Source organism: Cupriavidus sp. 01L415 (assembly GCF_056400065.1).
In genome coordinates this window covers 57672-113232 of the sequence record NZ_JBFTSP010000012.1, presented here as the reverse complement: position 1 = coordinate 113232, position 55561 = coordinate 57672, and the positions used below count along the sequence as shown (strand labels likewise).

The 55561-nt window shown below is 66.9% G+C and carries 53 protein-coding genes (2 of these 53 only partly in view); 18 read left to right on the top strand and 35 right to left on the bottom strand.

The genetic code is table 11. The features are described from left to right. The 6 genes from AC1DOX_RS18430 to AC1DOX_RS18405 all read right to left on the bottom strand — a co-directional run. Positions 1-453, bottom strand: the 5' portion of a protein-coding gene (locus AC1DOX_RS18430) for an IclR family transcriptional regulator (RefSeq protein ID WP_441619379.1). The gene continues 378 nt to the left of window position 1, outside the view; 453 of the gene's 831 nt are visible here — the first part of the coding sequence; the start codon lies at positions 451-453; the stop codon falls past the left edge of the window. Positions 454-480: 27 nt separating this feature from the next. Then, positions 481-1017, bottom strand: coding sequence for a cupin domain-containing protein (locus tag AC1DOX_RS18425; protein WP_441619377.1), 537 nt, complete (start codon positions 1015-1017; stop codon positions 481-483). A gap of 18 nt (positions 1018-1035) precedes the next feature. Continuing rightward, entirely contained in the window at positions 1036-1809 is a 774-nt protein-coding gene (locus AC1DOX_RS18420; RefSeq protein ID WP_441619375.1) for an SDR family oxidoreductase, read from the bottom strand. Beyond that, positions 1802-2854 carry an aromatic ring-hydroxylating dioxygenase subunit alpha gene (locus AC1DOX_RS18415; protein ID WP_092142831.1) on the bottom strand — a complete coding sequence of 351 codons (1053 nt, stop codon included), beginning with the start codon at positions 2852-2854 and terminating at the stop codon, positions 1802-1804. The genes AC1DOX_RS18420 and AC1DOX_RS18415 overlap by 8 nt, the downstream gene beginning before the upstream one ends. A gap of 33 nt (positions 2855-2887) precedes the next feature. Continuing rightward, entirely contained in the window at positions 2888-3193 is a 306-nt protein-coding gene (locus AC1DOX_RS18410) for a recombinase-like helix-turn-helix domain-containing protein (RefSeq protein WP_441619373.1), read from the bottom strand. A 244-nt stretch (positions 3194-3437) separates the two neighbouring features. Then, positions 3438-4316, bottom strand: coding sequence for an alpha/beta fold hydrolase (locus tag AC1DOX_RS18405; protein ID WP_441619371.1), 879 nt, complete (start codon positions 4314-4316; stop codon positions 3438-3440). A gap of 496 nt (positions 4317-4812) precedes the next feature. On the opposite strand from AC1DOX_RS18405, the gene AC1DOX_RS18400 reads away from it, so the two are divergent. Together AC1DOX_RS18400 and AC1DOX_RS18395 are read left to right on the top strand one after the other, a co-directional pair. Continuing rightward, a complete protein-coding gene (locus AC1DOX_RS18400; RefSeq protein WP_092142822.1) occupies positions 4813-5907 on the top strand; it encodes a porin in 1095 nt (364 codons plus the stop codon). 178 nt (positions 5908-6085) lie between these two features. Next, complete coding sequence (locus AC1DOX_RS18395) at positions 6086-7096, top strand: Bug family tripartite tricarboxylate transporter substrate binding protein (protein WP_441619369.1); 1011 nt, start codon at positions 6086-6088, stop codon at positions 7094-7096. An 89-nt stretch (positions 7097-7185) separates the two neighbouring features. Here AC1DOX_RS18395 and AC1DOX_RS18390 read toward each other — a convergent pair whose 3' ends face one another. Then, a complete protein-coding gene (locus tag AC1DOX_RS18390; protein WP_441619367.1) occupies positions 7186-7575 on the bottom strand; it encodes a hypothetical protein in 390 nt (129 codons plus the stop codon). Between the two features lie 216 nt (positions 7576-7791). Here AC1DOX_RS18390 and AC1DOX_RS18385 point away from each other — a divergent pair, with 216 nt between their 5' ends. Then, positions 7792-8016, top strand: coding sequence for a hypothetical protein (locus AC1DOX_RS18385; protein WP_092142816.1), 225 nt, complete (start codon positions 7792-7794; stop codon positions 8014-8016). 170 nt (positions 8017-8186) lie between these two features. On the opposite strand, the gene AC1DOX_RS18380 is transcribed toward AC1DOX_RS18385, so the two are convergent. Continuing rightward, on the bottom strand, positions 8187-8687 hold the full coding sequence (locus AC1DOX_RS18380) for a hypothetical protein (protein ID WP_441619365.1): 501 nt from the start codon (positions 8685-8687) through the stop codon (positions 8187-8189). Between the two features lie 295 nt (positions 8688-8982). Between AC1DOX_RS18380 and AC1DOX_RS18375 the strand changes: the two genes are divergently transcribed. After that, positions 8983-9348 carry a glycine zipper domain-containing protein gene (locus AC1DOX_RS18375; protein ID WP_441619363.1) on the top strand — a complete coding sequence of 122 codons (366 nt, stop codon included), beginning with the start codon at positions 8983-8985 and terminating at the stop codon, positions 9346-9348. Positions 9349-9375: 27 nt separating this feature from the next. On the opposite strand, the gene AC1DOX_RS18370 is transcribed toward AC1DOX_RS18375, so the two are convergent. Then, on the bottom strand, positions 9376-10416 hold the full coding sequence (locus AC1DOX_RS18370) for a LysR substrate-binding domain-containing protein (RefSeq protein ID WP_441619361.1): 1041 nt from the start codon (positions 10414-10416) through the stop codon (positions 9376-9378). Positions 10417-10527: 111 nt separating this feature from the next. Between AC1DOX_RS18370 and AC1DOX_RS18365 the strand changes: the two genes are divergently transcribed. Together AC1DOX_RS18365 and AC1DOX_RS18360 are read left to right on the top strand one after the other, a co-directional pair. Beyond that, complete coding sequence (locus tag AC1DOX_RS18365; protein ID WP_441619359.1) at positions 10528-11856, top strand: MFS transporter; 1329 nt, start codon at positions 10528-10530, stop codon at positions 11854-11856. 91 nt (positions 11857-11947) lie between these two features. Beyond that, a complete protein-coding gene (locus AC1DOX_RS18360; RefSeq protein WP_441619357.1) occupies positions 11948-12697 on the top strand; it encodes a hypothetical protein in 750 nt (249 codons plus the stop codon). 420 nt (positions 12698-13117) lie between these two features. Here AC1DOX_RS18360 and AC1DOX_RS18355 read toward each other — a convergent pair whose 3' ends face one another. From AC1DOX_RS18355 to AC1DOX_RS18335, 5 genes are all read right to left on the bottom strand, one after another. Continuing rightward, complete coding sequence (locus AC1DOX_RS18355) at positions 13118-16237, bottom strand: efflux RND transporter permease subunit (protein WP_477101478.1); 3120 nt, start codon at positions 16235-16237, stop codon at positions 13118-13120. A gap of 13 nt (positions 16238-16250) precedes the next feature. Continuing rightward, a complete protein-coding gene (locus AC1DOX_RS18350; protein WP_477114048.1) occupies positions 16251-17474 on the bottom strand; it encodes an efflux RND transporter periplasmic adaptor subunit in 1224 nt (407 codons plus the stop codon). Beyond that, the gene (locus AC1DOX_RS18345) at positions 17458-18741 is read right to left on the bottom strand and encodes a TolC family protein (protein ID WP_441619438.1); all 1284 of its coding nucleotides are present in this window, start codon (positions 18739-18741) and stop codon (positions 17458-17460) included. Before AC1DOX_RS18345 ends, AC1DOX_RS18350 begins: the two co-directional genes overlap by 17 nt. A gap of 417 nt (positions 18742-19158) precedes the next feature. Beyond that, a complete protein-coding gene (locus tag AC1DOX_RS18340; protein ID WP_441619436.1) occupies positions 19159-20007 on the bottom strand; it encodes an HpcH/HpaI aldolase/citrate lyase family protein in 849 nt (282 codons plus the stop codon). A 48-nt stretch (positions 20008-20055) separates the two neighbouring features. Then, positions 20056-21228: a CaiB/BaiF CoA transferase family protein gene (locus AC1DOX_RS18335; protein ID WP_441619351.1), complete on the bottom strand. Its 1173-nt coding sequence runs from the start codon at positions 21226-21228 to the stop codon at positions 20056-20058. 118 nt (positions 21229-21346) lie between these two features. Between AC1DOX_RS18335 and AC1DOX_RS18330 the strand changes: the two genes are divergently transcribed. From AC1DOX_RS18330 to AC1DOX_RS18305, 6 genes are all read left to right on the top strand, one after another. Then, positions 21347-22321 (top strand): LysR substrate-binding domain-containing protein, encoded by a 975-nt coding sequence (locus tag AC1DOX_RS18330; RefSeq protein ID WP_441619349.1) that lies wholly within the window; start codon positions 21347-21349, stop codon positions 22319-22321. 257 nt (positions 22322-22578) lie between these two features. Next, entirely contained in the window at positions 22579-24255 is a 1677-nt protein-coding gene (locus tag AC1DOX_RS18325) for an MFS transporter (RefSeq protein WP_441619347.1), read from the top strand. After that, positions 24252-25400 carry an HlyD family secretion protein gene (locus AC1DOX_RS18320; RefSeq protein ID WP_441619346.1) on the top strand — a complete coding sequence of 383 codons (1149 nt, stop codon included), beginning with the start codon at positions 24252-24254 and terminating at the stop codon, positions 25398-25400. The genes AC1DOX_RS18325 and AC1DOX_RS18320 overlap by 4 nt, the downstream gene beginning before the upstream one ends. Positions 25401-25567: 167 nt before the next feature. Beyond that, positions 25568-26923 carry an efflux transporter outer membrane subunit gene (locus AC1DOX_RS18315; protein WP_441619344.1) on the top strand — a complete coding sequence of 452 codons (1356 nt, stop codon included), beginning with the start codon at positions 25568-25570 and terminating at the stop codon, positions 26921-26923. Positions 26924-27046: 123 nt separating this feature from the next. Then, on the top strand, positions 27047-28021 hold the full coding sequence (locus AC1DOX_RS18310; protein ID WP_441619342.1) for a tripartite tricarboxylate transporter substrate binding protein: 975 nt from the start codon (positions 27047-27049) through the stop codon (positions 28019-28021). Positions 28022-28119: 98 nt separating this feature from the next. Further along, positions 28120-28884, top strand: coding sequence for a sulfite exporter TauE/SafE family protein (locus AC1DOX_RS18305; RefSeq protein WP_441619340.1), 765 nt, complete (start codon positions 28120-28122; stop codon positions 28882-28884). Positions 28885-28978: 94 nt separating this feature from the next. Here AC1DOX_RS18305 and AC1DOX_RS18300 read toward each other — a convergent pair whose 3' ends face one another. From AC1DOX_RS18300 to gtdA, 5 genes are all read right to left on the bottom strand, one after another. After that, positions 28979-30319, bottom strand: coding sequence for an MFS transporter (locus tag AC1DOX_RS18300; protein ID WP_441619338.1), 1341 nt, complete (start codon positions 30317-30319; stop codon positions 28979-28981). 167 nt (positions 30320-30486) lie between these two features. Further along, the gene (locus AC1DOX_RS18295; RefSeq protein WP_441619336.1) at positions 30487-31701 is read right to left on the bottom strand and encodes a 3-hydroxybenzoate 6-monooxygenase; all 1215 of its coding nucleotides are present in this window, start codon (positions 31699-31701) and stop codon (positions 30487-30489) included. Between the two features lie 42 nt (positions 31702-31743). Next, the gene (gene maiA, locus AC1DOX_RS18290; protein ID WP_092141667.1) at positions 31744-32385 is read right to left on the bottom strand and encodes a maleylacetoacetate isomerase; all 642 of its coding nucleotides are present in this window, start codon (positions 32383-32385) and stop codon (positions 31744-31746) included. Between the two features lie 27 nt (positions 32386-32412). Continuing rightward, positions 32413-33111 (bottom strand): fumarylacetoacetate hydrolase family protein, encoded by a 699-nt coding sequence (locus AC1DOX_RS18285; RefSeq protein ID WP_441619333.1) that lies wholly within the window; start codon positions 33109-33111, stop codon positions 32413-32415. 104 nt (positions 33112-33215) lie between these two features. Then, complete coding sequence (gtdA, locus tag AC1DOX_RS18280) at positions 33216-34289, bottom strand: gentisate 1,2-dioxygenase (RefSeq protein WP_441619331.1); 1074 nt, start codon at positions 34287-34289, stop codon at positions 33216-33218. 133 nt (positions 34290-34422) lie between these two features. Between gtdA and AC1DOX_RS18275 the strand changes: the two genes are divergently transcribed. Continuing rightward, complete coding sequence (locus AC1DOX_RS18275) at positions 34423-35370, top strand: LysR family transcriptional regulator (RefSeq protein ID WP_092141676.1); 948 nt, start codon at positions 34423-34425, stop codon at positions 35368-35370. A gap of 48 nt (positions 35371-35418) precedes the next feature. Here AC1DOX_RS18275 and AC1DOX_RS18270 read toward each other — a convergent pair whose 3' ends face one another. Together AC1DOX_RS18270 and AC1DOX_RS18265 are read right to left on the bottom strand one after the other, a co-directional pair. Next, the gene (locus AC1DOX_RS18270) at positions 35419-36036 is read right to left on the bottom strand and encodes a DUF938 domain-containing protein (RefSeq protein WP_441619329.1); all 618 of its coding nucleotides are present in this window, start codon (positions 36034-36036) and stop codon (positions 35419-35421) included. A 146-nt stretch (positions 36037-36182) separates the two neighbouring features. After that, entirely contained in the window at positions 36183-38168 is a 1986-nt protein-coding gene (locus AC1DOX_RS18265) for a PhoX family protein (protein WP_477114047.1), read from the bottom strand. Positions 38169-38416: 248 nt separating this feature from the next. On the opposite strand from AC1DOX_RS18265, the gene AC1DOX_RS18260 reads away from it, so the two are divergent. Together AC1DOX_RS18260 and AC1DOX_RS18255 are read left to right on the top strand one after the other, a co-directional pair. Further along, the gene (locus AC1DOX_RS18260) at positions 38417-39031 is read left to right on the top strand and encodes an IMPACT family protein (RefSeq protein ID WP_441619325.1); all 615 of its coding nucleotides are present in this window, start codon (positions 38417-38419) and stop codon (positions 39029-39031) included. A 1-nt stretch (position 39032) separates the two neighbouring features. Beyond that, positions 39033-39335, top strand: coding sequence for a 2Fe-2S iron-sulfur cluster-binding protein (locus AC1DOX_RS18255; protein WP_441619323.1), 303 nt, complete (start codon positions 39033-39035; stop codon positions 39333-39335). Positions 39336-39380: 45 nt separating this feature from the next. On the opposite strand, the gene AC1DOX_RS18250 is transcribed toward AC1DOX_RS18255, so the two are convergent. The 9 genes from AC1DOX_RS18250 to paaA form a co-directional block, all read right to left on the bottom strand. Continuing rightward, complete coding sequence (locus AC1DOX_RS18250; protein WP_441619321.1) at positions 39381-41045, bottom strand: cation acetate symporter; 1665 nt, start codon at positions 41043-41045, stop codon at positions 39381-39383. Beyond that, positions 41042-41350 carry a DUF485 domain-containing protein gene (locus AC1DOX_RS18245; protein WP_441619319.1) on the bottom strand — a complete coding sequence of 103 codons (309 nt, stop codon included), beginning with the start codon at positions 41348-41350 and terminating at the stop codon, positions 41042-41044. Before AC1DOX_RS18245 ends, AC1DOX_RS18250 begins: the two co-directional genes overlap by 4 nt. Positions 41351-41473: 123 nt before the next feature. Continuing rightward, positions 41474-42823 (bottom strand): phenylacetate--CoA ligase PaaK, encoded by a 1350-nt coding sequence (gene paaK, locus AC1DOX_RS18240; RefSeq protein ID WP_441619317.1) that lies wholly within the window; start codon positions 42821-42823, stop codon positions 41474-41476. A 77-nt stretch (positions 42824-42900) separates the two neighbouring features. Continuing rightward, positions 42901-44565 carry a phenylacetic acid degradation protein PaaN gene (gene paaN / locus AC1DOX_RS18235; protein WP_441619315.1) on the bottom strand — a complete coding sequence of 555 codons (1665 nt, stop codon included), beginning with the start codon at positions 44563-44565 and terminating at the stop codon, positions 42901-42903. A 67-nt stretch (positions 44566-44632) separates the two neighbouring features. Further along, the gene (gene paaE / locus AC1DOX_RS18230; protein ID WP_441619313.1) at positions 44633-45709 is read right to left on the bottom strand and encodes a 1,2-phenylacetyl-CoA epoxidase subunit PaaE; all 1077 of its coding nucleotides are present in this window, start codon (positions 45707-45709) and stop codon (positions 44633-44635) included. 30 nt (positions 45710-45739) lie between these two features. After that, positions 45740-46255, bottom strand: a complete 516-nt coding sequence (gene paaD / locus AC1DOX_RS18225) for a 1,2-phenylacetyl-CoA epoxidase subunit PaaD (protein ID WP_441619311.1) — start codon at positions 46253-46255, stop codon at positions 45740-45742. A gap of 5 nt (positions 46256-46260) precedes the next feature. After that, on the bottom strand, positions 46261-47013 hold the full coding sequence (paaC, locus tag AC1DOX_RS18220) for a 1,2-phenylacetyl-CoA epoxidase subunit PaaC (RefSeq protein WP_441619309.1): 753 nt from the start codon (positions 47011-47013) through the stop codon (positions 46261-46263). 20 nt (positions 47014-47033) lie between these two features. Next, a complete protein-coding gene (gene paaB / locus AC1DOX_RS18215) occupies positions 47034-47315 on the bottom strand; it encodes a 1,2-phenylacetyl-CoA epoxidase subunit PaaB (RefSeq protein ID WP_092141702.1) in 282 nt (93 codons plus the stop codon). A 57-nt stretch (positions 47316-47372) separates the two neighbouring features. Then, positions 47373-48368: a 1,2-phenylacetyl-CoA epoxidase subunit PaaA gene (gene paaA / locus AC1DOX_RS18210; RefSeq protein ID WP_441619306.1), complete on the bottom strand. Its 996-nt coding sequence runs from the start codon at positions 48366-48368 to the stop codon at positions 47373-47375. Positions 48369-48497: 129 nt separating this feature from the next. Between paaA and paaX the strand changes: the two genes are divergently transcribed. Continuing rightward, the gene (gene paaX / locus AC1DOX_RS18205; protein WP_441619304.1) at positions 48498-49436 is read left to right on the top strand and encodes a phenylacetic acid degradation operon negative regulatory protein PaaX; all 939 of its coding nucleotides are present in this window, start codon (positions 48498-48500) and stop codon (positions 49434-49436) included. Positions 49437-49550: 114 nt separating this feature from the next. Here paaX and AC1DOX_RS18200 read toward each other — a convergent pair whose 3' ends face one another. The 4 genes from AC1DOX_RS18200 to AC1DOX_RS18185 all read right to left on the bottom strand — a co-directional run bounded on the left by AC1DOX_RS18200 (position 49551) and on the right by AC1DOX_RS18185 (position 53137). Continuing rightward, positions 49551-50666 (bottom strand): extracellular catalytic domain type 1 short-chain-length polyhydroxyalkanoate depolymerase, encoded by a 1116-nt coding sequence (locus AC1DOX_RS18200; protein WP_477101476.1) that lies wholly within the window; start codon positions 50664-50666, stop codon positions 49551-49553. A 104-nt stretch (positions 50667-50770) separates the two neighbouring features. Next, entirely contained in the window at positions 50771-51526 is a 756-nt protein-coding gene (locus AC1DOX_RS18195) for a sulfite exporter TauE/SafE family protein (RefSeq protein WP_441619300.1), read from the bottom strand. Between the two features lie 41 nt (positions 51527-51567). Continuing rightward, positions 51568-51924 (bottom strand): antibiotic biosynthesis monooxygenase family protein, encoded by a 357-nt coding sequence (locus tag AC1DOX_RS18190; protein ID WP_441619298.1) that lies wholly within the window; start codon positions 51922-51924, stop codon positions 51568-51570. 22 nt (positions 51925-51946) lie between these two features. Continuing rightward, entirely contained in the window at positions 51947-53137 is a 1191-nt protein-coding gene (locus tag AC1DOX_RS18185) for a cytochrome P450 family protein (protein ID WP_441619296.1), read from the bottom strand. A gap of 331 nt (positions 53138-53468) precedes the next feature. Here AC1DOX_RS18185 and AC1DOX_RS18180 point away from each other — a divergent pair, with 331 nt between their 5' ends. Both AC1DOX_RS18180 and AC1DOX_RS18175 read left to right on the top strand, forming a co-directional pair. Continuing rightward, the gene (locus AC1DOX_RS18180) at positions 53469-54278 is read left to right on the top strand and encodes a DUF2092 domain-containing protein (RefSeq protein ID WP_441619294.1); all 810 of its coding nucleotides are present in this window, start codon (positions 53469-53471) and stop codon (positions 54276-54278) included. Between the two features lie 11 nt (positions 54279-54289). Then, a complete protein-coding gene (locus AC1DOX_RS18175; protein ID WP_441619292.1) occupies positions 54290-54859 on the top strand; it encodes a hypothetical protein in 570 nt (189 codons plus the stop codon). Positions 54860-54920: 61 nt separating this feature from the next. Here the strand turns inward: AC1DOX_RS18175 and AC1DOX_RS18170 are convergent, their stop codons facing one another. Beyond that, positions 54921-55561, bottom strand: partial view of a hypothetical protein gene (locus tag AC1DOX_RS18170; RefSeq protein WP_441619290.1) — the 3' portion only. The gene runs 379 nt beyond the window's last position; the window shows 641 of its 1020 coding nt (coding positions 380-1020); its start codon lies off the right edge, out of view; its stop codon occupies positions 54921-54923.

Below are 55561 nucleotides of genomic sequence, written 5' to 3'. Positions count from 1 at the left end.
CAGCACGGTGGCGTGCGCCGGCAGGCGGGTGCCGACATTGACGTTGCTGGCGAACGGGCGTGACGCCGCCGACTTGGCCACGTACACCACCGACCGGCCATCGCGCACCACGAGGTTGCACGGGTACTCGATGTCGTCGCGCAGCTTGTTCAGCAGCGGCCCGCCCAGCTCCGTCAGCTCCAGCGACGCCAGGTAGTCAAACCCGAGCCGCAGCACCGCCAGGCCCAGCCGGTATTCGCGGCCGCCATCGGCGCGCTCCACGTAGCCGGTGGCTTCCAGCGTGGCCAGCAGGCGGAACACCGTGGAACGGGGCACGCTCAGCCGGCGCGCCAGGTCCGCCGCGGACAGCACGCGGTCACGCGCGCTGAACTCGCCCAGCAGGCGCAGACCACGTTCCAGCCCCGGGACGATGTACTTGTCCTGGATTCCGGCGGAGATGGGTTGGGTGCTCATGGCTCGATGCTCGACTGACGGCGCGGATCAGCGCTTGACCTGGGTGAGCGGGTGCTCGGGCGGGTACGTCGGCGTTATGGGCTTCTTGGCGCCCAGCATCACGCACATCAGCGCGTCTTCCTCGCCGATGTTGATTTCCTCGCGATACACGCCCGGGGGCACGGACACCAGGTCGCGGTCCGTCAGGATGGTCTCGAAGCGCTCGCCGTCCTTTTCCAGGATCAGCTTGATCTTGCCGCGCAGGATGAAGAAGACTTCTTCCACATCGGTGTGCAGGTGCGACGGGCCTTCGTGCCCTGCCGGGATGATCATCGTCGAGAACGTGAAGTTTTCCGACGGCACCGTGTTGGTGTCGGCGGCCACGCCCGTGCCGCCCGTGCCCAGGTAACGCATCTGCGCGCGGCGGTACTTGGGGTCGTAGTCGGCCTGGAACTTCAGGGCGTCCCAGTCATAGCGGCGTGTGCTGAACCGCGCGACGCGGGATTCCATCCATTGATCGAACGAAGCGCCATCCGGTTGTTCCCAGCTGCGCTTGATGTTTTGCTGTTGCGACATATCGCTCATTTGGTGATTTCCTTCGTTTCAGTGCATGACAAAGCCGCCGTTGACCGCCAGCGTCTGGCCGGTCACGAATCGGGAAAGGTCGGACAGCGCGAACAGCACGGCGCCGCAGACGTCGTCGGGGACTTGCTCGCGCGCGATGGCGCGCTGGTTGCGATACAGGTCGTGCCGGTGTTGCGGCACGTATTCAGTGGCTTCCACCAGCGTCAGGCCCGGCGCCACCGCATTGACCGTGACTTGCGCATCGCCAAGCTCGCGGGCCAGCGATCGTGTCATGCCGATGATGGCGCTCTTGCTGGCCACGTAGGCCAGCAGGTTCGGCGCGCCCCACAGCGGCGTGTCCGAGGCCAGGTTGATGACGGCGCCACGGCCGCTGGCGCGCAGGGCCGGCGTGCAGGCGGCGGTCATCAGCCAGGTGCCGCGCACGTTGACGTTCATCACGCGGTCCCACGTGGCGATGTCGAGCGCGGTGGCATCGCGGCCGCCGGAATCGGTCACGGCGCCGTTGTTGACCAGGCCGTCGAGACCACCGAGCGCTTCCACGGCCGCCGCGGCGCAAGCCTGGACGGAAGCCGGATCGATCAGGTCCAGTGTGAGCGGCACGGCCGTGAAACCACGAGCCTGCAATGCGGCGGCGGATTCGCGCACGCGGTCGTCGAGGATGTCGGCCATCGCCACGGCGCCGCCGGCTTCGGCAATCGCGGTGGCAAAGGCCAGGCCCAGTCCGCGCGCGGCGCCGGTCACCAGCACCTTGCGGCCGGCCAGCAGGTTGTTGGCGGGGACGTGATCAAGCATGGCTTGCCACTCCAGCCGGTTGCAGCATCGCCACCGGTTCGTCAGCCACTTCGGCGTCGGCGCGGCGCTTCAGCAGACGGCGCACACGCGTGATGCCGGCATCGTGCGCGTAGAGCATCTCGTGATCGCGCGCGTTCGGCGCCATCGATTCCAGCACCACGCGGTCTTGCTCCAGCACGTCCCAGTGCAGGCCTTCCAGGCGGTTGCGATAAAGGAAGCGCCACACGTCGCGCTCCCAGCCCTGGACGTGGCGGGTACGCCAGAAGAACACCAGGCAGTGCTCCTCATCGACTGGCGTGGCCATGCCGACGATGCCGAACGGACCGCCGGGGCCAACCTTGTCGCGATAGGGGATCGACAGGCGCAGCCACAGCGTGCCGGTTTCGCCGAATTCCACCCAGTCGAAATTCACGCCGCGCTGGCCGGTCTTTTCGAAGACCAGGCCGTGATCGGTTTCCACGACCTGCATCACGGCGGACTTTTCGCCGCTGGCCATCGAGTGCGACACCGCATGCAGGTAGGCGCCGTGCATCGGGTCCATGACGTTGTCGATCGCGTAGCGGTAGTTGCAGTCCCAGTGCGCCACGCACAGGAAGTGGCTGTGCTCGTCGGATGCCAGTTCTTCGGGCAGGCGCAGCGCGTCGGCTTCGGTCGGCGCACGGTCGCCGAACCACAGGAAGATGGCGCCGGCCTTTTCTTCCACCGGATAGCTGCGCACGCAGGTGCGCCCTTCCAGCGGGCAGTTATCGACGGCCGGCACGCTCTTGACCTGGCCGTCGCCGCCCACTTCCACGCCGTGATACCAGCAGGCGACGCGGTCGCCGAGGTTCCAGCCCATCGACAGACGGGCACCACGGTGCGGGCAGCGGTCTTCCAGCGCGTGCAGCGCGCCGGCGTTGTCACGCCACACCACGATGTTCTGGGAGAGGCGCGTGATGCCGATGGGCGCGTGGGTGACCTGCCACGAGGCGGCCACCGGGTACCAGTAGTTGCGCAGGCCGGTGTTCAGGCGCGCTTCGGCGCGTGCTTGCTTGTTCGATTCCATTTGCTTGTCTCGCTGCGGCTCTGGGATGCGGGCTCAGGCGCCCAGTCGATGGATTTCGGCGAGGAAGCGTTCCTCGGTCCAGCCCTGGCCGTCGGCGGCCAGGAAGCCAGCGTGGTTGAAGGCGCGGACGATGTCCTCGGGGGTCTTGGCGCCGCCTTCGAAGGCGGACTCCAACGCGTCGCCCAGGGCGTCCTCGTAAGCGGTGGGCGCGGCGGCGCGCGTTTGCCAGACGATGTTGACGACCTTGCCCGGCTGCTCGATCTGGCCCTTGCCCGCTACGTTGTTCGGCGCGGGGCGCTCCCACGGCACCAGGTTCGGGTTGTACGAGAGGCTTTCCATTGCGCTTTGCTCCATGGCTTTGCTTGTTGGGGACGGCTGGCTCAATCCGTTCGCGTTCACTGGTGGTGTTTTACCTGTGAAACATGAGTTTAAATATTGAACACAGGTACGACTATAGACAACGACGCTTCAAAAATTGACTGGGGTTAACCCGCCGTTCTGGCGAAGAATGGCCGCTTGTTCGGCCAGTGCCAGCGACGCGGCACCCGGCCGCAATAGGCCGGCGTGCCGAATGAGAAGAGAACTAGGCTTGCAGCGTCGCGCGGATTAGCCGGGCCACGGACTGCGCCTGCTCGATGTAGCAGGCATGCCCGGCATCGGGGATCAGGTGGAATGGCAGGCCGAAGCGCTCCGCCAGCGCGGCGGAGGCGGCGGGCGTGGTCACGACGTCCTGCGCGCCGCAGCCCACCTCGACCGGCCGTGCGGCGCTGGCGAGGTATTGCCCGATATCGTCGCCACAAAGCAGCGCCACGGCCTGGCGATAGCCATCGGGATTGAGGCGCTGCATATTCCAGCGCACCCACGCCTGGGCATCGGACGTGGCCGCGGCACTCAGCAGCCGCGTGGGACCGCGCTGGGCCAGGCCATCGACGCCGAGGGTTTCCAGTGTGTGCAGGCGCTGCCCGGCCACCTCGCGCGATTTCTCCTCCTTGCCCGGGGCGCCGTAGCCGAGCGCCGGGCTCAATAGCAGGAAGCGATCCGGCAGCGTCGCCGGCGCCGCTTGTGTCGCATAGGCGGCCGCCATCAGCGCACCCAGTGAATGGCCGACGATCAGGTCCGGCTTCACCTGCAGCGCGGCGAGCAACTGCCCGAGCCTCGCCGCGTAGTCGCGCGCGGTCGGCGCGGGCATCGGCAATGGCGTCGACTGCCCATAGCCGGGGGCGTCCCAGGCAATGACGCGCGCGTGTGCCGCCAGCAAGCTTGCGCAGGGCAGCCACGATGCCGCGCCGGAACTGATGCCATGAAGTAGGACGATGACCGGCCCCCGGGTCCCGCCAACGCGGCAGGTCAGAAGGGCGCCGTCATGGCCGACCATCACAGCGCGTTCGGCGAAATGGCTGTCGAGGGCGGCCAGCAGGTCTGCTCCTGGCGCAAGTGCTCGATGGGGCGCGTTATGTTCCATATATGAAACCTATGTTTGCAAATAAAACCCTTCGACTATAGGCCGTGATGAATCCGCTGTGGGATCAGGGTAAACATGGACGACGAATGCGCCGGATCGCAGCGCCGCGCCGGGCGGATTCGACGCCCCATCACGAGGCACAACCCAGGCGCAACCGGCCCGCACCCCGAAAGCCGCGTCGCGCATCGCCCTCACGACAATCACCGCTTGCCGCCGCCACACGCCGTGCGCCGACCCGGTGCGCGCCGCTCCGCTTTCTTGTGCAGCCATTCCCCTCTCGCGAGTGGCACCCATGCCGCACCGCGTCGTCGTGGCAAGACCTCACTAGGGATCACCCTTATCTACGCCGCCCGATCTCGTGACTATATTTCGCTGAACGTTTCTTATGTAGTTCATTGTTTTACTAATGAAACACAACGTCGGCAGCCCCCCATACCGCGGCCGGCAGCGGAAACGCGAAAAGAGCCCACGAAAAAACGAGAGAAGGAAACGGTAGATGAACATCGGAAAGTATGCGGCTGGCCTGCTGGCCGCCGCGCCCCTGCTGGCCTCAGCCCAGTCGTCCGTCACCCTGTATGGCGTGGTGGATACGGGTGTGGAATATGTGAGCAACGTTGGCGCGGGCGGACATGGCGTCGTCCGCATGAACACCCTGACCGGCACCGTGCCTTCGCGTTGGGGCCTGCGTGGCACCGAGGACCTCGGCGGCGGGCTCAAGAGCATCTTCGTGCTGGAGTCGGGCTTTGCGCCGGATTCCGGCACCCCCAACCAGGGCGGTCGCCTGTTCGGCCGCCAGGCGCTGGTCGGCTTGTCCAACCAGTGGGGGCAGATCTCCTTCGGTCGCCAGTACACCATGCTGTTCTGGGCCACGCTCGATCCGGACATCCTGGGCCCGAACGCCTTCGGCTCGGGATCGCTGGACAGCTACCTGCCCAACACGCGCGCCGACAATTCCATCGCCTACAAGGGCACGTTCGGCGGCCTGACGCTGGGCGCCACGTACAGCTTCGGCCGGGACAACGCCAACGGCGGCCCGAGCCCCTCGGGCACCAACTGCGGCGGCGAGAATCCCGCCGACAAAAGCCAGTGCCGCGAATGGTCGGCCATGATCGGCTGGGACCAGAAATGGTGGGGCGTCACGGCGGCGTATGACTCGCAGCGCGGCGGCCCGGGCGCGTTCGGCGGCTTGACCAGCAGCAGCCTGCGCGATGACCGCGCGTCGCTTTCCGGCTACGTCCTGCTGAACAAGACCAAGCTCGGCGCCGGCGTGATCCGTCGCGAGAACCAGGGCAGCGTGACGCCCTTGTCCGAGCTGTACTACATCGGCGCCGCGTACGACATCACGCCCGCCTTCACGCTGGCCGGGCAGGTCTACTACCTGAACTACCAGAACAGCGACAACAAGGCGATGCTCTACGCCGTGCGCGGCATGTACAACTTCAGCAAGCGCACGGCCGTCTATGCCACGGCCGGCTACATCAACAACGACGGAACGCTGGCGATGTCGGTCAGCGGCGCGCAGGCCGGTGCCAACCCGAAACCGGGTGGCCAGCAGTTTGGCGCCATGATGGGCATCAAGCACATCTTCTAAGCCCGGCGGATGCGCGCGGCGCCGGGTAGCTTTCCGCTGCCCGGCGACCGTGCACCGAATCCCCCCACGGGAACGCCGGCACAGCACCGCTTCCCCATACCGCTTCCCCGTACCCTTCTTGCGCGGCGGACGACCTGTCCCCTGACTGGCGCGAGACCTGACCAGAGGTGTTTCGATCATGATGACTGTCCGCCGCAACCGACCCGGCTGCAACCTGCTCGCCGCCATCGGCGCGACCCTCGGCGCCACCGCGCTGTTTGCCGCCCTGCCGGGGATGGCCCAAGGTAGCTACCCCAACAAGCCGATCACCATCGTCGTGGCCTACCCGGCCGGCGGCGACACCGACGTGCTGGCCCGCCTGATGGCCGAGAAGCTCAGCGCGCGGCTCAAGCAATCCGTCGTCGTGGAAAACCGTACGGGCGCCGCCGGCACCATCGGCAGCGCCTACGTGGCCCGCGCCGCGGCCGACGGCTACACGCTGCTGGTGGCGCCCAACACCGTGTCCATCGCGCCGCTGGTGCTGAAGGCCGGCACCGGCGCCAACTACGACGTGCAGAACGATTTCACGCCGATCGCGCAGCTCGGCACGCAATCGCTGTTCGTGGTGGTGAACAAGAACAGCGGCATCGCGAAGATGAGCGACCTGGTGGCGCGCGCCAAGGCTGGCAAGCTGGAGACGTATGCCACGCCGGGCAATGGATCGCCGATGCACATCATGGGCGAGATGTTCAACAAGTCCGCCAGCGTGAAGCTCTCGCAGGTGCCGTACCGCGGCACGGCGCCGGCCATCGTCGACGTGCTGGGCGGCCAGGTCCCGATGACCTACGTGACCTATGGCGCCGTGGCGCAATACGTCGGCAATGGCAGCCTGGTACCGCTGGCCGTGGCGGACCAGAAGCGCTCTCCATTCGCACCGAACGTGCCGACGCTGGGCGAGCTGGGCTACAAGGATGTGGAGATCGGCGCGTGGCAGGCGCTGATGGGCCCGAAGAACCTGCCGGCCGACATCGTCCGCACGCTCAACGGCCATATCAACGACATCCTGAAGCAGCCCGACGTCGTCGCGAAGATGGCCACCATCGCGGTGACCCCGGTCGGCGGCGAACCCGCGGTGCTCCAGAAGCTGATTGCCGCGGACACCGCGCGCTATACGAAGCTTGTGAAAGAGTTCGGCATCCAGGCGGACTGAGCGCTTGTTTCATCTTCCGGCGCCGACAACAACGGTAGTCCTGGCAGCCCCGGCAACGTCGTCGCCGGGGCCTTTTTATGGCTGCGGCCTCATGACTCCCCGAATGCCGCGTCCACCATCGCGCCGGCCAGTCCGATCAGCAAGGCAACTGCCGAGGCGATAAAGCAGCGGACGGTCCTGCGGTATTCGCCCACTTCGTCATCCTCGATTCGCAGCGCCCGGAACAGGGCCACGATCTGCAGGACGACCGCGACCAGCAGCGAGACCGCGGCGAAGACAGCACGGACACCCCAGTGCCCCGGCGTCTCCAGCCCCCAGAAGCGCCAGAACGCCAGCGAGAACCCGAGCAGTACGGTGATGGCCGTGATGATGCCCTGCCGGTAGCCGGAGGGAACAAGCTGCGGCGCGGGCGGCTTTGCTGGCGTTGGAGGCGGCGGTGGCGTCGGTGGCGGGTCCTGCGGGACGGGCGGCGAGGTCATGGCAATGCCTTTCTGCTCGGGAGCGGCGAGTGGAGTATAGGTGCCGGGAAGAGTGAAGGGAGGTGGAGGGAGGCGACGGGAAGCAACGGGACACAACAACGCATGACGTGCGCGCGCAAAATGCGAATCGTCTTGTCGACGGGATACGGGTCACGGGCAACACTTGGCGCACTCGCCGGCGACCGGCGACGCCAACCCCGACCCGAAAGGAAGACCATGCCCGTATTGACCCAAACCCGCGACCCGGCCCATCCACACCATGACACGTGCTTGGTCACCGCCGAGGACGCCCATACCGTGCTCGCCGGCATCGACGGTGTGCTGGAGTTACTGGAGCGACAAAGCGAGACGTCCGAAACCTCGTTCAACGCGTTCTGCCTGCTGTGCCTTGTCAGGGGCCAGATCGAGGACATCCTCAGCGACACGTCCGCGCATCGCTAGAGCGCGCCTGCGCGTGGGTGAGTGGGTGGGCGCGGGTGATGGCGCCCTGCAGTGCCTCGCCATGCCCCGCCGTATCCCGATGGTCGCGGGCACCGGGGCAGGCTGACGACTACATCAATGACGTTGATGTCAGTGGCGAAGGCGGTTGGCGAAAACAGCTGACGACGGTATCAGAACCTGATGCACGCAAAGCTCTTCTGCTTGGGCCGCGTACGCTCGACTTCGACGGGCGCGCCGCTGTCGGTTTCGTCCTGGACGGCGATGCCGCAGGTCGGTCGGCCGACCAGGCTCCTCAGCTGACCCATTATCGAGCGCTCCGCATCGTCGTCGTCGCCGGTGCCCACCAGTCCGTGCGCCACATATTTGTGACCATCCTTGGGCGTGAACTTGACCATCGACCGGCAAGCGTACGGCCCGATGCTGCCGTCGATCGCCACGACCAGCGGGCGGCCCGCGCGGACCTTGAGGCTTTGCGCGGCGCCCTGGGTCTCGATGCGAAGATTCCCCTGGTAGCAGCCCTTCTCGTTGACGATCGGGGTGGTCATGGAGAAATTCCCCGTGCCGTGGATTTCCGCGGCCGGCTCGTCCGGCTGGATGGGAGGCATCACGTAGGTGGAGCAGGCAGTCAGCGCGACCGCGCATGCCAGGACGGAAATGCGAAGCGGATTCATCGGCACGACATTTTCTTGCTGGGATGTCAGGTAAACGGCACTTCAGCACGTTTCCTGATGGCCACCCGACGCCGTCCGCCGATCTGCGTCGGCCGATTCGCCCGCCAAACTAATCAAACTAATTACAAGCACCGGTAAGTTGCGGGCGCGTTTCTATCATGGAGGACGCGCATGCCCGCCCCCATCGCCGCGACAAATATGGCAACCCGTCGGCGGCGGCACGCTGGTACGGAAGATGCGCAGGGGTGAGACGCCTTGCCCTTGATGACTTCACGCCACCCTCACCGGAGACGCCATGGACCCGAACGACCCCAACCCGGAAGACAAGGATGCCGCCGCCGCGGCAGCCAGGTCGAACCTGCGTGCCGACGCCGATCAGTTGGCGAAGGATCTCGACGATCTGCTCGCCCAACTGCCCAGCCTGACCGGGGAGGCCGTTAGCACGGCCAAGAAGACCTTCCTCGCCAAGGCCGAACGCGGCGCCGACACGCTGGCGTCGATCAAGTCGTCGGTGTGTCACAGCATGGAGCAGTGCCAGGAGTGCGTGACCGAGTACGTGCACAAGGAGCCCATGCGCGCGCTCGGCATGGCATTGGGCCTGGGCGTGCTGCTTGGCGCGCTGCTGTGCCGTCCGGGGCGACGGAGCTACAACGGCGATTAGCGGTTGCTTCAGAATGAAGCACACCTCTCAGGCCGCTAGCGCCGCGTCCTGCCTGGCATCGCGGATTGCCGACAGCAGGATCGCCGCCAGACGCTCGACTTCCGGCGGCATCTTGGCCGCGGCGCGCACCATCACCAACGAGAGCGACGGCAACGTCGGCAAGCCAGTCTCGGCGGTCGGCAGCTCGCGCACATTCGCCGGCAGCCCGTAGCGCGAACGCACCGTGAGCCCCAGCCCGGCTGCGGCAGCGGCCCACAGGCCGCCCAGATTCGGGCTGGAAAACGTGACACGCCACGGAATACCGGCGCGGTCGAGCGCGGCGGTGGCAGCGGCGTGGAACTGGCACGGACGGTCGAAGGCGACCAGCGGCAACGGCTCGCCAGGCGTGTACTGCCACGGCACGCTTGCGGAACCCACCCAGCACATCGGCGGCTCGTCGATGGGCTCGGCCATGCGGTGGCCCATCGCGTAGCCAGCCTCGGCGGTGTGGCCAGGTTCCGCCCGGTGATCCGCCCGATAGTCCGACTCATCATCAGCCCCATCGTCCGCCCCGTAGCGTGCTTCCGCCCTGCCCCCTCGCCCCGTCTCCCGCAAGTCTGGCGGCTGGTGGACGTTGGCCCAGACCAGCGCGAGGTCGCAGTGGCCGGCGTCGATACGCGCCAACAGGTCGGCATTGCGCGACACCACCGCTTCGATGCGGATTTTCGGATGCGCGCGCGCAAAGCGGCCCAGCACCTCAGGTAGCAGCCCCTCGCCGAACTCCTCCTGCAAACCCAGCCGGATGCCGCCGGCCAGATCCACACCGCGTATCGCCACGGCGGCCTCGTCGTTCAGGTCCACCAGACGGCGCGCGTAGCCAAGCATCGCCTCGCCCGCTGCCGTCAGCGCCAGGCCTCGCCCCGACTTGCGGAACAGCGGGGTGCCGGCCTGCTCTTCCAGCTTGCGGATCTGGGCGCTGATGGCCGATGTGGATCGGCCGACGCGATCGGCAGCGCGGGCAAAGCTGCCCAGTTCCATGCCGGCCAGCAGGCTGCGCAGCGCCGCCATGTCGAAATTGGTCCGCGACATCGCATCATCCTGTTTTATCGAACGGTTAGCGAAATATTTTCTGATATTCAGGACGAATTCTCGGTGACAGACTGGGTCCGGTCAATCGGCTTTCCGGAGCACCTGTCAATCATGGCCTCGCAAATCCTTGTTTCCTCCCCCGCGTCGATCACACGGCACTTCGGCCCCACGCATCGCTGGAAAGTGCTGGGGGTCGGCGTGGCCGCCAACGCCAGCGTCATGGCGGCGGCCAGCGGCATTCCCACCACGGCGGTCTGGCTGCGTGGCGACTACCAGCTCGACAACGCCGGCTTGGGGCTGGCGCTTGGCGCGCTCGGCTTTGGTATCGCGCTGTCCGAGTTGCCCTGGGGCGTGGCGGCTGACCGCTGGGGTGACCGCCCTGTCCTGTTGGGCGGACTGACGGCGACCGGTGCCGCGCTGCTGGCGATGGCGCTATGGCTGGCGCCGGAGGCTGGCCATCTTCCGCTGCTGGCATGGCTGATGGTGGCGATGGCTGCCGTCGGCCTGTTCGGCGGCAGCGTCAACGGGGCCAGCGGCCGGGCGGTGATGCGCTGGTTTCACGAAGGTGAGCGCGGCCTGGCGATGAGCATCCGGCAAACCGCCGTGCCGCTGGGCGGCGGCATCGGCGCGCTCACGCTGCCGTGGCTCGCATCGACGGTCGGCTTTGCGTGGGTCTATGGCTGGGTGGCGTTGCTGTGCGGCGCGTCGGCGCTGCTGACATGGCGATGGCTGCACGAGCCGCCGCCAGAGGGGGCGACTCATGATGCGAATCTCGGTGCGAACGTCGGCAACAGTGCTGGGTCGGGTGCTACCGTTCACGCCACCCCGACCGCAGCCACCCCCAATCCGCTGCGGCGCCTGCGGATCTGGCGCATCGTGGCGGCCATCGGCATCCTCTGCGTGCCGCAGTTCGCGGTGCTGACATTTGCGTCGGTGTTCCTGCACGACTTTGCCCACGCCGGACTTGGCGCTATCACGGCGACGATGGCCACCGTACAGGGCGGCGCGATGGCGATGCGGGTCTGGAGCGGACGCTGGACCGACCGTCACGGCAATCGCCGGCAATACCTGCGCGCCTGCACGGTCGTGACGGTCGCCGCTTTCCTGGTGCTGGCCGCTTGCGTGCACGGCAGCGGCGCGATTGCCGGCGGCAGTGCGTGGAGTCTGGCCCTGCCCGTCATCCTTGCCGTGGCCGGCGTCTGTGTCTCCGCGTGGCACGGCGTGGCGTACGCCGAGTTGGCCGCGATGGCGGGCGCCGACCGCGCCGGCACCGCGCTGGGCATGGCCAACACGGCGGTCTTCTTCGGCTACTTCCTCACGCCGCTGTGCCTGCCGCACTGGCTGGCGCTGACGTCGTGGCCGGTGGTGTGGGCGACGACGGCTGTGGTGGCGATGCTGGCGTGGCCGCTGTTTCCGTCACCACGGCGCGCCGTGGCTTGATAGCCCCCTCCGAAGTGGGCTCAAATGTGTCGACTTCCCGACGTTATACGTCCCGAGATTATTCAACCCCAACTCAGAAAAGGGAGAAGTCATGGGTCGTATCCGTCTGGCCGGCTTGTTGCTGGCATTGAGCACGCTCGCGGGCTGCGCGGTGGTACAGAAGCCGATTCCGGCTTCCAGCGCGCTGTTCGAAAACAAGACCACCACTATTGCCGTCGCCGTGGAAAAGCTGCCTGAACCGACGCAGATCATGCTTGGTCAGCAGGGACTGCTGGACATCGTGATCAACAAGGCCAACGCGGCGGCCATCGTGGAGCGCCTGCAAAAGCAGGATTTCTCGATGATCAGCGACCTCGGCAAGGCATTCGGCACAGGCCTCGAATCGCGCCAGATCAAGGTGGTGATGATCGACAAGCCGCTGGATACGGAATCGCTGCCCAAGTTCACCGAGGGCTCCGGCCAGGGCGTTGCGCTGCGCGACTATCGTGCGCTGGCCAAGCAATACAATGCCGACCGCCTGCTGCTGCTCACGCCGCGCGAGCTGGGAACCGTGCGCTACTACTACGGCTTCCTGCCCCAGGGCGCGCCGGTCGGCCACGTGGCGCTGACGGGTCAGCTGGTCAACTTGTCCAGCAACCGACTCGAATGGTACGAGCGCGTGGAAATCAACACGGCGGCCCTGGGCGAGTGGGACCAGGCACCGGAGTACGAGAACCTGATGCGCGCCGTCACGGAAAGCACGCGTAGCGCCACTTCCCGGCTGCGAGGCGCGTTTTTCATGGAAAACCTGAAGGCCCCGGTGCAACCGGTGGCTGGTACGCCGGTTTCGGCCGCACAGTAAGCGGCGGTTGGCGTCGGTTAGCGCCGACCACGTTGGAAGCGATGCGTCGAGCCGCTATTTGGTGAGGCAAAAAAGAGAGGGCCGAGTCCTGCATTACTGCAGGACTCGGCCCCTTGTGCTTGCGCTTGCCATCGTCGTGAGGTGCCGTGGGGCGGCAGTATTTCTGTGCCTTGGCAGCCCGCCTCCCTTGTTATGCAGGCCAACCGGAATCACGGATACGCTACTGCCGGGCGAGGGGGACTTGATCCGCATGTGACGCCTTCGAACAGTTCACATGCAGCGGCGCCCGCCATGACGGATCGCCTGGCGAGCCGCCCGGTTACCCCTTTGCCACCCAGGGGCCACACACGCCGATTGCCGGCACCAAACAAAAACCCGCCAGATTGGCGGGTTTTTTTGCTGAAGCAGAGGCCTACAGGTTCAGGACGGTAGCGATTCCGACAACCTGTTGTTGGCTTCATCGCCTTCCTCATCCGGCCACGTGCGGCCGACCATCCACTCATACAGTGTGGGCAGCACGATCAGCGTCAGCAGCGTGGCGGTGATCAGGCCGCCGATGATGACGATGGCCAGCGGACGCTGCGTCTCGGAGCCGATGGCGCGCGAAATTGCCATCGGGAACAGGCCCAGCATGGCCAGCAGTGCCGTCATCAACACCGTGCGCAGCCGGTCCATCGATCCCGTCAGCACAGCCTGGCGCACCGGCATGCCTTCGTCGCGCAACTGGTTGAAGTACGTCACCATCACCACGCCGTTCAGCACCGCCTGCCCGAACAGCGCGATGAAGCCAATGGCCGCCGACACCGACAACGGAATGCCGGTGAGGAACAGCGCGAACACGCCGCCGATCAGCGCGAACGGGATGTTCGAGATGATCAGCGTGGCGCTCTTGAACGACTTGAACGCGTTGAACAGCAGCAGGAAGATCACCAGCACCGACAGCGGCACCACGATCGACAACCGCGCCATCGCACGTTCCTGGTTCTCGAATTCGCCGGACCAGCTGATCTTGACGTCTTCGGCGTTCACGTTCTTCTTGACCAGCGCCTGCATGTCCTTCACCACGCTACCCATGTCGCGGTCGTGGATGAAGATGCCGATCGACGTGGTGCGCTGGCCATTCTCGCGGCTGATGTTCATCGCGCCCGATGCGGCACGGAACGTCACCAGCTGCGACAACGGCACCTGCGCGCCATCCGGGGTCTGCATGAAGATGTTCGGCAGGTTCGGCAACTCGCGCTCGCCCGGCCGCAGGCGCACGGCCACGCTGAAGTGCTTCTCGCCTTCCCACAGCTCCGTGGCGGCCTTGCCGGCCAGCGCGGTTTCCATCAGGTCCTGCACGTCGGCCACGTTGATGCCGTAGCGCGCCGCCTGGGCCCGGTCGAATTCCAGCACGTACTGCGGCAGTTCGCCGTCGCGGTCGATGAACGCGCGCATCACGCCCTTGACCGACTGCACGTTGGCCAGGATCTGGTCGGCCACCTGCTTGTTGTGCTCCAGGCTGTCGCTCTGGACCTTGATGACGATCTGGCCCTTGATCTGCGAAATGCTCTCGAGGATGTTGTCCCGCACCGGCTGCGAGAAGTTGGGCTCGATGCCCGGCAGCTGGCGCAGGTTGCGGTTGATTTCCTCGATGATCTTGCGCTTGTCGTAGCCCGCGCGCCATTGCTTGTCGCCCTTCAGGTCGACCAGGATTTCCACGGTATTGATCAGCTTGGGATCGGTGCCGTCATCCGGGCGGCCCACCTTGGAGATCGTGGTATTGACCTCGGGCGTCTTGCGGATGACGCTGCGCAGCAGGCGCGCCTGGTCCCGTGCCTCGTCGATCGAGACCGACGCCGGCAGGTCGAAGCTGACCCACATCGATCCCTCGTCCAGTTCCGGCAGGAATTCGCTGCCGAGGAACTTGCCCACGCCCACCGTCGCCACCAGCAGGGCCAGCGCAATGCCGACCACCTTCTTCTTGTTGTCCAGCGCCCAGGCCAGCATCGGTTCGTAGATGCGCTTGCAGTGGCGCACCACGAAGTTGTCCTCGTGGGCAATGTTCTTGGTGAGCAGCAGATGGCACAGCAGCGGCACCACGGTCAGCGACATGATCAGCGAACCGATCAGCGCGCCGGTCACCGTATAGGCCATCGGTGCGAAGATCTTCCCTTCGTGCCGCTGCAGCGTGAAGATCGGAATGTGCGCCGCGATGATGATGACCATCGAGAACACGGTCGGGCGGCCCACTTCCGAGGTCGCCTGCAGGATCGCGTACAGCCGCGCCTTGCTGTCCTTGATCTGGTGCTCCTTCAGCTCGCCCAGCCGCTTGAAGATGTTCTCGACGACGATCACCGCGCCGTCCACGATAATCCCGAAGTCCATCGCGCCGAGCGACAGCAGGTTGGCCGGAATCCCCACCCACGTCAGGCCGATGAACGTCGACAGCAGCGCCAGCGGAATCACCAGCGCCACGATGGCGGCGGCGCGCACATTGGCCAGGAACAGGTACAGCACGGCCATCACCAGCAGCGCGCCCTCCACCAGGTTGCCGAACACCGTGTGCAGCGTCTTGTCGATCAGCGTGGAGCGGTCGTAGTACGGCACGATCTTCACGCCCTTGGGCAGGATCGTGGAGTCCAGCAGTTCGATCTTCTGCTTGAGTGCCTCCAGCACGATGGACGGATTCTCGCCCTTGCGCATCACCACGATGCCCGAGACGATGTCGTCCTCGTTATCCTGGCCCATCAGCCCCTGCGGCGGCGCGGCCCCCACCTTCACTTCGGCAATGTCCTTGACGAGGATCGGCGTGCCGTTGGTCTCCGTCACCACCACGTTGGCGATGTCGGCCGAGGTCCGGAAGCTGCCCAGCGACCGCAGCAGGAACTGCTGGCGGCCCTGCGCCACGGCACCGCCGCCGGCATTGGAGTTGCCACGTTGCAGCGCGGTGAACAGTTGCGACAGCGAGACCTTGGCGTCACGCATGCGCGCCAGGTTCGGGTTCACCTCGTACTGCTTGATGGTGCCGCCGATGGTCACCAGGTCCGCCACGCCAGGCACCTGGCGCAGGTTCTTTTCCACCACCCAGTCCTGCAGCGTGCGCAGTTCCTGCGCCGTGTAGCCCTTGCCGGTCAGGCGGAAACGGAAGATCTCGCCGATGGCGGTGGAAAGCGGCGCGAGGTCCGGATGGACCCCGTCAGGCAAGTCCACGCTGCGCAGGCGCTCGATGATCTGCTGGCGCGCCGTGACATCGGTGGCCTTGTCGTTGAAGGTCACCATCATGAACGACAGGCCGAACTGGGTGTGCGAGAACACGCGCACCGAATTGGGCGTGCCCGCCAGCGCGGTCTCGATCGGGATCGTGACCTGGCGCTCCACTTCTTCCGCGGCACGGCCCGGATAGAGCGTGATGATGTTGACCTGGATGTCGGAAACATCCGGGAAAGCCTCGATGGGCAGGTTCTTGAAGGCGGCCAGGCCGCCGGCGACGAAGATGATCAGGCCCAGCCAGACAAACAGCTTCTGGTGCAGCGCAAAACTGACGATACGGGAAATCATGGGGCCGTCGTCCTCATTGCTTGGACGACGCGCGCGCCGCGTTCACGGCCGTGGCATCGCGCAGGATGTCTTGCAGGTAGAGGTTGCCATCGGTGATCACCACATCGCCATCCTTCAGGCCTTCCACCACCTCGGCGGTGCCGGGCATCTGCACGCCCAGCTTCACCTGGCGACGCTCGAACGTGTTCTGCGCGGTGCGCACGAACACGTAGTTCTTGTTATCGGCCAGGAACACGGCCTTGGACGGCACCGAGATGCCCTGGAACGACGCTGCCTTGAGCCTCGCCGTGACGAACATTTCCGCCTTCAGGCGGCGGTCGGCATTGGGCACGACCAGCCGCACCTTGATGCTGCGGGAATTGGGATCGACGTAATCGGCGATCTTGACCACGGTGCCCTCGAAGGTCTCGCCCGGATAGGCGGTGCTGGTCAGCCGAACCGTCACGCCGGGCTTGAACAGCCCCATGTCCGCCTCGGCGGCGTCGACCTGCGCCCACAGCGTGGTCGGGTCGGTCACCAGGAACAGCGGCGCGGTGGGCGGCTGGTCGGGACGCAGCTCCATGCCCGAATTGATATTGCGCTCGACCACCAGCCCCTCGATCGGGCTGCGCAGCGCAAAGCGCTGGTTGACGGCATCGCCACCAGCGGCCGCGCCATACATGCGCAGCGCGGCCTGGGTGCGCTGCTGGTCGGCGGCGGCGCGGGCGCTGTCCGCCTGGGCCTGCTCCAGTTCCTTCTGCGCGATGATGCCGGCGCCGTACAGCTCACGCTGGCGGGCCAGTGACTTGGCGGCCAGGGCACTGTCCGCGGCGGCCTTGCGGGCATCGGCCTGCGCCACGCCGAAATCGGGCGAGGTCAGCATCGCCAGGGGCTGGCCGGCTTTCACGGTGGTCCCAGAGTGGGCCAGGACCTCCATGACACGACCGGCAAACGGCGTGGTCACGCGCACGGTCTTGTCTTCGTTCCAGACCAGCCGGCCCGGCAGGCTGAGCATGCGGTCGCCGCCGCTCTTGACCGGTTGGCCGACGATGCCCGGCAGGGTCTTGACGCTGGCCGGGAACTGGATCGTCTGCCCGCTGACCTTGGGCTCGTCGTCGGGTTCGGGGCCTTCCTTCTTGCCGCAGGCGGCGAGTGCGAGTGCGCACAGCGATAACGCGGCGACCAGCCGCACGGCGCCATTGCGGGGGAAGCTGCGAGACACGGGGGACAGGGACTTCAAATCAAGGACGCGGCGCATCGGTACGGACCTGGGGAAGCTTGTTGATATCGGAATTCGTGGTCTGGAGGGCGGTGAGGTAGGCCGACAGGGCCTTGGCATAGTTGCCCTGTGCCTCGACGGCATCCAGCCGGGTCTGGCGCAGCGCGCGGCGCGCGTCCAGCAAGTCCAGCACGCCGCTGGCACCCTTGGAATAGGCGAACTCGGCGCTGTTGGCAACGGACTCCGCGGCCGGCAGCACGGATTCCCGCATCTGCTGCAGCGATCCGCGTGCCGCATCCAGCTGGCTGCGCAGGCGCTCGATGTCGTTCTGGGCCGACAGCAGGATGCGATTGCGGTCATCCAGCGCCGCGTAGTAGTCCACCTCGGCGCGGCGCGCCTCGCCGCCATAGCTGTGGCGCACATACAGCGGGATCGACACGAACACGCCGTAGCTGTTGCCGCTGCCGGTGGTATTGGTTTCGGACACCGGGTAGTGCTCGGCCTGCGCCCCGACGGTCACATCCGGCACGCGGCCGGCACGGGCCAGGTCGCGCGCGGCGGAGGCGGCGGCCAGGCGCGCCTCGGCGGCCGTCACGTCCGGGCGGCGCTGCAGCACCTCGGGGTCAATCGGGGGCACCGGGGCGTCCACCGTCGGCCAGTCCGGCACCAGCCGGTTGTCCAGCAGCGTGCCGGGCACGCCGATCGCGGCGGCCAGTGCGGCCTTGTCGCTGACGTGGTCGGCCTGCGCGGCGCGCAGGTCGTTCTGCGCACGCAGCGTCTCCAGCTGGAGCTTGGTCACGTCGGCGCGGGATACATCCCCGGCTTTCAGGCGGGATTCGTTGGCTTGCTGCGTGCGGCCATACAGGCCGACGGTTTCCGTCAGCACTTCCACACGCGTCTGGCTGACCACGGCTTCATACCAGGCCTGGTCGACGGCGCCGATCTGCTGCGCCACCACGGCCTGTGTCTGCTCCCCGACGGCGGCGCTGGCCTTGCGGGCCGCATCCACGCGCAGATTGCCCTTGTTGGCGGTTTCGATGACCTGGTCGACCCGCAAGGTCGAATCCACGGTCTTGCTGCGCAGGTTGCCGGACCCGACGCCGAGATGCGGGTTGATATTGGCTACCCCCAGGCTCAGCACCGGGTTGGGTCGTTGGGAAGCAATCTCGATATCGGCCTGGCTGGCTTCCTCGCCACGGCGGGCGGAAATGATGTCGCGGTTGCAACGCAGCGCGTCAAGGCGCGCCTGGGCCAGCGTCAGGGTTGCCTTGGCAGGCGGGGGAATGCAGGGGCCGTCCGGCGGCATGGGCGCGCTGGCGGCATGGCCTGCGCTGGCCACCAGGGCAAGCAGCGTTGCCGCGGCGGCTCGGGAAACAGGAAAATGCACGATCAGTCTGGCTCGATTCGACAACGATCAGAGGTAAACGACCGTGCCAGTCTAACGGTGCACCGGGATGGCAACTTTTCTCGATATTGATCCCGGAAGCCGTCAAATTTATGTTCGCCTGATGACTGCGCACGATCTCCCGAGCGCATTCAAACCCAATCTCATTACAAACGCCTTTCATCCTGTCGATAAATCTCGGGAATAGCAGGGAAAAGCAGCGTTCAGGGAAAACACCGATTGGCTGGGCATATTTACACCCGGATTACCCGGCGCGGCCTAAAGGCGCTATCAAAATGCGGCCCCGAACGGGGCGTGGCGAGGGTTGCGGTTCGTCTCTCATGGCTGCCGGGCGGCGACGATCCGCTGGGCACGCTCCAGCACCGGTCGATCGACCATCTTTCCATCCACGGCGATGGCCGCCCCCTGCGCGGCGGCGGCTTGCTCGACCACGCGCGTGGCCCATGCCAGCTCCTCCGGGGCGGGCGCCAGGCCAGCGTGTACGCCCGCCACCTGATTTGGATGGATCAGCAGCTTGGCGCCAAACCCGAAGCGCCGGGCGCGGGAGGTATCCGCCGCCAGCGCTTGCGCATCGCCGATCGCCGTGCACACCCCGTCGACCGGCGCGGGCAGCCCGGCCGCCCGGGAGTGCGCCACCAGCTGGCTGCGGAAGTAATGCAAGGGCTCGCCATCGTCGGCCACATCGAGGTCGAACATCAGGTCGATGCTGCCAAACAGCAATCGCGCGATACCGCGCGTGCGCGCCAGATCCGGCAGGTCGGCAAAGCCGGCAGCGGTCTCGAGCAGCGCATGGCAACGCACATCGGGCAGCGTGGCCTGCAGCGCGGCGACCGATCCGGCGTCCGCCTTGGGCAACACCAGCGCGGCGACGGCCTGGTCGCGACACCACGCGAGGTCGTCCGCGAAGTACGCCGTATCGGCGCCGTTGATGCGCACCAGCAATGCCACGCCCACGGCGTCGGCCTCCGCGAGCAAGCCGCGCCACGGTGCGGCGAGTCCCGCACGTGCTTCGGACTTGGCATCCGGCGCCACGGCGTCCTCGAAGTCGACAATCACGGCATCGGCGCCGGCGGCAATCGCCTTGCCGATCCGGTCGGGCCGGGTGGCCGGCACAAACAGGTAGCTGCGCGGCGGGCGGGCGGTGGTGGCAGTGGCGGTGGCAGTCATGGCGATCGTGGTGGTCGTGGTGGTGGTGGTCATCGGCGGCGCCTCCCCTCAGACCACGCCATCGGCGTGCAGCCGGGCCACCTGCTCGGCGGCGCAGCCCAGCTCGGCCAGGATCGCATCGGTATGCTGGCCCACGGCGGGGACCGGGTCCATGCGTGCATCGGTCACGCCCGGCGGCAGCAGCGCCGGAATGTCGCCCGCCGGCGATGCCACGGAGCGCCAGCGCGCCCGCGCGGCCAGTTGAGGATGCTGCCAGACGTCGGCCATGGTGTTGACCCGCGCATTGGCGATCCGGGCATCCTCCAGCCGCTGCACCACCTGCTCCGCCGTCATGCGCGAGAACGCCTCCACAATCCGCTCGCGCAGCTGCGCCCGGTTGGCGCTGCGCAGGCTGTTGGTGGCAAACGCCGCATGGCTGGCCAGATCGGGTTCCTCCAGCACCACCTTGCAGAAGATGGCCCACTCGCGCTCGTTCTGCAGGCCCAGCATCACCGTCTTGCCGTCGCCAGTCGGGAACGGTCCGTAGGGATAGATCGTGGCGTGCGCGGCACCGGCGCGCGGCGGCGGCTCCGCGCCGTCGAACGCGTAATACATCGGGAATCCCATCCACTCGACCATCGACTCCAGCATCGATACGTCGATGCGCTTGCCGCGCCCGGTCTGGCCGCGTTCGATCAGCGCGGCCAGCACGTTGGAATACGCGTACATGCCGGCGGCGATATCGGCCACGGAAGCGCCCGCCTTGACGCCCTCGTCGGACGTGCCGGTCACCGACACGAAGCCCGATTCGCTCTGCACCAGCAGGTCGTAGGCCTTCTTGTCGCGATAAGGGCCATCGCCGCCGTAGCCCGAGATATCACAAACGATCAGGCGCGGATAACGTGCGGAAAGCGTCTCGTAGTCCAGCCCCAGCCTGGCCGCCGCACCCGGCGCCAGGTTCTGCACCAGCACATCGGCGCGGGCCAGCAGCCCTTCCATCACCGGCCCGGCGGCGGGCGCCTTGACGTCCAGCGTCAGGCTTTCCTTGGAGCGGTTGGTCCAGACGAAGTGCGAGGACAGCCCGCGCACGCGGGAATCGTAGGCCCGCGCAAAGTCGCCGGGGCCGGGACGTTCGATCTTGATGACGCGGGCACCCAGGTCGGCCAGCTGGCGCGTGCAGAACGGCGCGGCAATGGCCTGTTCGAGGGAGACGACGGTAATGCCTTCGAGGGGACGGGACATGGCGGGGCGGGGTCGGTTGCGCAATGCCGCCAATCTACCTGCCAGCCCGGACCCTGTGAAATAGGGATTGCGGAAGGCTCCATAAGTAGAATCAATACCCTTGGCCCAGGGAGACCCGATGGACATCCGAGCAATGCGATATTTCGTGGCGATCGTCGACCACGGCAGCCTGACCCGTGCCGCCGAGGTCGTCTGCGTGGCCCAGCCCGCGCTGAGCCAGCAACTGGCCGCCCTGGAGGAGGAATTCGGCTTGCCACTGGTGCACCGGGGCGCCAAGGGCGTGCGGCCCACGGAGGCCGGCAAGACGCTTTACCGTCACGTGCGCAACATCCTGCGGCAGGTGGAGATTGCCGGCGCCGATGTGCGCGTAGCCGGCGCGGAGGTGTCCGGCACGGTGGCCATCGGCCTGCCGACCACGGCGGCGGCGGCCTTTGGCATGGCGCTGGTGCGCAGCGTGCGGCAGCGCTACCCGCAGGTGCGGCTGCAGTTGTTCGAGAGCATGAGCGGCTATATCTCCGAGCTGCTGAACCAGAACCGGCTCGACTTCGCCATCCTGTTCCGCGATACGCCGTCACGCGCCGTGGAGCCCGAACCGCTAGCCAGCGAGCCGCTGTACCTGATTGGCACGCCACCCGGGCCGGCACCGAAGCCGGGCAGGCGCGCGGCCGGTGGTGACCTGGCTTCGGCGGCTTCAGCGGCGCTGGCCACCATCGCACTCAAGGCGCTCGACGGCGTGCCACTGGTGCTGCCGAGCGGCTCGCAGGGCCTGCGCGAAGTCGTGGAGCGCAGCTTTGCCAAGGCCGGCATCGCGCTGAACGTGGTGGCGGACCTCGATTCGCTGCCATTCCTGCTGTCCGCCGCACGCGAAGGTCTGGCCTGCACGATCCTGCCGGAATCCTCGCTGGGCGAAGGCGATGCCGCGGTGGCGCGGCGGCGCATCCTGCCCGAGCTGCGGCGCACGCTGTCCCTGTGCTGGCCCCGCGCCCTGCCACGCTCCAACGCGGCCGAGGCGGTGGCCGAGATCCTGCGCGAGATCGTCGCGGATCGCATCGCTTTGGGCGGATCGCTGGCGCCCCCGGCAATAAGCAAGTGACCGCGGGCAAGTGACCGGCGACAGATGACCGCCGTGACAACGGTATGTCAGACGACCGCATGTCAGTACCCGGTATGTCAGGCCTCCATATGCCGGGTACGCCGCCCGGCGGCCCGCAGGGGGCTTCGCCTTGACATGGCGGCTTCGGCGCACGCATTATCGCCCTCAGCATCTGGCCGTACCACGTAGCTGTCAGTCAACGCTGTTTCCGCCCCCACCGGCGCCCGCCGCCAGCCTTCGTTGAATCCTCGCGCGCCATGGCGACTGCCCCGGCCAACTACGAGTTCAAGCCTCACGAACGGCCGATGCTGCCGGGGTCTCCGGCCACGCCCGAGCACCCGACGCCGCGGCGCATCGCGTACTTCTGCGTGGGCGTGCTGATTGGCCTGACCGGCGGTTTCGGCAACGCGCTGGTCGTGGCCAACCTCAACAACATCCAGGGTGTGTTCGGCCTGTACAGCGACGAGGCCGCGTGGTTGTCGACGGTGTACGTGATGACCAACGTATGCATGTCGATGTTGCTGATCAAGTTCCGGCAGCAGTACGGTCTGCAGCACTTCACCGGCCTCTTCCTGGTCGGCTACGCGGCGACCACCGCCGCCCACCTGTTCACCCATTCCTTCACCACCGCCTTGCTGGCCCGCGCCGCCAACGGCGTCGCCGCCAGCGGCCTGGCCACGCTGGCGCTGTACTACATCATCCAGGCGTTGCCGGCCAGGCACCGGATGCGCGCCGTCGTCATCGGCTTTGGCGTGCCGCAGCTGGCCACCCCGCTGGCGCGTACGTTTTCCACGACCATGCTGGAAGGCGGCAACTGGCAGACGATGTACCAGTTCGAACTCGGACTCGCGCTGCTTTCCATCGTGGCCGTGGCACTCCTGCGCCTGCCGCCGAACGAGCGCCTCAAGGCCTTCGAGCCTCTCGACTTCGTGACCTTCGCGCTGTTCGCGCCGGGCATGGCGCTGCTGTGCGCGGTGCTGGGCGAGGGCCGCATCCTCTGGTGGACGGAAGCGCCGTGGCTGGGCTATGCCTTGTGCGGCGCGGTGGTGCTGATCTCGGCCGCGCTGTGGATCGAGCACAACCGCGTGAATCCGCTGCTCAACACGCGCTGGCTGGGCAGCGCCGCCATGATCCGCTTTGCCGTGGTGGCCACCGCCGTGCGCATGCTGCTGTCCGAGCAGCCTTATGGCGCGGTGGGCCTGCTGACCTCGCTCGGCATGGGCAACGACCAGCTCATCTCGCTCTACATCGTCGTGTCGCTGGCCACCGTGGCCGGCATCGTCACCAGTGCGCTGACCGTGAACCCGAAGAACCTCGGACGGCCGATCCGCATTTCGCTGGTCCTGATCGCCATCGGCGCGTTCATCGATGCCGGCTCCACCAACCTCACGCGACCGTACAACATGTATTTCACGCAGTCGCTGATCGCGTTTGCCGCCGTCTTCTTCCTGGGGCCGTCGCTGCTGATCGGCATTTCCGTCGCCATCCAGCGCGGCATGAGCCACTACGTGAGCTTTTCGGCCCTGTTCAGCATCACGCAATCCCTGGGCGGGCTGGCGGGGTCGGCCTTGCTCGGCACCTTCCAGACCTATCGGGAGAAATTCCATTCGCACGCGCTGGTGCAGAGCATCGTCCTGTCCGATCCCGTGGATGCCGAGCGCCTCCGGCTGCTGGGCAACGTCTACGGCCGCTGGGTCGGCGATCCGACGCTGCGCCAGGCGGAAGCGCTGACAGCGCTGGCCCAGCAGGTGACGCGCGAAGCCAATGTGCTGGCCTTCAATGACGTGTTCCTGCTGATCGGCGTCCTGGCCACCGTCACCTTCGTCGTCCTGCTGGGGCTTTACCTGGCCAATGTCATACCGGGCCATGTGCCGGAGAAGTCCCCGCCTGCCGCACCAGACGAGAAGGAGAAGGCAAAGGAGAGCGCATCGTGACAGACCAGCAGGACCGCCCGTCGCCCGCTCCGGCCGCGTCAGAACGGATGAAGGACCCCGTGGAGGTCGCGGTCTCGCCCAAGGGCTGGGCGCCGCCGAAGGGGACGCTGCGGCTGACCATCCTGATCATCGTGCTGGCCGTGGTCAGCGTGCTCATTATCCTCTACGCCTGGGGCCTGCCGCCCTTCACGCCGGCCCTCCAGAGCACCGACAACGCCTACGTGCGCGGCCAGACCACGATCATCAGCCCGCAGGTCAGCGGCTACGTGACCGAGGTGCCCGTGCATGACTTCGAGGTAGCCAAGGCCGGTCAGGTGCTGCTGCGCATCGACGACCGCATCTATCGCCAGCGCGTGGAGCAGGCGCGCGCGTCGCTCAATACGCAGATCGCCAACCTGAACAACTCCGAGCAGACGCAGCGTGCGCGCGAGGCCACCGTGGTGTCCCAGCAGGCCAACATCGACAATGCCCGGGCACAGCTCTCGCGTGCGCAGGCCGACATGAAACGCGTGGATGAGCTGGTGGCCGATGGCTCGGTCTCGCTGCGCGAGCGCGACCAGACCCGCGCGGCGCTGCGTCAGGCGGAAGCCGCCGTCGAGCAGGCGCGCGCCGCCATCGAGATTGCCCGGCAGGACGTGCAGTCGGTGCTGGTGGGCCGCGCCGGGCTGAAGGCAGCGGTGGAACAGGCGCGCGCGGTGCTGGAACTGGCGGAAATCGATCTGTCGAATACGGTCGTGGTGGCCCCGCAGGCCGGACGGCTGAGCCAGATCGGCGCGCGGCTGGGGCAGTACGTCACCTCCGGCACGCAACTGATGTTCCTGGTGCCAGCCCAGTTGTGGGTCATCGCCAACTTCAAGGAAGCCCAGACGTCCCACATGGCGCCGGGGCAGCCGGCCCACTTCCGGGTGGATGGGCTGGACAACGCGCGACTGAGTGGCCACGTCGAACGCCTGGCACCGGCGGCAGGCTCCGAGTTCGCCGTGATCGTGGCGGACAACGCCACCGGAAACTTCGTCAAGGTCGCGCAGCGGATCTCGGTACGGATCTCCATTGACCCCGGGCAACCGCTGGCGGAACGGCTGCGGCCCGGCATGTCGGTGCAGGCGGAAGTCGATACCAGCGGCGGCAAGCCGCGTGCGCGATGACGCGAGGGAGCAGCCGCCCGTTCCCGCCGCCGGGCGAGATGCCGCGTGGATCGCGAACGCAGCCGGCAACCGCATTGGCAATCCCATCGGCGCGCATATCTGCAACCCCATCGGCGACCAGTCTGGCGACCCGCTTTCTGGCCCGATTGGCCCGATTGCCGACGGCATTGCCAACGATTTTGCTGGCGGGGTGGCTCGCCGGCTGCATGGGCCCGCGGCCGCCCGTGCCCGATGAGGCCAGCGTCACGCCGCCGGTGGCATGGCGCGTGGACGTGGGGCCGACCGCCGCCATCGAGCGCGACTGGTGGCAGACCTACGGCGACCCCGAACTGGCCGCGCTCGTGGCCGAGGCGCTGGAATACAACGACGACATCGCCATCGCCGCCGCCCGGGTGCGCGAAGCCGACGCCCAGGCACGCGCCGCCCGTGCAGACCTGTTTCCCACGCTGGATTTCACGGGCAGCGGCAATCGCGCGCGGGCGATCAATGCCTTCGGGCAGGCCGTCGCGCTCAACACGGGGCAGCTGACGCTGGAGGCCTCCTACGAGGTGGACCTGTTCGGCCGCATCCGCGATGCCGTTGGCGCGGCCCGCGCCAACGCGCTGGCCAGCAAGGCCGCGCGCGACACCACGATCCTGTCCGTGGCCGCAGCCACGGCGCGCGGCTATATCACGCTGCGCGCGCTCGATGCCCAGCTGGAAGTCGTCAGGCAGACGCTGCTGTCGCGCGCCGATGCGTTGCGGCTGGCGCGGGACCGCGCGCGGGCCGGCTATACCTCCCAACTCGAATACGAGCAGGCCCGCGCCGAGTACGAATCGACGGCACAGGCCGTGCCGCAGGCCGAACTGGCCGTCGCGCGGCAGGAAAACGCACTCGGCGTCCTGATCGGCAAGCCGGACGCCGGCGCCATCGCGCGGGGGCGGACCTTGCAATCGCTGCAGCAGCCCGCCGTACCGGAAGGACTGCCATCGGACCTGCTGCGCCGCCGCCCGGACATCGCGCAGGCGGAATACAACCTCGCGGCCACCGACGCCAGCCTTTCCGCAGCGCGCAAGGCCTACCTGCCCCGCATTCCCTTGTCGGCAGCGGGCGGACTGGTCTACGTCACCGGCCTGGCCAATCCGATCCGAATCTGGTCGATCGGCGGCAGCGTGCTGGCGCCAATCTTCGAGGGCGGGCGGATCGTGGCGGGTGCCGATGCCGCCGCGGCACGGCGCGACGAGGCCGCCTTCGCTTACCGGCGCGTGGCGCTGACGGCCTTTCGCGAGGTCAACGACAACCTTGCCGCCGTGCAGAAGCTGGGAGAGCAGGAACAGCGGCTGCAACAGCAGCGCGACGCGCTGGCCGCCGCGTTGCGGCACGCCACCAATCGCTACCGCGCCGGCTATTCGCCCTACCTGGAACAGCTCGACGCCCAGCGCCAGCTGTTCAACGCCGAACTGAGCCTGATCTCCGCCCACGCGGACCGCCTCAATGCCAGCGTGGCGCTCTACCAGGCGATGGGAGGCGGCTGGCGGCAATAAGAATTGCTTATGGCCGTAGTCGGCGATTGAATTTCTCCTGCCGGGCCGGCTCGGCTAGAGTGGGCGCCAGCATGGGCAAGCCCGATGACCGGGCCCCGACAATCGCCCGCTACAGGAGACCACATGCTTCGCACCCACCGCGCCCTGGCAGGCCTTGCCACGGCCTTCGCGCTCGCCGCAACCGGCGCCGCGCACGCCGACACCTATCCATCCAAGCCCATCCAGATGATCGTGCCGCAGGCACCCGGCGGCACCAACGACATCGTCGCGCGCCTGGTGGCGGCGGACCTGTCGCAGCGGCTGGGACAGCAGGTCGTGGTGGAAAACCGCCCGGGAGCCGGCGGCAACATCGGCACGCAGACCGCGGCGCGCGCCACGCCGGACGGCTACACGCTGCTGATGACGATCAGCAGCACGCAGGCCATCAACCCGTCGCTGTATCGCCAGATCCCGTTCGATCCCGTCAAGGATTTCGATCCGATCGCCCCGGTGGCCAGCGTGCCCAACGTGCTGGTGGTCAACCCGGCCTTCCCGGCCAAGTCGATGGCCGAGCTGATCGCGCTGGCCAAGGCCAAGCCGGATTTCTACCGCTATGCGTCGGCCGGCAACGGCACGCTGAATCACCTGTTGGGCGAGATGCTGAACAGCATGGCGGGCATCAAGCTGGAGCATGTGCCGTACAAGGGCGTGGCCCCGGCACTCAATGACGTGTTGGGCAACCAGGTGCCGATGGCATTCGCGAGCCTGCCGTCCGTGCTGGCCCACATCAAGGCGGGCAAGGTACGCGCGCTGGGCGTGAGTTCCGCCAAGCGCTCCCCGTTCGCACCGGACATCCCGGCGATCGGCGAGACCGTGCCCGGTTATAGCGGCGATCTGTGGGTCGGCCTGTTTGCGGTGCGCGGCACACCGAAGGACGTGACGCAGAAGCTGGCCACCACGCTGCAAGCCGCGCTGGCCGACAAGGCATTGCGCGACAAGCTGGCCGCACAGGGCGCCGAGGTGCTGACCGGCACGCCGCAGCAGTTTGCCGGCATGCTCAAGAGCGATATCGACAAGTGGGGCAAGATCGTCAAGGCCTCGGGCGCGCAAGTGGATTGAGCCGAGACCGACACCCGGCCAGGGATTTCCCGAATGTCTGCGCCATGTCCGCGTATCATCGCGGACGCCTCCGACACGCCTGAAATCCCCGTTCGACCATGCCTGACCATACGTTGCTGTCCGCCCTGCTCATCTTTGGACTCGGGGGGGTGCTCGGCGGCGTGGGCGGGCTCTTTGGCATCGGCGGCGGCCTGATCGCCATCCCCGCGCTGGGCCTGCTCTACGGCATGGACCAGCAACTGGCGCAGGGCACCTCGCTCGTGATGATCGCGCCCAATGTGGTGATCGGCTTCTGGCAATACCGCAAGCGCGCGAATATCGAACTCAGGACGGCCATCGTCCTGGGTCTTTCCGCCGTGCTGGCCACCTACGCCTCGGCCCGTCTGGCCACTTCCCTCGACGCCCAGCTGCTGCGCCGGATCTTCGCGGTGTTCATGATCGGCCTGGCCCTTTACTTCCTCTGGCGCCTGCTGCCCGGACGCGCGGCAACGCAACCGCAGGCACGGCTCTCATCGCGCTGGATTCCGGCGCTGGGCGCCGTGGGCGGTGCGTTCTCGGGATTCTTCAGCGTGGGCGGCGGCGTCGTGGCCGCACCGGCGCTGGTCGGCCTGTTCGGCATGCGGCAGGCCGTGGCGCAGGGCCTGGCCCTGGCGCTGGTAACGCCCGGCGCCGTCGTCGCGCTTTCCACCTACGCGCAGGCCGGTCACGTCGACTGGTACAGCGGCATTCCGCTGTCTCTTGGCGGCATGCTGACGATCTCCTGGGGCGTGGCGCTGGCGCACCGCATGCCGGAGCGCCGGCTGCGCGCGGCGTTTGCGCTCTGCCTGATCGCGACGGCCATCGTGATGCTGGTGCGCGGCTAGCAACTGGCGGCTGAAGACTCAAGGCTCAAAGCTCCCCCCTCTGCCACGGCACGCGGCTGCCGGCACCCGGCCGGACTCGCCGCGCGAGACGCCCCTACCCCGCTACGAGTTGCTTGCGCGCGGTCATGCTGTGCATCAGGCCGAAGGACAACATGGTCGCGCCCGCGATCAAGGCCGGGATGCCTACCAGCGCGAACAGCGTCGGCATGCCAAGCCCCATCGACATCATCGTCGCGCCGCCCACCGATCCCACGACGGAGCCCATGCGGCCCACGCCATTGGCCCAGCTGACGCCGGTGGCGCGGCAATCGGTCGGATAGAAGCCGGCGCTCAGCGCATTGGCGCCCACTTGCGAACCCGAGATGCAGAAGCCCGCCAGGAACACCGCCACGCCGGCGGCAACCGGCGCATCGGCCAGGTTGCCGATGGCGGCGATGAACACGCCCGCCAGCGCATAGCTGCCCGCCAGCACAAAGCGCGGATTGAAGCGGTCCATCAGCCAGCCCAGTGCGATGGCACCGACGGTGCCGCCCACCTGGAACATCGTCGTCACCAGCGCGGCGGTGCGCAACGACATGCCGGTGCTGCGCAGGAACGTGGGCAGCCAGCTGGACAGCAGGTAGATCACCAGCAGGCTCATGAAGAATGTCAGCCAGAACAGCAGCGTGCCGCGCAGCAGTTCCGGCTTGAACAGGTGCCGCGCCGGCGATCCGACCGGGCGTTCGGATACGGTGAACGTGGCGCCGCGCAGGTCGGCCGTGGGTGCGATGCGCTGGAGCGTGGCCACCACGCGCGCCGGCTCGGCGCCCGTCATCACCAGGTAGCGCACCGATTCCGGCAGCAGCCTGACGAGCGCAACCGCCAGCACCAGCGGCAGCACGCCGCCGACCACCAGCACCGATCGCCAGCCATAGGCCTCGATCAGCCCCGCCGATGCCAGCCCGCCCAGAGCAGACCCGAGCGTGAAGCCGCAGAACATCGTCGTGACCAGGAATGACCGGCGCTTCTCCGGACAGAACTCGGAGGTCAGCGTGATGGTGTTCGGCATGGCGCCGCCGAGCCCCAAGCCCGTGAGAAAGCGCAGCGCGATCAGCTCCCACAGCTCGCCGGACCATGCCGACGCCAAACTCGCCACCCCGAAGAACAGCACGGAGAAGATGAGGATGCGCTTGCGGCCGTAGCGGTCGGCCAGCGGACCAAACAGGAACGCGCCCGCCATCAGCCCGGCGAGTCCCGCGCCAAACAGTGGCGCAAGGTGGGCGGGCGAGAGCTGCCAGTCGGCACGGATTGCCGGCGCGATAAAGCCGATGGCGGCCGTATCGAACCCGTCGATGGCGACGATCAGAAAGCAGAGCACGACGATCGTGACCTGAAACGCCGATAGCGGCTGACGGTCAATGAAAGCGGTAACGTTGAGCGGTTGGCTGGCAGGCATGGTGTCTCCTCCGTGGTTGCCAGTGAATGGGCGAGCGAACGGCAGCCGGCGATGTCGATGGCTCGCCTGGCTTGCCGGAAGTACGGCTTGATTCGGAATGCGGTCCGGATGGGTGCGGATGCAGCCCTTATTCGGCCCCTACGCGGCCCGGGTGTGCCCCCGGTGCCTCATAGCCAAGGCGTCTGGCTCAAGGCGCGTTCGGCGCGCCAGCCATGCAGCCACTGCAGCGCGTCGTAGAACTGCGCTTGCGTGCGGCCGGTCCAGAGCGTGTTGCGCACGAAGCGGTCCACGCCTTTCGCGTGATAGACCCGGCCCATGTCGCGGGCGGCGTACAGCACGCGCGCGGTGCGTGGGATGCGGGCCTGCTCATACAGCCTGAAGGCCTCGACGAAGTCGCCATCGGTCGCTTCCACGGCGGCACCCAGCGTCACCGCATCTTCCAGCGCCTGGCAGGCGCCCTGCGCGACGTATTGCGTCATCGGGTGCGCGGCATCGCCGAGGATCGTGGCGCGGCCAAAGCTCCAGCGCTCCACGGGATCGCGGTCGGCCGTGGCCCAGCGCTTCCACGACGTCGGGCGGTCCAGCATCTGGTGTGGCAGCGGATGGATGCCTTCGAAGTACGACAGCACTTCCTCCTTGCTGCCATCGCGCACCCCCCATGTTTCCTGCTCGCGGCTGTGGAAGGTGACGACGAGGTTGTACTGCTGGCCGCCGCGCAGCGGGTAATGCACCAGATGGCAATGCGGGCCGGCCCACACCACCGGCGCGTTGACTTGCAGATCCTCGGGCATGTTGCCGACATCGACCACCGCGCGATACACCACGTGGCCGGTCACGCGCGGCTCGTCGCCGATCAGCGCATGACGGATCGCGGATTTCACGCCATCGCAGCCGATCACCGCGTCAGCGGTATGCCGCTCGCCGCGCTGGTCGATCACCGTCACGCCGTTGTCGTCCTGATGCAGCGCATGCACCTGCGTGGCCGTACGGAACGTGATCAGCGGGTGATCCTGCACAGCTTCCAGGATCGACAGGTGAATGTCGGCGCGATGGATCACCGCGTACGGATTGCCGAAACGCTCGCGATAGGCAGCGCCCACGTCGACGCGCGCGATGTCGCTGGCGTCGATGGCATCGCGCAGGTTCAGGTAATCCGTGAAGACGGCGCGGCCACGGGCCGCCTCGCCTACGCCCAGCGCGTCGAGTGCCGCAAAGGCGTTGGCCGCCAACTGGATGCCGGCGCCGATTTCGCCGATCTTCTCGGCCTGCTCCAGCAGTTCGACCCGCACGCCCTTGCGTGCGAGGGCCAGCGCCGCGGCCAGCCCGCCGATGCCGCCGCCGACGATCAGGACCTTGCGCGAGGTGTTGGTAGAGGGTTTCATCGTTGTCTCCTGGCCTGCTACGACCTTGTTCGAAAACAGCCGTCAGGCCGTGAAATCGGGTTGGCGGCCCGGGGCCGCCTGGGCAAACGCGGGATGCACGCTGGCATGCGTGTACACAGCCATGGCCCGTTCAAATTTCTCCAGGTCGCAACCCATGCGCAGGGCGTTGGCCACCTGCGGCACCAGGGCGACGTCGGCCAGCGTCGGCGCGTCGCCGAAGCACCAGCGGCCACGGCCGTGGCGCGCCAGCAGTCGCTCCACGGCCGCCATGCCCTCGTCGATCCAGTGCCGATACCAGGCGGACTTCTGCTCGGGCGTCACCTTCAGCACATCCTCCAGGTAGCGCAGGATGCGCAGGTTGTTGACCGGGTGCATATCGCAACTCACCACGCTCGTCAGTTCCAGCACCCGGGCGCGCAACTCGGTCTCCAGCGGAATCAGGCGCGGCACCGGATGGCGCGCATCAAGGTAGTCGATGATCGCCAGCGACTGGCCCAGCCGGAAATCGCCATCCACCAGCGCGGGCACGGTGGCGGACGGGTTGATGCCCTCGACGTACTCCGCCTCGTGGTGCTGCCCCTTGCGAATGTTCACGGGCAGGTAGTCGTACGGCAGGCCCTTCAGCGCCAGCGCAATGCGCACGCGGTAGGACGTGGAACTGTTGAAGAAACTATAGAGCTGCATGATGCGTTCGCCTTCCCTCGTTGCGACTCAGATGACTGCGACCTTGAGTTCGCCGAGCCCATCGACGCCAGTCACCATGGTGTCGCCACGCTTGACCGCGCCCACGCCTTCCGGGGTGCCGGTGAAGATCACATCGCCCGGTTCCAGGCGGAAGAACTGCGAGAGGTACGCCACGGTTTCCGCCACCGACCAGATCAGGTGCGATACGTTGCTGCGCTGCTTCGTCTCGCCGTTCACGGTCAGCCAGACGGCGGCGTCCTGCGGGTGGCCGATCTCGCTGGCGCGGTGGATCGGCGCGACCGGCGCGGAGGCATCGAACGCCTTGCCGATTTCCCACGGCCGGCCCATTTCGCGCATCTTCATCTGCAAGTCGCGACGGGTCATGTCCAGGCCGGTGGCGTAGCCCCAGACGTGCGACAGCGCGTCGTCCACGGCGATGTCCGAGCCGCCCTTGCCGATCACCGCCACGAGCTCAGCCTCGTAGTGATAGTTCTGCGTCTGGGTCGGATACGGAAGCTCCAGCGTCTTGCCGTACGGCACTGGCACGATGGCGTCGGCCGGCTTGCAGAAGAAGAACGGCGGCTCGCGATCCGGATCGAAGCCCATTTCGCGGGCATGGGCGGCGTAATTGCGGCCTACGCAGTACACGCGGCGCACGGCGAAGGTGTCATCGCTGCCGACGACGGGGATGGCAACGGTAGCGGGCGGGGGAAAGACGTAGGACATGGTCGGGTCTCGTGAATCGAAAGGGTGAGCGGGGGCTGCGACGGTGCCCGGGGGCACGTCGTGGCAACGGTTTTGAAATGGATTAAGGGCCGGGGTGTTGCGGATCAGGTGCGCGCTTCGCGCAGCAGGTTCAGCGCCGACAACACCGGGCGGTCCGAGTAGCTGAACAGCACCGCGTCATCGACGGCGGCAAGCTGCACCGGGGCCCAGGACGGCGCGACGAAGACATCGCGCGGCTCGAACTGGAACTGCTCGTCGCCGATGCGCACGGTGCCGCGGCCTTCCACCACGCTGTAGACGGTGGCATCGGTGCTGCGATAGGTCTTTCCCTGGAAGCCTGCGGGCAGGTACTGCATGAACGTGGCGATGGTCGGCATCGGCCAGCCGCCTGTGGCGGGGTTCACATAGCGCAGCTTCACGCCATCCCACGGATCGAGCTCGCCATTGCGGTAGAGCTGGTCGAGCGCTTCGCGCGACCGCGCATAGGGATACGAGAAGATCGGCGAGGTGGGATCGGTCACGCGATGCCGCACGGGCACCATGTTGTGGCCGAAGCGCGCCAGGCTGTCGCCCTCGGGGCGCGTGACGGGCTGCTGGGCTTCCGGGTAGTTTTCGGCAAACCCGGCGTCGAACTGCTGCACCAGCGGAATGTCCAGGCCATCGAGCCAGATCACCGGCTCGCCGCCTTCGTCCGCCGACGGATTGCCGTGGTCATGCCACGTCCACGACGGCGTGATGATGAAATCGCCGGGATGCATGGTGGTGCGCTCGCCGTTGACGGCGGTCCAGGCGCCCTTGCCTTCCACGATAAAGCGCAACGCGGATTGCGTATGGCGATGGCTTGGCGCCACTTCGCCCGGCAGGATCAGCTGCAGGCCGGCGTAGAGCGTGGAGGTGATGCTGGACTTGCCGGGAATGCCGGGGTTTTCCAGCACCAGCACGCGGCGCACGGCTTCTTCCGCGCTGATCACGCTGCCGGCCTGCATGACCAGCGGGCGCACCTGCTCGTACTTCCAGATGGCCGGCACGATCTGCGGCCGGGGCTCGCGCGGCACCAGCGCGTGCAGGGACTCCCAGAGCGGGGTCATGTGGCTGCGGCCGATGCGCTGGTAGTAGGCGACGCGATCCGGTGCGATCTCCACACCTTCGACGACGCGGGCAGTGGCGGTATTCGACATGCTGTCTCCGTTACTTTTTGTCGATGCCGTTTTGAGGCAGCGAACTGTTGATTGGATTTATACGCCGCGCCCTATAAGATTTGAAATGAAGTTTTGATCTTATGTATATCTTTCACGGTATAGGTGGAACGCAATGGACTGGACCCAGCGGCTCAGGCTGCGCAATCTTCAGATGCTGTTGAGCCTGGCGGAGACCGGCAACATGAGCCAGTCGGCCACGCTGCTCAATACGACGCAGCCGGGGCTGTCGAAGTGGCTCAAGGATCTCGAGGACGATATCGGCCTGCCGCTGTTCGAGCGCCAGGCGCGCGGCCTGCGGCCGACGCCGTATGGCGAATCGCTAATCGAGCATGCGCGCCGGATCGAAGCCCAGCTAGACAGCGCGCGCGACGACCTGCAGGCCATGCGCGATGGCGGCAGCGGGCTGGTGGTGGTGGGCACCTCGGGGGCGTCGTCCGCCGATACCGTGCCGCTGGCGGTGCTCCACCTGTTGCAGCGCCAGCCGCGCGCGCAGGTACGGCTGGTGGAGACGACCATGGACCGGCTGATGAGCCAGCTCGCGCGCAGCGAGATCGACATCGTGGTCGGCCGCTCCGCGCCGGAGTTGCAGGACCCGCAGATCCGGGCCGAATCGCTCTACATGGAGCCGATCCACTTTGTCGCCCGGCCACGGCATCCGCTGGCGACGCGCGGCGACGTCACGTGGCAGGACCTGCGCGCGTATCGCTGGGTGGTCTGGCCGCGCGGCACGCCGATCCGCAATGCCCTGGAAGGGGCGCTGGCCAGCGCGGAACAGTCGCTACCGGCCGATATCGTGGAAAGCAACTCGACCGTGCTGAATCTCACGCTGCTGAACAACAGCGACATGATCGGCCTGGCCTCGCACCGGACCGCGCGACGGCTGGAGGAGCTGGGCGCGCTGAAGATCGTGCCGCTTCGACTGGCGGGCTTTGGTTCGGTGTCGATGTACTGGCGCGATGACGGGATCAAGCGCGCCGCGGTGGCGACGATGCTGGACTGCCTGCGGCGCGCGGCGGAGCGGGCGCCCGTCGAGGACGTGGCGCCGCTTGGGGCCACCTGACCCGCACGCGCCCTCTCATTGTCTACTTCCGTCGTCTACTTCCGTCGTCTACTTCCGGAACACCAGGCTGAAATTGTTGGCCGGCATCGCCACGGGCGCGTCGCACGTCATGCCCTGCGCGGCCCCCAGCGCGATGACCGCCTCCATATCCCGCACCCCCCATTCCGCATCGGCCGCGCGTAGTTGCGTGTCGAACGCCTCGTTGCTCGGCGCCGTATGCGCGCCGTTGCGGCGATACGGCCCGTAGAGGTAAAGCACCCCGCCCGGCCCGAGCCGCTTGCCGGCGCCGGCGAACAGCGCCTCGGTAGCCGCCCACGGCGAAATGTGGACCATGTTGATGCAGACCATGGCCGCCACGCGGTCGATCCCCCACGGCTCGGCGCATACGTCGATTGCCAACGGCGGCAGGACGTTCGACACGCCGGCATGGGCGGTCCACGCGGCGATCGACTCGCGCGAGGTCGCGTCCGGATCGCTCGGTTGCCATGTCACGCCGGGCAGCGCACCAGCGAAATGGACCGCGTGCTGGCCGGTGCCGCTGGCGATCTCCAGCACGGTGCCGGACGCCGGCAGCACATCACGCAGGACCGCAAGGATCGCCTCGCGATTACGATCGGTGGCAGGTGCCATGCGGCGTGCGGAGGGATCGGGGGACGGGCTGGTCATGGGGGCTCCTGTGAAATGCAACCCGGAATGGTGGCACAAATTGGCGCCCCGGATTGGCTGCCCGGATGGCGGCATCCGGGCCGCGTCGCCCACAAGGGTAGCAGGCCCGCCGCATCTGCACAGATGGCGCGGCGGGCCCGCGCCGGTCAGCCCTTCGACAGACGAATGCTCGACGGCGTGGCCGTCAGGTAGCCCACGGCCGCGCCGAAGCGGTCCTTGTAGTTGGCCCGGATCAACGGATCGAGTGTCGGCTTGACCTTGTCATGCAGCCCCGCTTCCCAGTCGCCCGGATGCTGGAAGTTGCTCATGATGTAGGTCCATCCGTGAATCTCGTCCACCGCATGCAGGCCGGTGGATTCCGCGCCGGCCGGGCAAGAGAGCACGCGCGACAGCACCTTCGTGTCGACGTTGTACGCCCACAGGAAGTTGTTCACGTGCGTGTTGCTGTCCTCGCCGATAAACAGCGTGCGCAGCGCCTCGGAGAACTTCAGGTTATCCGGCGTCGCCACCTTGTCCGGGTTGGCGAAGTTGCCGAGCGCGTCCTGCGCCTTCCTCGGCCCGCCGCCCAGATCCTCCGACACCAGCGCCGGCACCGGCGCCATGTCGATGGGCACCCACTCGCTCTCGATGCGCGCGCCGGCCTGGTCCGACTGGCCACCGCGCAGGTTCAGCTCGTACACCGCGCCCGAATACGGGCCTTCCACGCGGATATGGCCGGCATTGGCCGCGTTGCCCGCCAGCATGCTGGTCTCGATGCGCGAGATGGCCGAATACGCCTTCTTGTCCGCGATATTGACCGTGGTGCCTTCCATCTTGGTAAAGCCCAGGCTGCCGCCAGCCAGCGCCGCGTAGCGGTGCGTCTCCAGGAAGGCCGCCGCCTTTTCCTGGCCGGGCATCACCTTCACCCAGTTCGGCTTGCCGTCAAAGAGCACGCGCGTGTAGCTGCCGTCTTCCGGATCGGACCACTTGACGTCCATGATGTCGGCCACCTTGATGCCGCCGTCCACGAGCTTGCGGATCTCGGCGCTGCTGGCGCTGCCCAACGGAATCCACGACAGCGTGGCCGCGCCCGGGCCGGTGCCCGACGTCTGGTGCCACCGGCCCACGTAGAGCCTGCCGCTGGAGAGGTCGCGCGGCTTGTCGGCGATGTACAGGAACAGGCCGCCGTTGGTGGCGTCGTCGCCCATCAGCACGGTGCGCTCGTCCGGCATGACCTGCACGAGTTCATGCGAAATGCGGCCGAGGCAGTAGTGCTTGCGGATCGATCCGGTGCCGTCCGGATGCACGGTGACCTCCGGCAGGTGGCCATAGTGATACGGGTTGGCGCGATCGGGGTCACCATACAGGTTCTGGCTGCAGCCGCGCAGCTTCTTGTCGGTGGCGGCACGCGTGGCGTCCGGCTCGTATTCCTCGCTGGACAGGTGCGTATTCCACGGCGACAGGCTGGCGCCGCACGTGATCCACAGCCCGTTCACGCCGGAGGTATCCACGTTGTGATAGCGCACCGGCGTCAGCTTGCCAGTCTTCGGGTTTTGATCCAGCGTGATGACGGCGATCGGGGACGGCAGCATGCCGTGCATCTCCGCGTTGGCCTGGTTGCGCGTCGTGTACTCGAACTGCACGACCGCGAAGACGGTGTTGCCCTTGACGCCCGGCACGCGTGCGCGCGGCAGCGTCAGCAGCGAGCTGCCGTCCGGTCCATCGGAAAAGAAATGACGTGCGCGGCCGGGCACCGAGGTATCCATGATCGGCTGGTTGCGGACGTCGTAGTACCCGCCTGCCAGCACCGGCTGGCCCTTGGCGTCCGGCAGCATGTCGCCCGTGACGAAGAATGGCTGGTACGCCAGCGTGAAGTCCTGGGCGCTGCCATCGGTGTAGGACACCCTGAGCGAAGATCCGACCGTGGTGGTCGCCATCGCCGCCGGGGTATCGAGCCCGGGAGCGGGCATGCCGTTGAAGGCGGCCGAGGCGAATGTGGCGCCCGCCTTGCGCCGGGGCGCGGCGGCCAGTGCTGCCTCCATCGCCCCCATCCCGCCCAGCAGCCCTGCGGCGGCCGTACCAAGCGGTAGCATCGGTGCGCCACCAAGGATCTTCAAAGCCCGGCGACGGGCGGCAACAGGCGTATCGGTCATGGCACGATCAGAAATTGGGGTTGTTGTGGACCAGCAGGCAGGCCCGGCTAGCGGGGCGAGAACCCGGGGCGACGCCGAGCATAAGCCACTTGTGTGACAGCAAGTTGACAAACTCCGGGGTGTCACAAAGCCCGGACCCCGGCTGGGGCGCCGGGCTGCGCTACACTCGCCCTCCTGCACCGCCAGCTTTGACCGAACGGTGCCGCCGGCGCCGCCCGCGCCGCGCGTTTTTGCCCAATTTTGCCGCCTTGCCCACTTATACCCTCGCCGCTCCCGTCCACGCCGACATCGAAATCCGCAAGAGCCGCTTCATCGCGCTGGCCGTGCCGGTGCCGGATCGCGATGCGGCCATGGCCGTCGTCCAGGACCTGCGTGCGCAACACCCCACCGCCACGCACGTATGCTGGGCCCTGCTGGCGGGCGGCCAGTCGGGCATGTCGGACGACGGCGAGCCCTCCGGCACCGCCGGGCGCCCGATCCTGGAGGTGCTGCGCCATCACGATCTGGACGGGGTGCTGGCCGCGGTGGTGCGCTACTACGGCGGCATCAAGCTGGGCGCGGGTGGACTGGTGCGCGCCTATACCGATGCCATCGCCGGCGCGCTGAAAGATGCCGAACGCGTGGAGCGGATCACCTATGCCACGCTGACCGTCGATGTCGACTACGCCGACGAGCCCCGCGTGCGCCGCTGGCTGGACCAGTCGGCGGGCGAAGGCTGCACGCTGGCCGACACGCACTACGATGCGCTGGCCCGGCTGGTGATCCGGCTGCCGGCCACGCTGCGCGCGCAGGCCATCGACACGCTGCGCGACGCCACGCATGGCCGCGCGCAGTTTCCCGACGCCCCCGACGCGGAGACCTGAGATGGCCGATCCGCACGATGACGACACGGCGTACCGCGCCCGCATCCTGCCCGGCGAGACGTGCTTTGCCGCGCCGGCGTCGCTGAGCCTGCTCGAAGCCGCGCTGCTCGAAGGCGTACGCCTGCCAAGCTCCTGCCGCAACGGCACCTGCCGCGCCTGCATCAGCAAGCTCCACGCGGGCAGCGTACGCTACCGGATCGAATGGCCCGGCCTGAGCCCCGACGAGAAGGACGACGGCTTTATCCTGCCCTGCGTGGCCTGCCCGACCAGCGACGTCACGTTCGAACCGGTGGGCATGCCCTGAAGTCAGCCGGCCAGACCCGGACAACCACCACCCCATCCTGAACGGCTAGTGCTGGCTGGCCCCGGCCGCGCCAATGCCGGTCATCGCCCGCACGAACTGCGCACCGTAGCGCAGGCGTTCGGCGCGCGCCTGCGCGGATCGGTCCAGTGCCGATACCAGCCAGGCGCAGGCGAAGGCCAGGGTCATCGAGAACAGCGCCGGATTGGCATAGGGGAAGATCGCCTTGCCATGATGCAGGATCCCCACCCAGACGGTTGGGCCGAGCACCAGCAGCGCCACTGCCGACACCAGCCCGGCCAGGCTGCCCGCCACCGCGCCGCGCGTGGTCAGCCCCTTCCAGAACATCGACAGGAACAGCACCGGGAAATTGACCGAGGCCGCAATCGCAAGCACCAACCCGGACAGGAAGGCGATGTTCTGCTTCTCGAACATCACGCCCAGCACCATCGCCAGCAGCCCGATGACCAGCGTGGCAGCCTTGGAGACGCGGATCTCGTCCTTCTCGCTGGCCTGGCCGCTGCGAAACACGTTGGCGTACAGGTCGTGGGAGACCGCCGATGCCCCCGAGAGGGCCAGCCCGGCCACCACGGCCAGGATGGTCGCGAACGCCACCGCCGAGATGAAGCCGAAGAAAAGATTCCCGCCGATCGCATGCGCCAGGTGCACTGCCACCATGTTGCTGCCGCCAATGATCTTTCCGGCCGCGTCGCGATAGGCCGTATCTGCCCCTACCATCACGATCGCGCCGAAGCCCACCACCAGGATCAACACGTAGAAGTAACCGATGAAGCCGGTGGCATAAAGCACGGACTTGCGCGCTTCCTTCGCGTTTGCCACGGTGAAGAAGCGCATCAGGATATGTGGCAGGCCGGCCGTGCCGAAAATCATGCCCACGCCGAGCGAAATCGCATCGATTGGATTGGACACCAGCCCGCCTGGGGACAGGATCGCCAGTCCTTTCTCGTGCACCTTCGCCGCCCCCGCGAACATGGCTTCCGGGCTATAGCCGAAATGGGCCAGCACCATCACCGCCATGAAGGTGACGCCACCCAGCAGCAGCACCGCCTTGATGATCTGCACCCAGGTGGTGGCCAGCATGCCGCCGAACATGACGTAAAGCACCATCAGTACGCCGACAATGACCACGGCCGATTCGTAACTCGTGCCAAAGAGCAGCTCGATCAGCTTGCCGGCGCCCACCATTTGCGCCACCAGGTACATGATGACTACGGTCAGCGTGCCGAAGGCAGCGGTGATGCGCACCGGTTTCTGGGCCAGGCGGTACGAGACCACATCGGCGAAGGTATAGCGGCCCAGGTTGCGCAGCCGTTCGGCGACGATGAAGAGGATGATTGGCCATCCTGCCACCACGCCCAGCGCGTAGATCAGCCCGTCATAGCCCTTGTCGAACATCATCGCGGAAATACCGAGGAAGGATGCCGCGGATACCATGTCGCCGGCAATCGCCAGCCCGTTCTGGAAACCGGTGAGGCCGCCACCGGCCGCATAGAAGTCCGACGCCGAACGCGTGCGCCGTGCGGCCCATCGCGTGATTCCGAGCGTGAAGACCACGAACAGCAGGAACATCGCGATGGCGCTCCAGTTCAATGGTTGCGGCGTGGTGTCGCCCTGGATGGCGGGCGCCGCCATGGCGGCAGTGCCCGCGAGGCTCAGGACAGCGGCGGACAGCAGATGGTGTACGGGGTTCATGCTTTGCACTCCTTGCGCACGCGCTCGTTGAGCGGGTCGAGATCGCGATTGGCACGGTGCACGTAGATCGCGGTCAGCAGCACTGCCGTGAAGATCACTGCCACCCCAACGGGAACGCCCACCGTCATCACGCCTGATCCGACCGGCGTGCCGAGCGTGGACGGCGAGAATGCCAGCAGCAGGATGAACCCGAAGTAGATGGCCAGCATCGCCACCGTCAACGACCAGCCGAGGCGAGCCCGCCCGCTAGTCAGCCGAATGAAATCGGGGTGATTCTGGATGGATTCCAGTTGTCGCGCGTCCATGATGGTCTCCTTTGGCGCAGGGCCTGGCGTGGCGGCTCTGGGTGGCCGCCATCGCAAGTGGATCAAGGTGAATGGTTCCCTCTTGTGCTTGCGAGAGGGCTGATTGGTGCGTCAGTCGGTGCGTCAGATGGCGCCGACCGGCTGCTCGTGCGTGATTTTCGGGCGCATGTCCACCACGCGCCGCGCCTTGCCGACGACCGTGCGCTCGATACCGTCCGCGGGCACCACCTGCACACGCGTCGTCACGCCCACATACGTCTTGATCCGCTCCTTCAGCTCACGCTCCAGCCCCGCACGGTCATCGTCCGACAGCGAGACCGAGCGCTCGGGCCGCGCCTCGACACGCACCTCCAGCTTGTCCAGGTGGCCGTCGCGGGTCACCACCAGCTGGTACTGCGGCGCCAGCGCAGGCACCTTGAGGATCAGCTCCTCGATCTGCGACGGAAATACGTTCACGCCACGGATGATCAGCATGTCGTCCGAGCGGCCGGTGATCTTGCCGAGCCGCCGCATCGACCGCGAGGTCGGCGGCAGCAGGCGCGTCAGGTCACGGGTGCGGTAGCGGATCACAGGCAGTGCCTCCTTGGTCAACGAGGTGAATACCAGCTCGCCTTCCTCGCCATCGGGCAATACCTCGCCGGTCACCGGGTCGATGATCTCGGCATAGAAGTGGTCTTCCCAGATCACTGGGCCATCCTTGCTCTCGACGCATTCGCTGGCCACGCCCGGGCCCATCACCTCCGACAGGCCGTAGATGTCCACCGCATCGATCCCCGCACGCGCCTCGATCTCGGCCCGCATCGCATCGGTCCACGGCTCGGCGCCAAAAATGCCAACCTTCAACGAACTCTCGGTCGGGTCCATGCCCTGCCGTTCCATTTCCTCGATCAGGTTCAGCATGTACGACGGCGTCACCATGATGATGTCAGGCTGGAACTCGCGGATCAGCTGCACCTGCTTCTCCGTCTGGCCGCCGGACATCGGGATCACCGTGCAACCGGCCTTCTCCGCGCCGTAGTGAGCGCCCAGGCCGCCGGTGAACAGGCCGTAGCCATAGCTGACGTGGACCAGGTCGCCGGGGCGGCCGCCGGCGGCGCGGATGGAGCGTGCCACCACGCTGGCCCAGGTCTCGATGTCCTTCGCCGTGTAGCCGACCACGGTCGGCTTGCCGGTCGTGCCGCTGGACGCATGCACACGCGCCACCTTCTCGCGCGGCACCGCGAACATGCCGAAGGGATAGTTGTCGCGCAACGTCTGCTTGGTCAGGAACGGGAACTTCGACAGGTCGGCGAGCGACTTCAGGTCGTCCGGATGCACCCCTGCCGCGTCGAACGCCTTGCGGTAGTGCGGCACGTTGGCGTAGGCATGGCCCACGCTCCATTTCAGCCGCTGCAGCTGCAGGGCCTGCAATTCGTCACGGCTGGCGCGCTCGATCGGCTCCAGCTCGTTGGGGGTGGGGGTACGTTGGACCATTGTCTACTCCATCTCATTATGATTACGCCGCATGCGTGGCATGCACGCACGGGCGCACTACGGCTGCAGGCAACACATCAGATATGCGAGCGGCTTTGCACCACGCGGAAGCGGTTGGCGACGAAGGCGGCATCCGACAGCGAGGCATTCGCCGCGGGGTTGGCGCCGGTGGCATGGAAGTCGCTGAACGCCGCCGACTGGTTAACGAACACGCCGCTAGTCAGGTTCAGCGACAGCGCCACGCCCGCATCCTCGGCGGCATCACGGATCGCCTCCGTCACGCCCGCGTCGGTGGTGTAGGCGGACAGCGTCAGCGCGCCGTGATCCCTGGCGCCGCGATGGGCCAGCGCGATGCTGTGAGCGGTGCTGTCAGTGGCAACCACGAAGGAAATCGGGCCGAACAACTCCTGCATGATCTTGCCTTCGTCGCTGGCATCCACTTTCAACACCAGCGGCGTGCGAATGCGCGCGCCGGGAAATTCCGGGTGCTCCAGCACGCGACTGTCGGCGACGATCTCGCCCAGCGCGCGCGACGCCTCGATGCGTGCCACCACGCCATCGTTCTGAATGGCCCCCAGCAGCTCGACGGCCTTCGCCGGGTCGCCCGTGAGTCGGGTCACCGCCTCGCCGATCGCGGCGGCAACCTGGTCGAAGCCCAGATGGCCTTCCGGCGTATCGATGCCATCCTTCGGCACGTAGATATTCTGCGGCGCCGTACACATTTGGCCCGAATACAGCGACAGCGACAGCGCGATATTGCGCACCATGCCCTTGAAGTCGCTGGTGGAGTCGATGACGATCTGATTGACGCCGGCCTTCTCTGTGTAGACCTGCGCCTGATGCGCATTGCGCTCCAGCCAGTCACCGTTGGCGGTGCTGCCGGTGAAATCGATCAGGCGTACTTCGGGGCGCAGCGCTAGCTGCGACGCCATGCGTTCGGTCGGATCATTGGCCACGAGCGTGACCAGGTTCGGATCGAAACCCGCTTCCTGCAGCACCTCGCGCGCCACTTCCACGGTGATCGCCAGCGGCAGGATCGCGCCCGGGTGCGGCTTGACCACCACCGCGTTGCCGGTGGCGAGGCTGGCGAACAGGCCCGGGTAACCATTCCAGGTCGGGAACGTGCAGCAGCCGATGACCAGGCCCACGCCGCGCGGCACCACGGTGTAACGCTTCTCCATGCGCAGCGGTTCGTTCTTGCCCTGCGGCTTTTCCCAGATGGCCCGCTTCGGAATCCGGTGCATCTCGTCCCAGGCGTAGGCCACGGCTTCCAGCCCGCGATCCTGCGCGTGCGGGCCACCGGCCTGGAAGGCCATCATGAAGGCCTGCCCCGTGGTGTGCATGACCGCATAGGCAATCTCGAAGCTGCGGCGGTTCAAGCGCTGCAGGATTTCCAGCGACACGCCGACCCACGCTTCCGGACCCGCCTTGCGCCACGCGGGCATGCCCTCCGCCACGCCGGCAAAGAGCTGGTCGAGATCGGGCTTCGGATAGATGATGCTCAGTTCCTGGCCGTATGGCGAAACTTCCTTGCCAGCCTGGCCGATAACCCCTGGCTGGGTCAGCGCGAACGGCCGGTTCAGCCGCGCCTCGAAGGCGGCCTTGCCATCGGCGTTCGCCGTTTCGCCATAGGCCCTGGGGCTTGGCATTTCCGGGAAGGGACTCCAGTAGCCGCGCTCGGCGATGGCTTGGGTGGCTTGTTCCAGCAGCGCCTGGTGGCGTTCGAAAAAGGGATGGGACACGAGTTGCTCCGGGGGGCGAATTGAATTCTGGGTGTCTGGGGCTGGCAGCGGGCGGGCAGGAGCCGCCTCAGGTTTCCTGGTCGAAATCGAGCACCAGCTTGTCGCTGATGGCGTAGCTCTGGCAGGTCAGGATGAAGCCGCGCGCCACCTCGTAGTCTTCCAGCGCGAAATTGATATCCATGTCGACTTCGCCTTCGATGCGCTTGCAGCGGCAGGTCGAGCAAACCCCACCCTTGCAGGAGTACGGCAGCTCGATGCCCTGCGCCAGCGCGGCGTCCAGCACCGATTCCTTTTGCTTCTCCAGCGTGAACGACCGTGTGCGGCCGTCCTGGATGACCGTGACCTCGCACTGCTGCCGGCCGACCTGATTGTGGGCACGCGCCGCTGGCCGGGCGGACGGGATGCTGGTGGCAAACAGCTCGCGCTTGATGTGGTGCTGGCTCACGCCGCCGGCGACCAGCGCCTGGGAGACTTCCTCCATCATCGAATGCGGGCCGCAGATGAAGGCCACGTCGATGTCCTGCGGACTGATCCAGTGCCTGAGCAGCGCATTGACCTTGTCCCCATCGAGGCGGCCGTTGAACAAGTCGATGTCGAGCTGCTCGCGGCTGAGCACGAACACCAGGTTGAAGCGCCGCAGGTAGGTATCCTTCAGGTCTTCCAGCTCTTCCTTGAACAACACGGACGACGAGGCGCGGTTGCCATAGATGAGCGTAAAGCGGCTGTCGGGCTCGGCATGCAGCGTGGTCTTGATGAGCGACAGCATCGGCGTGATGCCGCTGCCGGCAGCGAATGCCACATAGTGCTTCGCGTTGGCGGCCGACAGCGGTACGTGAAAGTTACCGGACGGCGGCATCACTTGCAGTGTCATGCCCGGTGCCAGGTGCTCATTGGCCCAGTTGGAGAACAGGCCACCGTCGACGCGCTTGATCGCCACGCGCAACTGCTCGTCCTGCACCGCGGAGCAGATCGAGTAAGACCTGCGGACGTCTTCGCCATCGATATCGGTGCGCAGCGTCAGGTGCTGGCCCTGCATGTATCGATAGGTGTGGGCCAGGTCTTCCGGGACGGCAAAGGTCACCGCCACCGCGTCGCGGGTTTCTCGCGTGACCGAAGCTACGGTCAGATCATGGAATTTGCTCATATCGCCATCTCTTTCGCTGCCCGATGCGGGTCAATGCGCCTTGAAGTAGTCGAACGGCTCCTTGCAGTCGCCGCAGCGGTACAGGGCCTTGCAAGCGGTGGAGCCAAACTGGCTGACCACGCGTGTGTGGCGCGAGCCGCAGTGCGGGCAGACCACCACCGGCGCCTGTGACGCCTTGCGGCCGATGCCGCTGATGTCGATCACCTGCTGCGCAGGCGGCGCGATCCCGTAGCCGCGCAGGCAGTCCTTGCCGCGCGGCGTCATCCAGTCGGTGGTCCAGGCCGGCGCCAGCCGCGTCTGCACGCGCACCTGGTCAACGCCCCGCGCCAGCAGCGTGTGTTCGATGGCCTCGCGGATCACGGTCATCGCCGGGCAACCCGAGTACGTGGGCGTGATGGTGATGACGCAGGCGTCGTCCACCCATGCCACGTCCCGCACGATGCCCAGGTCCACCACCGAGATCACCGGGATCTCGGGATCCGGCACCTCGTCGAGCCAACCCCAAACCTGGCTGACGTCCGCGCGGGCAACCGCTTGCGCTGTCATGGCACTCACCACTGTGCGCCGGGATGGGCGCGTTGCAGGAACTGCATCTCGGCCAGCAGGTAGCCAAGGTGTTCGGTATGGCGGCCATGGCGGCCGCCACTTTGCGACCACGTGCCCGAGGGCAGGCGCAGCGTGGCCGCCTCCAGCACTTCGGCTACATGTTGCCGCCATGGCGCGGCGAGCGTGGCCGGATCGGGAACGATGCCGTCGAGCGCCAGCGCGGCCTCGACCTCATCGGCCTCGAACAGCTCGCCGGTGTACATCCACAGGTCGTCGATGGCGTCCTGCATGCGGCGGTGGCTTTCTTCCGTGCCATCGCCCAGGCGCACCACCAGGTCGCTGCTGCGGCGCACGTGGTAGGTCACTTCCTTGAGCGACTTGGCGGCGATCTCGGCAATGCGCGCATCCGTGGACCGCTGCAGCCCTTCCAGCAGGAAGTAATGCCAGGAATCGAACAGGAATTGCCGCGCCAGCGTATCGGCATAGCTGCCATTGCGCTGCTCCACCAGCAGCAGATTGCGGAACTGGTGTGCGTCGCGCAGAAAGGCGAGCTGGTCAGCGGTGCCGCCCGTCCCCTTCACTTCGGCCGCATAGCCCAGCCACAGGCGGGTCTGGCCGATCAGGTCGAGCGCGACGTTGGTCAACGCGATGTCTTCTTCCAACGCCGGGCCACGGCCGCACCATTCCGACAGGCGCTGGCCGAGCACCAGCGTGGAGTCTCCCAGCCGCAGCAGGTATTCGAGCTTGTGGTCATTCATGGCAATGTCTGGCATCGGGATCAGATGTGCTTGACGGCTTCCGGCATCGGAAAGAACGTCGGGTGCCGGTAGACCTTGCTGTTGGCCGGCTCGAACAGCGGGCCCTTGTCGCCCGGGCTGCTGGCCATCACATCGTCGGCCTTCACCACCCAGACACTGACGCCTTCGTTGCGGCGCGTGTAGACGTCGCGGGCGTTATTGATCGCCATTGCGCCGTCGGGCGCGTGCAGGCTGCCCACGTGCTTGTGGGCCAGGCCATGCTGGCTGCGGATAAAAATCTCCCAAAGCGGCCACTCTTTCATGGCAACCTCCTGTGCAATGCGTTTTCGAGGGGGAGCGGCGTGGTGCGCCGCGAAGAATCAGGCGGCAGCCTGTTCTGAGTGCAGGACCTGCTTGTCGGCGTGGGCCACCAGTCCATCGCGGAACCACACGCCGTCTTCCCATGCCTTCACACGCGTGCGCAGACGGTCACGGTTGCAGGGCCCGTTGCCCTGGATGACGTCGTAGAACTCGGACCAGTCGATCTCGCCGAAGTCGTAGTGGCCACGCTCCTCGTTCCAGCTCAACGCGGGATCGGGGATGGTCAGGCCGAGGTACTCGGCCTGCGGCACGGTCTGGTCGACCATCTTCTGGCGCAACTCATCGTTGGAAAACAGCTTGATACGCCATTGCATGGACTGCGCGCTGTTGGGCGAATCGCCATCGGATGGGCCGAACATCATCAGCGCAGGCCACCACCAGCGATTCAGCGCATCCTGCGCCATCTGCTTCTGCTCCGGCGTGCCGTTGCAAAGCGCCATCATGATGTCGTAGCCCTGGCGTTGGTGGAACGATTCCTCCTTGCACACGCGCACCATGGCACGCGCATAAGGGCCGAACGAGCTGCGGCACAGTGGCACCTGGTTGATGATGGCCGAGCCGTCCACCAGCCAGCCTATCGCGCCAATATCGGCCCACGTGAGCGTCGGATAATTGAAAATGCTGGAGTACTTGGCCTTGCCCACATGCAGGTCACCCAGCATCTGGTCACGCGAAACGCCCAGCGTTTCGGCGGCACTGTAGAGATAGAGCCCGTGGCCGGCCTCGTCCTGGATCTTCGCCAGCAGCACGGCCTTGCGTTCCAGCGTCGGCGCACGGGTAACCCAGTTGCCTTCGGGCAGCTGGCCCACGATCTCCGAATGTGCATGTTGCGAGATCTGGCGGATCAGGGTCTTGCGGTAGGCCTCGGGCATCCAGTCCTTGGCCTCGATTTTGATGCCGGCGTCCACGCGCGCCTGGAACTCGCGCTCCTGCGGCGCCATCTCTTCCATCGTGCGGAGCCTCGTTGCTCCCGTCTCCACCAGCTGTGCGTACATCGTGTGCTCCGCTATTTTTGGCATCCCAACCCGGCGGTTGATCTGCATCAATTTCGTAAGTTGAAACCGATGGTAGTGATACAATTTGATTCAATCAACAGACGTTTGTGTATCACTTTCAGGGACCCTATGACGCCCGCCACTGACACCGAAACCGTCTCCCCCCGCATCGCGCGACTCGCGCGCGGCCTGAAGCTGGGCGCTAACTCGATGCTGGTGACGTTGTTCGGCGATGTGGTGGCCCCACGTCCGCAGGCGGTCTGGCTGGGCAGCCTGATCCGGCTGGCGGCGCCATTCGGCATCAATGACCGTCTGGTGCGCACCGCCACCTTCCGACTGACCGCTGACGACTGGCTAAGCGCAACCCGAATCGGGCGCCGCAGCTACTACGGGCTTTCCACGACGGGACTGCAGCGTGTGCTGCATGCCGGCAAGCGCATTTATTCCGGCGAAGCCGCCGAATGGGATGGCAACTGGACACTGGTGATGGTGCGCGGCGACGTACGCGCCACGATCCGCCAGAAGCTGCGGCGCGAGTTGTTGTGGGAAGGTTTCGGCGCCATCGCACCAGGGGTGCTGGCGCATCCCAATGCGGACCTCGCCTCGCTACGTGAGATCGTCCTGGCAGCGCACGCGCAGGAATATGTAGCGGTAGTGGAAGCCCACGGTCTCGAGGGGTTCTCGATCCGGCCGCTGCAGGTGCTGATGCACCAGACCTTCAAGCTGGGTGACGTGGCCACCGCTTGGGGGGCGCTCGTGCGACGGTTTTCTCCACTTGTTGAAGACGCTGCAGGATTGGCGCCGGTGGATGCGTTCTTCGTGCGCACGCTGCTCGTGCATGAGTATCGGCGCGTACTGCTGCGCGACCCCAACCTGCCCGAGGCGTTGCTGCCGCAGGATTGGCCGGGGCGCACGGCGCGAGAACTGAGCCGTACGCTTTACATGGCCCTGGTCGGCCCGAGCGAAGACTACCTGCACCGCGTGGTGGAGGTGGCGGACGGTTCGCTGTTGGACGCGAGCCAGATCTTGCGCGAGCGTTTTGGTGCCGGCCCGCAGGCGGTGCCTTGACCGGCGGGCCAGTCCAACTGGACTGGCGTGCACAACAGTACGACCGACTTCCCGCAATCGCCAGCGTCCGAATTCGCACCTGGAACGGACTTTCGATCCAGGCCCGCCTGACCCTCAGTCCGTGGCGCGGCCGTTCACGGAAAAAAACCGCAGCGCGATCTTGAGCGCATCAGGCCCGGTGGGGTCCGAGAATGCCTGCCCTGGCGCGCCACCGCTCCACGCGTGGCGCAGCCCTTCGATCTTCACCAGCCGCAGGAATGGGCGGACGCCGGCTTGCCAGTCGAACACGTCCACCGCGCGCCGCGCGCCGCGCCGCACGCGCCGGGGTGGCAAGGCCGCGGGCACCGGGCTACCCGGCGGCAGCAGGTCCAGCCACATGGCGGCCGCCGTGGTGGCGTTGTCGTAGCTCACCACCGTATCGTCGTCACCGTGGAGCAGCAGCAGCGGTGGCGGCCTGCGGCCGGCCAGCGCCAGCCGGGCCGCCACCGGGTCCGGCGAGCGTTCGCCGCGCATGGCGCGCGGCGCCTGCGCGGCGTTGGTGGCGCTGTAGGGCACCGCGCCGGAATGGGACCCCACGGCGGCAAAGCGGTCCGGATAGCGCAGGCCGAGCATCATCGCCATCGCGCCGCCTGCCGACAAACCCAGCGCGCAGACGCGCTCGCCGAGGATCGCATAGCGCCGGCAGACATGGTCGATCATCGACATCAGCAACGCCGCCTCCGATGCGCCGCGCGCGCCGGGCCGGAACCAGTTCCAGCAACGCTGGGCATTGGCCTGCACCGATTGCTCGGGCATCAGCACGACCCAGCGTGCATCCCGCGCGATCGTCGCCACACGGGTGCTGGCGGCAAAGCTGGCAGCGTCCTGTCCGCAGCCATGCAGCAGCACCAGCAGCGGCGCCGGGCGCGCGGCGCTGACGCCGGGCGGCACGAAGATCCGGTAGCGGCGCTGGCCGAGGGACCCGATCCCGAGGCCGAAGCCCCACAGGCCTTCCTCCCAGAAGGCGCCGCCCTTGCTGACCGGCGCCCGCGCGGGCGTGACCACGCCGGTCAGGGCCTGCTGCGCCGCCTTGCTCATGGCGCGGCCCATCGCCTTGCTGACCGCGCGGCCTTGCTCCTTGGCCGTACGCAGGACGGAGTCCGTCACCGAGCGCTGCAGACGCCTGGCACTGCGCGCTGCCTGCTTGCCCAGCGTGGTCCACAGTTTGGTACTGCCCGTGCGCCGCTTCATCCTGCATCGCCCTTTCGTAACCGGTGCTCCGTGGCAAGGTGCCACCGTCGCGATCTTGCACCAGTATCGCGGGCGATTGTGTCAGGTTTTCATGGCAGGGCTTGTCAGAAGGCGCCGCGCAGCGCCAGATCGGCACCGAGCAACAGCAGGCCGCAGAAGAACAGGCGGCGGAAACGGTCGGCGCTGATCCGGTGGCGCAGCCACTGGCCGAAGAACATGCCACCGAGCGCCGGCACCAGCGCCAGCGCGGAGGCGCCCAGCACCGGCGTGTGCAGCAGCGCGCCGCCCAGCGCCAGGCTCACGGCCAGCGCGATCGTGGACACCGTGAAGGACAGCCCGAGCGCCTGGACCATGCTTTCCTTGTCGAGGCCGAGACCCTGCAGGTAAGGCACGGCCGGGATCACGAACACACCGGTCACGGCGGTGATGGCCCCGGTGACCAGCCCGGCCAGCGGCGCCATCCAGCCTTCCATGCGCAGCGGCACGGTCAGCCTGACGGCGGCCAGCCCCATGATGGCGTAGACGATCAGCGCCACGCCGAGCGCGTTGGTCGCATGATCCATCATCTTCGCCGGCACCAGCGCGGCACACAGCCAGGTGCCTGCGCAGATCGCCACCAGCATCGGCCACAGCCGCCGCAGCAGTTGCCCGAAACGCGGCCCGCCAAAAAGCTGGACGACGTTGGTGACCATCGATGGCGCCACCAGCAGCGCGGCGGCCTGCACCGGCGGCATCACGAGCCCAAGCAGACCCACCGCCACCGTGGGCAGGCCCAGCCCGACCACCCCTTTCACAAATCCGGCCAGCAGGAAGGTCAGGCCGATGAAAACGATCTCCTGGCCGGCGTGGAACGTCGACATGCTCTCTACTCCAATGCAATGAACGAACTCAATGCCCGAGCTTAATGCCCGGCCGCGTCGTGCGCCGCGCGGCTGTCGGCCGGCGCTTCGGCGCGCTCGTTGAGGCCGTAGTCGCGTAGCACCTGCGCAACGCGCAACCGGTAGTTGGCAAACACGCCGCCGCGCCCCGCCGCCTGTGCCTGGCGGTGATCGAGCATGTTGCGCCACGCGATGACGGCCGCCTCGTCGCGAAAGAACGAGAGCGACAGCAGCTTGCCCGGCGTGGTCAGGCTCTGAAAGCGCTCCACCGAAATAAAGCCATCGATCTGCTCCAGCGTCGGCTTCAGATGGGCGGCGATATCGAGATACGTATCCTGCCGGCCCGGTGCGGGCTCGACTTCAAAGATCACAGCAATCATGCGGGGTGCTCCAAAGTTTCTGTTATTGGAATTGCGGAATGCGCGCGTTCACGGACGGGCGGTAGCGGAGCGTACCCAGCAGGCGCGCAGGTTGCACGCCGCGCTGCAGCAGTCCCTCGACCGTGCAGGCGGCCAGCACCTGCGCGAGCGCATCGCCCGGGCAGCCGTGCCGGCCGGTGCCGAAGGTCCACGGCTTGCCGGCGTTGGTGGCGTGGCTGGTGGCGTGGCTCACCGTATCCGGGTCGTGCGATGCGGCCGCCAGCAGCACCAGCACGGCGTCTCCGGCCTTCACCGGCACCCTGCACAGCGTGGCATCCGCCGCCAGGAAGCGCCGCGTGTTCTGGACGGGCGGATCGGTGCGGGCAACGTCGGCGACCAGGGCGTCGAGATTGCCCAGGCCCGCGTCTCGTTCGACGTCCGGCCCGCCTTCCCGCCCGAGTTCCAGCCCGCCCTCCCGGCCCAGCCGCACGAGCGTATTGCCCACCAGACCCGCCGTGGCCTCGCACGCCTGGATCATCAGGCCGATGGCGTTGGCGGTCAGCACGGCCGGATCGATATCGGCTTCGCCCGCCACCGCCAGCATCGCGTGAAGCAGGCCATCGGACGACGCCCCGGCGGCATGCTCGCCCACCCATTGCGTCAGCCAGCGGGCCGCGGCCACGCCGGCCTCCACATCGGCGGGCGTCGCCAGCGGCGACATCGCCGTGGCAAAGGTCGTCACGAATCCGGCGACGCGCGTCGACACGTGGCCGTCGCCATCGCGCTCCAATGGCAGGCCCAGCAGGTCAGCCACGGTCAGCACCGGCAGGGTGAACATCCAGCGATTGGCCTCGTGCCCGTCATCGCTGTCGACGCGCGGCAAGCCCGCCGCCAGCGTGCGGGCTCGCGTGCGTGCAGCGCTCAGGTCGATGCCGGCCATCTGCCGCAGCAGGATCGTCTTCAGCGACGCGTGATTGACGCCATCGTTCATGCGGACCAGGCGCCCGAACAGTTCGCCGGCAGCATTCCCCGCGAGTGCGGGCGGCACGGGCTGTGCGGGGGGCCGGACACGGCAATCGGGATGATTGAGAACTTCCTCCACGGCCTGCGCGCTCGCGGCCACCCAGAGCCCGAGTGCGTCATGGCGATGGAACGGATGCTGCCGTGCCAGATCCCGGTAATAGGGATAGGGGTCGGCATGCGTGACAGCGGCAATCGGGTCGGTGGGGAGCATGGCGTGTCATGAGATTCCGGGATGCGTGCAGTGTGCTATGCCGCATGAGCCCGAAGTTTCACCGCGACGTGAACAATGGAATGTACGCGCAACGATCTTTGCTGCCTTGTCAGGGACCCCGAACGCCCCATGACGGCGCGCATGCCCTGTGCAGCGGACGCCGCCGCCGGTTGAGATTTAAGCGATTTCGTTACGCCCATTCAAATTAGTCAGTTCGCCTTGGCAGGGTGCGGCTTGTGGTCGAAACTCGACACACCACGGCAAGGCGGTGCCCGTTGCATGCGCCCTTCGCGCGGCGCCGCCTGGGTTGTCATGACTCTGGGAGATCACCATGGTACGAATACTGGCGTTGAGCCTGCTGGCGATGTCGCTGGTGGCATGCAGCAGCCCCGCTCCGAAGGCGTCGGCGCCCCCGCCGGCGGCGAAGGCTGCCGCCCCGGCTTCGGCGGCGGCGCCGGCACAGCCCGACGCCAATGCCGTCGACCCGGCCGCGATTCAGGCGCTCAAGACCATGGGCACCTATCTGCAATCGCTGAAGCGCTTCCATGTATCGATCGAACTGTCCGGCGAGCGGGTCCTGACCGACGGCCAGAAGCTGCAGCACACGGCCAGTTCCGAGCTCGACGTCGATCGCCCGAACAAGCTGCGGGCCCAGATGCGCAGCGCCCGCTCGCAGCGCGATCTCTTCTACGACGGCAAGACGGTGACCCTCTATACGCCTGCGCAGAAATACTATTCGAAGGCCGAGTTCAGCGATAACCTCGCCGGGCTGGTCAATCGGCTGGAGGAACGGTATGGCGTCGAGATTCCCACCGCCGATCTATTCCTCTTCGGCACGCCAGCCGCGCCGCTCAACAATATCGAGTCGGCGATGAATGCCGGACAGGACATCATCAACGGCGAACTCTGCGATCACTACGCGTTCCGCCAGGGCCAGTTCGACTGGCAGATCTGGATCGCCGCCGGCAGCAAGCCCTTGCCGCGCAAGCTCGTGATTACCAATCGCGGTGACGAGGCGCGTCCGCAATCGGTCACCCTGCTCAAGTGGAACCTGAATCCCACCTTCAAGGATTCGACGTTCAGCTTCACGCCGCCGAAGGACGCCAAGATGGCCGAGTTCGTTCCGCTGAAGACCCGGTAAAGGAGATCGCCATGAAATACGGATTCGGCAAGTCGCTCCTGGTCCTTTTGAGCGCGCTCGTTCTGGCGACCTACGGCTGGGCCCCCATGGCTGAAGCCGCACGCGGCGGTGGTGGTGGCGGTGGCGGACACGCCGGCGGAGGGGGTGGAGGTGGGCGCGCAGCCGCTACGGGCGGCGGTGGCGGTGGTGGCGGCGGACGCGCGGCCGCAACGGGTGGCGGAGGCCGCCAGATCGACAACAGCCACGCGGACGCGCGGACCAACAATGTCCGCAACACCAGCGTCAACAGTGTCAATAGCAACCGGAACGTCAACGTCAATTCGAACCGCAACGTCAACGTGAACGTCGAGGGCGGGGGCTGCTGTCACGGTGGCTGGGACAATGACTACCATCCGGTGGCCACGGCCGCCGCCGTCACCGCCACCGTTGCCGTGACGTCGGCCATCGTCGGCTCCATGGTCCGCACCGTCCCGCCAGGGTGCGTCCCCGTCAACTACGCCGGCATGGTCTACCAGCAGTGTGGCGCCACCTGGTATCAGCCACAGGGATCGCAATACGTGGTGGTCAACGCGCCCTACTGACGGGAGATACGCAGGAAGATCAGTGATATGAGCGGGGCGCCGGTGCTGCGGTCGCCCCGTTTTACAAGAAACGCTCGGCCATATCGAGCAGATTTGCTGCAGGCAGCAAACCCGATCGCGGAAAGCGTATCAGCGCGAAGGCGCGGACCATCGGCGGATCACCGGGAATCCGCGCGGACGCCACGTCAATCACGTCCCCTTCGCCAGTCGCGTCGGGAGGCAACAGGACGTTCATCCGGGTGAGCCGCATCCGGCGGGACTTCACACGCAAGTGCGATTTCGCGTCGGCGATGACCCCACCCAGGATGTCGAGCTGGCGATCCAGCGTGCCCGTGGTCACGGCCAGACGCGCCAGTTCGTCGTCGTTCTCCTGGATCTGGGCATTGAGCTTCGACAGTTCGCCGGGGTCCGGCGCGCTCCCGCCGCCGACCACCGAGGACATCCCTTTTCCCTGTGTCTCCAGCAGCCGCAGGCGTGTCTTGAGCAGGACGATCTCGCGCTTGAGCACATCGCGTCTTGACAGCTTTCCCGCGATTTTTGCGATCCCCTGCACCGCCAGCTGATCGAGTGCGCGCCGCAGGATCTCCTGCCGCAGATCCGCTTCCGTCCCCGCACAGATCCGGACCTGATGGTCGCCGAAGCTGATCGTCGTCAGCGGCACGTCCGAGCGCATCACGCCATTCTCAAGCGCCGTGCCCAGCG

Excerpts from the sequence above, each read along its gene's own strand:
- AC1DOX_RS18335 (WP_441619351.1), bottom strand. The coding sequence starts at position 21,228 with ATGTCCCGTCCCCTCGAAGGCATTACCGTCGTCTCCCTCGAACAGGCC.
- AC1DOX_RS18375 (WP_441619363.1), top strand. The coding sequence starts at position 8,983 with ATGGACCCGAACGACCCCAACCCGGAAGACAAGGATGCCGCCGCCGCG.
- paaB (WP_092141702.1), bottom strand. The coding sequence starts at position 47,315 with ATGAAAGAGTGGCCGCTTTGGGAGATTTTTATCCGCAGCCAGCATGGC.
- AC1DOX_RS18200 (WP_477101476.1), bottom strand. The coding sequence starts at position 50,666 with ATGAAGCGGCGCACGGGCAGTACCAAACTGTGGACCACGCTGGGCAAG.
- AC1DOX_RS18395 (WP_441619369.1), top strand. The coding sequence starts at position 6,086 with ATGATGACTGTCCGCCGCAACCGACCCGGCTGCAACCTGCTCGCCGCC.
- AC1DOX_RS18410 (WP_441619373.1), bottom strand. The coding sequence starts at position 3,193 with ATGGAAAGCCTCTCGTACAACCCGAACCTGGTGCCGTGGGAGCGCCCC.
- AC1DOX_RS18425 (WP_441619377.1), bottom strand. The coding sequence starts at position 1,017 with ATGAGCGATATGTCGCAACAGCAAAACATCAAGCGCAGCTGGGAACAA.
- paaK (WP_441619317.1), bottom strand. The coding sequence starts at position 42,823 with ATGGTCCAACGTACCCCCACCCCCAACGAGCTGGAGCCGATCGAGCGC.
- paaX (WP_441619304.1), top strand. The coding sequence starts at position 48,498 with ATGACGCCCGCCACTGACACCGAAACCGTCTCCCCCCGCATCGCGCGA.
- AC1DOX_RS18190 (WP_441619298.1), bottom strand. The coding sequence starts at position 51,924 with ATGATTGCTGTGATCTTTGAAGTCGAGCCCGCACCGGGCCGGCAGGAT.
- AC1DOX_RS18195 (WP_441619300.1), bottom strand. The coding sequence starts at position 51,526 with ATGTCGACGTTCCACGCCGGCCAGGAGATCGTTTTCATCGGCCTGACC.
- AC1DOX_RS18370 (WP_441619361.1), bottom strand. The coding sequence starts at position 10,416 with ATGTCGCGGACCAATTTCGACATGGCGGCGCTGCGCAGCCTGCTGGCC.
- AC1DOX_RS18275 (WP_092141676.1), top strand. The coding sequence starts at position 34,423 with ATGGACTGGACCCAGCGGCTCAGGCTGCGCAATCTTCAGATGCTGTTG.
- AC1DOX_RS18325 (WP_441619347.1), top strand. The coding sequence starts at position 22,579 with ATGGCGACTGCCCCGGCCAACTACGAGTTCAAGCCTCACGAACGGCCG.
- AC1DOX_RS18415 (WP_092142831.1), bottom strand. The coding sequence starts at position 2,854 with ATGGAATCGAACAAGCAAGCACGCGCCGAAGCGCGCCTGAACACCGGC.
- maiA (WP_092141667.1), bottom strand. The coding sequence starts at position 32,385 with ATGCAGCTCTATAGTTTCTTCAACAGTTCCACGTCCTACCGCGTGCGC.
- AC1DOX_RS18385 (WP_092142816.1), top strand. The coding sequence starts at position 7,792 with ATGCCCGTATTGACCCAAACCCGCGACCCGGCCCATCCACACCATGAC.
- AC1DOX_RS18265 (WP_477114047.1), bottom strand. The coding sequence starts at position 38,168 with ATGACCGATACGCCTGTTGCCGCCCGTCGCCGGGCTTTGAAGATCCTT.
- AC1DOX_RS18245 (WP_441619319.1), bottom strand. The coding sequence starts at position 41,350 with ATGGACGCGCGACAACTGGAATCCATCCAGAATCACCCCGATTTCATT.
- AC1DOX_RS18330 (WP_441619349.1), top strand. The coding sequence starts at position 21,347 with ATGGACATCCGAGCAATGCGATATTTCGTGGCGATCGTCGACCACGGC.
- AC1DOX_RS18250 (WP_441619321.1), bottom strand. The coding sequence starts at position 41,045 with ATGAACCCCGTACACCATCTGCTGTCCGCCGCTGTCCTGAGCCTCGCG.
- AC1DOX_RS18345 (WP_441619438.1), bottom strand. The coding sequence starts at position 18,741 with ATGCCGCCGGACGGCCCCTGCATTCCCCCGCCTGCCAAGGCAACCCTG.
- AC1DOX_RS18305 (WP_441619340.1), top strand. The coding sequence starts at position 28,120 with ATGCCTGACCATACGTTGCTGTCCGCCCTGCTCATCTTTGGACTCGGG.
- AC1DOX_RS18185 (WP_441619296.1), bottom strand. The coding sequence starts at position 53,137 with ATGCTCCCCACCGACCCGATTGCCGCTGTCACGCATGCCGACCCCTAT.
- AC1DOX_RS18270 (WP_441619329.1), bottom strand. The coding sequence starts at position 36,036 with ATGACCAGCCCGTCCCCCGATCCCTCCGCACGCCGCATGGCACCTGCC.
- AC1DOX_RS18340 (WP_441619436.1), bottom strand. The coding sequence starts at position 20,007 with ATGACTGCCACCGCCACTGCCACCACCGCCCGCCCGCCGCGCAGCTAC.
- AC1DOX_RS18380 (WP_441619365.1), bottom strand. The coding sequence starts at position 8,687 with ATGAATCCGCTTCGCATTTCCGTCCTGGCATGCGCGGTCGCGCTGACT.
- paaD (WP_441619311.1), bottom strand. The coding sequence starts at position 46,255 with ATGACAGCGCAAGCGGTTGCCCGCGCGGACGTCAGCCAGGTTTGGGGT.
- AC1DOX_RS18360 (WP_441619357.1), top strand. The coding sequence starts at position 11,948 with ATGGGTCGTATCCGTCTGGCCGGCTTGTTGCTGGCATTGAGCACGCTC.
- AC1DOX_RS18300 (WP_441619338.1), bottom strand. The coding sequence starts at position 30,319 with ATGCCTGCCAGCCAACCGCTCAACGTTACCGCTTTCATTGACCGTCAG.
- AC1DOX_RS18310 (WP_441619342.1), top strand. The coding sequence starts at position 27,047 with ATGCTTCGCACCCACCGCGCCCTGGCAGGCCTTGCCACGGCCTTCGCG.
- gtdA (WP_441619331.1), bottom strand. The coding sequence starts at position 34,289 with ATGTCGAATACCGCCACTGCCCGCGTCGTCGAAGGTGTGGAGATCGCA.
- AC1DOX_RS18355 (WP_477101478.1), bottom strand. The coding sequence starts at position 16,237 with ATGATTTCCCGTATCGTCAGTTTTGCGCTGCACCAGAAGCTGTTTGTC.
- AC1DOX_RS18175 (WP_441619292.1), top strand. The coding sequence starts at position 54,290 with ATGAAATACGGATTCGGCAAGTCGCTCCTGGTCCTTTTGAGCGCGCTC.
- paaE (WP_441619313.1), bottom strand. The coding sequence starts at position 45,709 with ATGAGCAAATTCCATGATCTGACCGTAGCTTCGGTCACGCGAGAAACC.
- AC1DOX_RS18350 (WP_477114048.1), bottom strand. The coding sequence starts at position 17,474 with ATGCGCCGCGTCCTTGATTTGAAGTCCCTGTCCCCCGTGTCTCGCAGC.
- AC1DOX_RS18365 (WP_441619359.1), top strand. The coding sequence starts at position 10,528 with ATGGCCTCGCAAATCCTTGTTTCCTCCCCCGCGTCGATCACACGGCAC.
- AC1DOX_RS18295 (WP_441619336.1), bottom strand. The coding sequence starts at position 31,701 with ATGAAACCCTCTACCAACACCTCGCGCAAGGTCCTGATCGTCGGCGGC.
- AC1DOX_RS18420 (WP_441619375.1), bottom strand. The coding sequence starts at position 1,809 with ATGCTTGATCACGTCCCCGCCAACAACCTGCTGGCCGGCCGCAAGGTG.
- AC1DOX_RS18405 (WP_441619371.1), bottom strand. The coding sequence starts at position 4,316 with ATGGAACATAACGCGCCCCATCGAGCACTTGCGCCAGGAGCAGACCTG.
- paaA (WP_441619306.1), bottom strand. The coding sequence starts at position 48,368 with ATGTACGCACAGCTGGTGGAGACGGGAGCAACGAGGCTCCGCACGATG.
- AC1DOX_RS18180 (WP_441619294.1), top strand. The coding sequence starts at position 53,469 with ATGGTACGAATACTGGCGTTGAGCCTGCTGGCGATGTCGCTGGTGGCA.
- AC1DOX_RS18285 (WP_441619333.1), bottom strand. The coding sequence starts at position 33,111 with ATGTCCTACGTCTTTCCCCCGCCCGCTACCGTTGCCATCCCCGTCGTC.
- AC1DOX_RS18255 (WP_441619323.1), top strand. The coding sequence starts at position 39,033 with ATGGCCGATCCGCACGATGACGACACGGCGTACCGCGCCCGCATCCTG.
- AC1DOX_RS18400 (WP_092142822.1), top strand. The coding sequence starts at position 4,813 with ATGAACATCGGAAAGTATGCGGCTGGCCTGCTGGCCGCCGCGCCCCTG.
- paaC (WP_441619309.1), bottom strand. The coding sequence starts at position 47,013 with ATGAATGACCACAAGCTCGAATACCTGCTGCGGCTGGGAGACTCCACG.
- AC1DOX_RS18390 (WP_441619367.1), bottom strand. The coding sequence starts at position 7,575 with ATGACCTCGCCGCCCGTCCCGCAGGACCCGCCACCGACGCCACCGCCG.